Raw genomic sequence first — 55,443 nt, forward strand, 5'->3', positions numbered from 1 at the left:
GGCGTTGACGGCGGCCAGCAGCATGTCGCTGAGCCGGGGGAGGGCGACGGCCAGCAGGGCGATCGCGGCGGCGATGGACAGCACGACGACCGTGCCGGCGGCGGGGGTGCCGTAGCGCGGGTGCACCCGGGTCCACAGCGGACCCATGGTGCGGTCCCGGCCCATCGCGAGCAGTCCGCGGGCCGTGGGGATCAGCGTGGACTGCACGGAGGCGGCGGCGGAGAACATCAGGGCGACCAGGGGGAGCGTGGCCCAGGGCTCGGCGGCCAGCTTCTGCCCCAGGTACGGCAGGGCCTGCGGGCCGTTCCTGATCAGTTCGGCCAGGCTCATCTCACGCTGGAAGGCGACCGAGGCGAAGAGGAACAGCCCGAGCATGGCGAACAGGGCGATCAGGCCGCCGCGGGCGGCGTCGCCCGGCTCTCTGGTCTCCTCGGTGACGCTGAAGGCGGCGTCCCAGCCCCAGAAGAAGAACACCGCAAGGACCATGCCCTGCGCGAAGGCGGTGCCGTCGGCGATCTCGAAGGGGTTGAACCAGGAGAAGGAGAAGGCCTGGTCACCGGTGAGGAGCGCCCAGCCGCAGAAGCCGATCAGCACGGCGTACTCGAAGACCAGCAGGACGAACTGGAAGCGGGTCGTGGCGCGGGTGCCGGTGACGGCGAGCGCGGTGAGACCGAGCAGGAGCACCAGCCCGACGGCCGTGCTGACGCCGGTGGACGTCGGATCGAGTCCGATGCCCGCCAGGGTGGTGAGGCCGGCCTTGTTGGCGAAGATCAGGACCACCGAGCCCATGACGGCGCTGGTGTAGGCGCAGAAGACGACCGAGCCGACGACGGTGACCCAGCCGGTCAGGAAACCGGGCCACGGGCCGAGGGTCTTGCCGACCCAGGTGTAGCCGTTGCCGCAGTTGGGCTCCGAGCGGTTGAGCCGGGCGTAGGCGGTGGCGATGCCGAGCACGGGCAGGAAGGCCAGGAGCAGGAGCGCCGGCCCCTGCAGTCCCACGATGGTCGCGATCGTGCCCATGCCGATGGCGATGCTGGTGGTGGCGGCCGTGCTGGAGGCGGCGATGGCGACGCCGTCGACCACGCCGAGGGAGCGACGCAGTTGCGTGGATGACATGGAAGGCTCCTCGTGGGGAGGGGACGAGGGTAGAGCCGCGCGGGACTGTGATGGAACACCTGGCGTTCTTCTTGCGTCAATGCTGTTGACATAAGGGGGCCGGGCCCGTTCCATGCCGGTACGCCGCCCGACCGACAGGAGCCCCGCCATGACCGCCCGTGTCCCGCAGGAGCGCAGACGGCGCCGCCCCACCCGCTCCGGCGTCGTGCTGTCGGAGGAGCTGATCGTGGAGACCGCGCTGCGGCTCGTGGGCGAGCACGGCCCGGACGCTCTCAGTGTGCGCCGGCTCGGCACCGCCCTGGGCTGCGACCCCAGCGCCCTCTACCGCTACTTCCACGGCACCGACGACCTGGTGCTCGCCGTCGCCGACCGCATCATCGGCGACGCGATGGCGGGCTTCGTCCCGGGCGACGACTGGGTGGCCGCCCTGCGCGAGATGGCCCTGCGGGTCCGCGCCGGCTACCTCGCCCATCCCCGCGCGGCCGCTTTCGCCTCCTACCGGGTGACCCGGCGCCCCCATGAGATCCGTGCCGTCGACACCGGCATGGGAGTCCTGCTGGCCGCCGGTTTCGGGACAGCCGAGGCGACCCGGCTCTACCGGACGTTCGTCGACACCGTGCTCGGCCACGCCGCCATGGAGGCCGCCTACCGGGCCCTCCCGCGCGAGCGGCGCGAGGCCGACGACCGGGCGTGGCAGGACGTCTACCAGGGGCTGGACCCGGCGTCGTACCCCGCCCTGACCGCCGTGCGTCAGGACCTGCGAGCCATGGCGGACAGCTCCTTCGAGGACGCGGTCGATCTGCTGCTCGAAGCGCTGGCCGCCCGCGCTCCGCACGGACGAACCACGGACCCGGTCTCCCCGCCTACGCATCGGCCGGGCGCGGACCCGGCCTCCCGGCCCACGTACGGACCGGGCGTGGACCCGGCCTCCCGGCCCACGTACGGACCGGGCGTGGACCCGGCCTCCCGGCCGTCGCGCGGACCGGGCGCCGACCCGGCTGCCCGTCCGCGGCGGTCCGGCGCGTACGGGGACCGGCCCCGCCCCGCCGGATGAAACCGCTGTCAGGGACCCGTTTCTGATTGACCGCGTCGCCCTCTACGGTGGGGTCACGGATGCCGACGAGGCGGTGGGGGAGGGCGACGGGCGTGCGTAGGGTTCCACCCGAGATGTTCCGGTTCACGACGGGGGAGAGATCCGATCTGAACGGGGCGGTGCTGGAGGCCTTCGGCGCGGCCGGTGAGCATCTGGAGACGGCGCTCGGGCTCGACGCGGTCCGCGAGTGGCTGCGCGCGGTGGGCTGGGCGGCGGCGGTCGAGGACGACGACCTGCACGAAACGCTCGGAAAGCTCGTGAGGTGGGAGCTGCTGGACGTGGTGCACAACCACGCCGAGAACTACCGCACGGCCGAGGAGTACGAGCGCCGCAACCTGCAGTATTCGCTGACCCGCCGGGGCGAGGCCGCCCTCGCCGCGGTCCGGCACGCGCTGGACGTCCTCGCCTCCACGGGGGCGTTGCAGACGGCCGTGCTGGAGGCGATCGCCGACCGGCTGGACGAACTGAGCCTGCTGGCCGACGAACCCGCCTCCGCCGATCGCCGGATCTTCACCACCCTGCGCGAGCTGGAAGGTCATCTGGAGGCCCTGGTGGAGAACACCAAGGCGTTCAACGGCGAACTCCAGCGGCTGCTGCGCGCCGAGAGCGCCGATCCGGAGGTGTTCCGCGAGGTCAAGGCCGCCACCGTCGCCTATCTCCAGGAGTTCCTGGTCAACCTCGACCGTCGCGGCCAGACCGTCGCCGCCGCCGTGGCCCGGGTGGAGGAGCAAGGCATCGCCGTCTTGCGCGAGCGGGCGCTGCGCGGGGCCGAACTGCCGCCGGTGGCCGGTGCGGACCCCGCGGCCGGCTGGCTGGAGAGCCGCCGCGCCCGCTGGGCGGGACTGCGGTCGTGGTTCCTGCCGGACGACGGGGCGCGGCCCCGCATCGAGCAGCTGCACGACATCGCCCGCCGGGCCATCGTCTCGCTCCTGCAGGTCCTGGAGCGGATCAACGAGTCACGCCGCCGCTCCTCCAGCGCCGTGCAGGACTTCCGGGAACTGGCGCGCTGGTTCGCCGCCGCCCCGGCGGAGGAGGACCTGCACCGGCTGTGGTCGGCGGCCTTCGGACTCGGCCCGGCACGCCACGCCCACCTCGCCCACCCCGACCCGGAACTGATTCCCTCGTCCCGGTCCTGGGCCGAGACCCCGCCCGTGGAGGTGTCGGCGCTCCTGCGGACCAGCGGACGGACGGAACGCTTCACCCGCACGGCCAGGGTGCGCGACGTCGCGGCGGTCCGCGCCGAGCGCGCCGAGCGGGCCCGCGCGGAACGGGCCGAACTCGCCGTCGCCTGGCGGTCGTTGGAGACACCCGGACCCGTGCGGCTGTCGGCGTTCGGCGAGCTGGAACCCGCGGTCTTCGACCGCCTGCTGGACCTGCTCGGCCGCGCCCTGTCCGCCCGGCCGGACGCGGGCGGACTGCGGCGCGCCACGACGGGCGACGGCCGGATGGAGATCGCGCTGGCCCCGCACCCCGACGGCCGCACCGCCCTGCTGCGCACACCGAAGGGCGCGCTGGCCGGACCGGACTACCTCGTCCACATCACGGAGGCGGGAGGCACCGCCACGCTCGCGGCCCCGCCGCCCGCGCGCCGGGAGGCGACCGGATGAGCACCCTCGCCAACCAACTGGCCGCCGCCGAACGCGAGGAGGTCGCCCGCGCCGTCCGCCTCCTGCTGGCCCGCCCCCTGCTCACCGAGACCTCCGACCCGGCCGGCTTCGAACTGGTACGACGCCGTCGCGAGCCCCTGGCCCAGTGGTTCGACTACACCTGCGGCTGGAGCCTGGTGGTCGAACCCCGCCGCGGATACGCCCGCCTCGCCAAGGTCCGCGCGGACCCGGACGGCTCCCGCCCGGCCCGCAGGGCGCGTACGGGCCGGGCCCCCTTCGACCGCCGGCGCTATGTGCTGCTGTGCGTGACGGCGGCCGAGCTGCTGTCGATGCCGATGACGACCATCGGCATGCTCGCCGACCGCGTCGTCCGGGCCACGGCCGCCGACCCGGCCCTGCCCGCGTTCGACCCCGTCCAACGCGCGGAGCGGACGGCGTTCGTCGACGTGCTCAAGCTGCTGGAGTCGTACGACGTGCTGCGCGCGGTGGACGGCTCGACCGAGGCGTACGTGGCCTCCGTGGACGCCAAAGTCCTCTACCGTGTGGACACCACCCTGCTGATGCGCCTGCCCGCGGCACCCGTCGGCGCCTCCCGCCTGGCCGTACCCCCCGACGAGGTCCCCGCCCGATTCGGGGAACTCCTCACGGGGCTGGTGCGCGAACGCCGCTACGGCGGCGCGGTCACCGGCGACGGCACGGCGGACGACGAGCCGGGCGGGACGGCCGCCACGGACGCCCAGCGCAACCTGAGACTGCGGCACTCGGTCCTGCGGCGCCTCTTCGACGACCCCGTCCTGTACCGGTCCGACCTCACCGACGACGAACTGGCCTACGTCACCTCCCTGACCGGACGACAGATCCTGCGCCGCTCGGTCGAACAGGCTGGCTTCCTCCTGGAGGACCGTGCCGAGGGCTTCCTGCTCGTCGACCCGGACGGGCTCGCCACCGACGTCCGTTTCCCCGACGACACCTCCACCGCACGGGTCGCCGCGCTGCTCCTCCTGGAACCCCTCTGCGCCGCGCCCGCCGGACTCCTCCCCGAGCAGCTCGGCGAGGTGGGCGTCGACCTGCTGCGCCGCTTCCCGCGCTGGGCCAAGGCCTACCGGTCCGAGGACGGCGCGGCCCGCCTGTCCGACGACGCCGTCGGCGTACTGCGTGACGTCGGTCTGGCCCACCGGGTGGGCGGCCGTGTCGTCGCGCGCCCGGCCGCCCACCGCTACCGCCTGACGGAGACGACGAGTTCGGCCCCGGAAGCACCGGCGACAGAGGAAACAGAGGACGACAGGCAGTGAGCGTGACAGAGCTTCCCGTTCCCCGGCGGCCCGAGTTCCCCGAGCCCGCGCGCACACCGGAGCGAGCGGCCGAGGCGCCCAGCGGCCGCTGGCAGCCGCACCGCGCCGGCATCCTCAACGTCTGGCGCTACTACGACGAGACGTTCACCTTCCACCAGGGCCGCCTGCTGCTGCGCGGCCAGAACGGCTCGGGCAAGTCCAAGGCCCTGGAACTGCTGCTGCCCTTCCTCTTCGACGCCAGCCTCCGCCCCAACCGCCTGTCCACGTTCGGCGGTTCGGAGCGCACCATGCACTGGAACCTGCTCGGCGAGGGCGCCACCGGAAAGACCCGCGTCGGATACGTGTGGATGGAGTTCCGCCGCGTCGACGACGACGGCACCGAGCGCTGGTTCGGCTGCGGGGCACGTCTGCAGGCGAGCGTGCACACCACCGGGGTGCACGCCGACTACTTCACCACCGGCGCCCGGATCGCCCACCCCGACGGCGTGCTCCTGGTCAACGAGGCGGGACAGCCGCTGACCCGCGCCGCCCTCACCGAAGCCCTGGGCGACCGGGGCGACGTACACGCCTCGGCAACCGACCACCGCACGGCCGTACGACGCGCGCTCTTCGCCGGGATGGGGGAGCAGCGCTACGAGTCGCTGCTGTCCGCCCTGCTCCAGCTGCGCCAGCCCAAACTCTCCGAACGCCTCGACCCGTCCCTGCTCTCCACCCTGTTGTCCCGGGCCCTGCCGCCGCTGGGCGAGGGCGAGATCGCCGAACTCGCCGAGGGCTTCGAACGGCTGGACCGCCAGCGGGAACACCTGAGACGGCTCGACGACGAAGTGGCGGCGGCCGAGACCGTCGCCGCGCGGCAGCGGGGCTACGCGCGACGGGTCCTGCGCGCCGCCTCGGCCGCGCTGATCTCGGCCACCACCGAGATGGACGACCTCACCCGCGCGGCCCGGAGAAGCGCCGAGGAGTTCGAACAGGCCGTCGCGCAACGCGAGTCGGCCCGGGCCCTGCGCGAGGAACAGGAGCTGCGCGCACACGCCCTGGAGGAGACCGTCGAGGGCCTGCGGGAGAGCGACGCGTACAAGCGGGGCGAGGAGCTGGACCGGCTCCGCCGCCGCACCGAGGACGGGACGGCGGTCGCCGCACGGCGGCGGGCCCTCGCCGAGGCCGACCGGGCCGAGGCGGAGAGGGACCGCAGGCACGCCGACGAGACGGCGGGCCGGGCCCGCGTCCTCGACGAGCACGCGCGCGAAGTCGCCGAGGAAGCACGCCGGTCGGCCCGTTCGGCGGGCCTGGAGTCCATCCACCATGAGGCGGACAGCATCCTGGACGCCGCTTCTGACGGCCCCCGGCGGGCAGCGGACGGCGGGCAGGGGCGGGCGGACCCCGGCGCGTCCCCGGCGGGCGAGAACGGTGCCCGGCAGGCCCGCCGGCTGCTGCGGGGCGCGGTCACCGCCCGGCGTCGGCAACTCGCCGTCATCGCCGAGGCGATGGACGCACACGACCGCGCGGTACGCGACCGGGGCGCCGCCGAGGATCTGCTGGACGAGGCCCGGGCCCGGTTCGCGGAGGCGGTCGCCCGGCGGGACGCGGCGTCCGGAGCCTGGGACGACGCCCTGGCCGCGCAGGCCCGACGGCTGCTCGACTGGGCCGGCGCATGCGCCGAACTGCGCATCGCCGACCCCGGGGAACTCGCCGCCGCAGCGGCGGCCGAGGCCGAGGTGACGGCCCTCGTCGAAGCGGCCGCCCGCCCGCTGGAACGGGAGATCGCCACGGCGGAGGCCACCGTCCGGGCAGCGCGTCCGGGCCTGTGGGACGAGCGGGGCCGGCTCGTGGAGGAGGTACAGCGGCTCAGCGGTGAGACCGATCTGCCGCCGCCGTCCCCGGCCACCCGCACCACCGTCCGCACGGCGACGGCGGGAGCACCCCTGTGGCGGCTGATCGCCTTCCGTGAAGGAGTCCCGCTCCCGGTCCAGGCGGCGGTGGAGGCCGCGCTCGAGGCGTCGGGCCTCCTGGACGCCTGGGTCGGCCCCTATGGCGGGATCACACTGCCGGGTCACGACACCCGTGCCGAGGCCGCGCTGGCGGTGGCCGCTCCGGGCCACAGCCTGCTGGCGGTGCTGCGGCCCGAGGAGGGCATCCCGGTGCCGGTCGACACCGTGACCCGGATCCTCGCCGGGGTCGCGTTCGGGTCGGGCCTGCCCGACGGTCACGCAGCGGCCGTGTCCGCCGGCGGCGCCTGGCGGCTCGCGCTCGCCACCGGGTCCTGGAGCAAGCCGGAACCGGCCTACATCGGCACCCTCGCCCGGCAGCGGGCCCGGCAGCGTGCGATCGGCGAGCTGACCGACCGCATCGCCGGGGCGAACGCCTCCCTCGCCGCGCTCGACGACCGCTCGCGCGACCTCGCCGCCCGCCGCGCCCGGCTGGACGCCGACCGGGCCGCCCGCCCCGACCACCGGGAACTCGACGCCCGGCGGCGCGACCGGGACCGGGCGGAGGAGGCGGTGGCCGCCCGGGACGACGCCGTCCGCGATGCCGCCGGGCGGCTGGCGCGGTGCGAGAGCGAGGTGGCGGGCGCGCTGCGTACGCTCGGCCGCCGGGCCGCGGAACACGCGCTGCCCACCGACCGCGGCCGGCTGAGCGCACTCTCCGCCGACCTCGACAGGTACCGGGACAGCGCCGACAGCTGGGTGGACGCCCGTCTCGCCGCGGACGTCGCGGCCGACACGGCCCGGCAGTCGGCCGCGCGGGCGGACCGCTCGCACCGGGCGGCCGAGGAACAGGCCGGGGACGCGGCCGCCGCCGAGGCGGAGGCCGCGGGTCTGCGGGCGCGCCTGGAGGCGGTGGAGGCCACCGTCGGCGCGGACTACCGGCAGATCGTCGCGCGGGTCGCCGAGGTGCGTGAGGAACTGCGCCGCTGCCGTGAGGCGGCCGCCCGGGCGGCCGACCTCCTGCTCCGGCTGGAAGGACGGATCGGCGGGCTGCGGGCCGTCAGCGGACAGGACGCCGCACGACGGGAGCAGTCCGTCCTGGTCCGGGACCGCGCGGCGCACCGGCTCCGGCATCTGTGCCTGGTCGGGCTGGCCGAGGACGCGGGCCTCCCGTCGGAACCGGACGCCGGGGACGGCACCAGGGCCACTCTGGAGACCGCCCGCGCCGTCGCGGCGCACTGGCCCGGCATCCCGCACGCCCCGCGCAACCTGGGCGACGCCGCGACCCGGCTCTCGGAGGCGGTCCACGAGGCCCGTCGGCACCTGGGTGCCCGGGCCGACCTGGACCTGGAACCCGACGACGACGTCCAGCTGTTCACCGCCACCCTGGACGGCGTACGCGTGGGGGCCACGGGCCTGCTCGGCGCGCTCGCCCGGCAACGCGACGGCAGCCGTGACGACATCACCGGCGGAGAGAGGCGCCTCTTCGACCAGATCCTCACCGGCGACATCCGCCGCCACCTCGCGGTCCGCATCCGCCAGGCCGGTGAACTCGTCGACCGGATGAACGGACACCTGGAGCGGGTCCGAACCGCCTCCGACGTCGCCGTCCAGCTCGTCTGGGACGTCCGGCCGGATCTCCCCGACAGCACCCGCACCGCCCGGCAGTTGCTGCTGAAGGACCCCGGCCGGGTCACCGAGTCCGACCGGGAGGCCCTGCACGCCTTCTTCCGTGCCCGTGTCGGGGAGGCCAAGGGCAGCGACACGGCCGCGAGCTGGGAGGAACAGCTCGGCGAGGTGCTCGACTACACCGCCTGGCACCGCTTCACCGTCCGCCTCGACCGGGCCGGCGGCACCGGCTGGCAGCCGCTGACGAAGAAGCTGCACGGCGCGCTCTCCGGCGGGGAGAAGGCCATCGCGCTGCACCTGCCGCTGTTCGCCGCGGTCGCCGCGCACTACGAGGCGGTGCCGCTGGCGCCCCGGCCGATCCTGCTGGACGAGGTCTTCGTCGGCGTCGACACCGTCAACCGCGGACAGGTCTTCGCCCTGCTCACCGCACTCGACCTGGACCTCATGGTCACCTCCGACCACGAGTGGTGCACCTACGGCGAGCTGCCCGGCATCGCCGTCCACCAACTCCTCACCGACGGGCACGACGACGCGGTCACCAGCGCCCGTTTCGTCTGGAACGGCACCGACCTGGAGACGGGATGACCTCCCGCGACCCGGCTCCTCACGACCCGGCTCCTCACGACCTGGCTCCTCACGACCCGGCTCCTCACGACCTGGTTCAACGCGTCTCGGCCCCCGGCGGCCCGACCCCGGGCGAGCGCACCCTGCGCCGCCCCGAGCTGCGCCCCCTGTGGGCCACGGTCCACGACCGCCTCTCCTCCGGCCGCCCCGTCGCCCGGGTGCGGCTCGGACCGCTCGACGACGCCCAGCGCGAGGCCCTCGCCGATCTGCTGGGCCTGGACCGGCTGCCGGACGCCCGCCCCTTCGTCGCCCTGGCCCGCCTGGAGGAGGCCGTCGCCGAACTGTGCGGCCGGACGGTGCGCGAAGCCGTCACCGACCTCGTCGGCCCTCTCGACGACCGCGCGGGCGCCCGCCGTCGGCGGGACGTCGAACGGGCCGGGCTGTGGACCTGGCTGGACGGCCACGCCACCGTGCGGGCCCAGCCCGCGCTCGCCGACTGGACCGCCTCGTGCCGAGCCGCCGGCCTGGTCGGCGGCTCACCGGAACGCACCCGCTCCCTGCTGACCGACGCGCTGACCGTGCTCGCCGAGCTGCCCGCCCGGGCCGAGCCCCTGCCCGTGTTCGCGGCCCGGGTCCTGCGCGGCGACTCTCACGCCCTCGACGACGGCACGCGCCTGTCCGCCCTCGTCCTGCGCGCCCTGGCGGCCCTCCACGACAGCGCCCCGCCGCGATCGGCCGCGGACCGGCGTGCCCTGTGGGCGTGTGCGGGCGTCGCCGACGACGACCTGTCCGCCACCGTGCTCGTCGCGGGACTGCGCCCGTCCGGCGAGGGGCCGCTCGCCCGCGTGAGCCGGGTCTGCGCCGAGGCCGGACAGGGAGCCGCCCTGACCCTCGCCCAGCTGCGGGCCCCGGGTGAGTTCGGCCTCCGGGCGGACCCCGTGACCGTCGTCCACGCCGTGGAGAACCCCAGCATCCTGGCCCTCGCCCTGCGCCGCTTCGGCCCGGTCTGTCCGCCACTGGTGTGCACGTCCGGCTGGCCCAACAGTGCGGCCGTCCACCTTCTCCGGCTCCTCGCGGACCACGGCGCGGCCCTCCGCTACCACGGCGACTTCGACGGCGAGGGCATCCGTATCGCCGCCTACGTCCTGGACAAGACACCGGCCCGTCCCTGGCGCATGGCGGCGGCGGACTACCGCGCGGCGGTCGCGCGCTCCCCGCACGGCCCCCGGCCCGGCCGCCTCACCGAGGCCCCCTGGGACCCCGCGCTGACCCCAGCCGTCCTCGACCACGACACCGCCGTCGTCGAGGAGTTGACGGCCGACGACCTGCTGACGGACCTCGCCGCGCACGTACGGGCGTGAGCGCCGCGCACGTACGGGTGCGAGCCCGGCGGGGAGGCGTCAGCCGGAGGTGCCGAGCATCTCATCGGCCTGGCCGCCGCAGCCCGACTCGTCGAGCGGCACCTCGAACCCCCGGTGCTGGAAGCCGGGCCGGCCGCGGGCAGCGCCGCTCGCCCCGACCGGACGGGTCCGCCCAGACGCCTCCCCTCCGGTACGACCCAGCCCCGTACGGGACAAGCCTGGACGCCGGCCGCCGGAGAAGCACCCACACCGAGCGCCCTGCAGACCTTCCGTCACTGACCGCCCACGCTGGGTCGTCAGCGCGAAGCCGGAACTGCCGGAAGGGCTGTGGGACAAGCTCGGCGGGACCGTACGCGAACCGAGCGGCCTGGGCCCCGCACCGGCGGCCCCGAGCACCTCGTGAGGCCACCGCGCTCCCCGCACGGAACTCGGCGCGGGGCAGCGCGAGATGCCTCCGAGGAGGTCAGCCGACGTGTACCCGAGGACGTCGGGCCCGGTCGCGTTCCGCCTCGCGCAGGACCTCCCGGGTGACCGGGGCGACCTCGCCCTGGCCGAAGAGGAAGAAGCGGAGGAAGTTGGCGAAGGGTCCGCCCTCGGTCCACTCGAAGTAGATGTGCGGCAGGGCGCCCGTCGAGTCGCGGACGTGCAGGAGCAGGGCGGCCAGGGCGTTGGGGATCGAGGACGACTCCAGGGTCAGGACGCGGTAGCGGCCGTGCATCACCTCGCCCCGGACCGTCAGGCCGGCCTCGAACTCCGAGGGGTCCGTCACCGTCACCTCGACGAACACGAAGTCCTCGGCGGTGGGGAGGTCGTTGTCGTGACGGATCTGTTCGATCTTCTCGCGGTACTCGGTACGGTCCCTGTTGTCGGGCTCGTTGGCGATGAAGCGGATCTTACGGTGGGCGATGTCCCGGACGAAACGTTCCGCCATGTCGTCCAGCCGCACACTCGTCACGCGCAGCTCGAAGGCGCGGGCCAGACGGGACAGGAGCGAGACGAGGATGATGCCGGCGATGAAGCAGGCGCCGATCTTCACACCGTCGGGGCGTTCGACGACGTTCAGGACGGTGGTGTAGAGGAAGACGGCCGAGATGACGCCGAAGGCGATGGTCCAGTTGCGCTGGCCGGCCTTGCGCGCGGCGATGGTCACCGCGATCGCCGCCGAGCTGATCAGGACCAGGACACCCGTGGCGTAGGCGCCGCCCTGGGCGTCGACGTCCGCGTCGAAGATCCAGGTGACCAGGAAGCCGACCAGGGTGAAGACGATGACCATGGGCCGGACGGCGCGGGCCCAGTGCGGGGCCATGCCGTAGCGGGGCAGGTAGCGCGGCATCAGGTTCAGCAGGCCGGCCATGGCGGAGGCGCCCGCGAACCAGAGGATGGCGATGGTGGAGACGTCGTAGACCGTGCCGAAGGCGCTCCCCAGGTAGTCGTGCGCCAGATAGGCCAGGGCGCGCCCGTTGGCGTCGCCGCCCGGCTCGAACTCCTTCTCCGGAATGAGCAGGGTGGTGATGAAGCTCGTGCAGACCAGGAAGACGCTCATGATCACGGCGGCCGCGGTCAGGAGCTTCTTCGTGTCGCGGATACGGCCCCCTGGATTCTCCTCGGTGTCGCCGGGGTCCCCCTGCACGTGCGGCATGACCGCGACACCGGTCTCGAAGCCGGAGAGGCCGAGCGCGAGCTTGGGGAAGACGATCAGGGCCACACCGATCATGACGAAGACGTTGCCGTGTTCGGCGGTCAGTGCGGTCGACCAGTCGGTGACGACATGGCCCTCGGTGACGACGTGCCACAGGCCGACGGCCACGACCACGACGTTCAGCCCGAGGTAGACACCCACCAGGACCACCGCGACGCCGATGGCCTCCAGGAAGCCCTTCAGGAACACCGCGCCCAGCAGGGCGATGAGGACGAGCGTGATCAGGACCTGTTTGTCGTGGAGGGCACCGGTGAGGTGGGGGTTCTCGATCAGGTGGGTGGAGGCGTCCGCGGCCGAGAGGGTGATCGTGATCAGGAAGTCGGTCGCCGCGAAGCCCAGCAGGGTGAGGACGAACAACTTGCCCTTCCAGAACGTCAGTAGCCGCTCCAGCATGGCGATCGACCCCTCGCCCCGGGGGCTCTCCTCGGCCACGCGGCGGTAGACGGGAAGCGCTCCGGCGAGCGTGACGATCACGAGGACGATGGTCGCCACGGGGGAGAGGAGACCGGCGGCGAGGGCGGCGATGCCCGGCTGGTAGCCGAGGGTGGAGAAGTAGTCGACGCCCGTCAGGCACATCACCCGCCACCAGGGCCGTCCGGTGTGCTCGGGCCGGGGCGGGGCGTGCGGTCCGGTGTGGCCGCCGCCCTTGCCCATGTCGGACAGCCCCTCCAGCATCCAGGCCCGCAGACGGCTGGTGCGGGTGTCCTCCAGGGTGGCCATGGACGCTCCTGACGTGCGGTGATACGAACGTTTCCGGCCATCGGAAGACCGCCGCATCAGCGTAGGCAACGAGAGATGCCCAGGCCATGGGGAAGGGGACAAGGCGGCGTCAAGACCGCGTTAAGGTCTGCGCCGACGGGGTCCGGGGTGCGGGCGGCCCGCTGCTTTCCGCGTCGCGTCGTGGAGAAGGAGCGCGGAAAAGTAGCGCGCAGGAGGAGCGCAAGAGGAGCGCGGGGAAGAAGGCCCAGCCCGGCGCGTAAGAGGTCTGTCAAAGCCGACGCCGTCCCCGTCAGGGATGCGTCAAGGCCGACCGATTCCGGCCGGCGAGGAGGTTCCCTCGAAGGCGTCCGGTTCTCTTTCGAACCTCTTTCGAACATCTCTCAGCTCTAGGAGTTCGCGATGGCCGATGTGGCCTTCGTCGTCGTCACGGTCGCGGTGTTCGCGCTGGTGGCTCTGGTCGCCAAGGGGGTGACCCGGCTGTGAGCGTCGAGAACGTCGTCGGCCTGGTCGTGTCCGTCGCCCTGCTGGGCTATCTCGTCCTCGCCCTGATCTTCCCGGAGAGGTTCTGAGAAACCCATGGGTCCCGTACTCGCCGGCGTGCTGCAACTGCTGGCCCTCATGGCGGCGCTCGGGCTCGCCCACGCCCCCCTCGGCAGCTACATGGCCGCGGTCTACTCCTCCGACCGGCACTGGCGGGTCGAGAAGTGGCTGTACAAGGGCATCGGCGCCGACCCCGACACCGAGATGCACTGGCCCGCGTACCTGCGTGGCATCCTCGCCTTCTCGGTCGTGGGCGTCCTTTTCCTCTACCTCCTCCAGCGGCTCCAGGGCGCCCTGCCCGGCTCGCTGGGCTTCGCCTCCATCGACCCGGACCAGGCGTTCAACACCGCTGCGTCCTTCGTGACCAACACCAACTGGCAGTCGTACTACGGCGAACAGGCCATGGGCCACGTCGTGCAGGTCGCCGGTCTGGCCGTACAGAACTTCGTGTCGGCGGCCGTCGGCATGGCGGTCGCCGTGGCCCTCGTGCGGGGCTTCGCCAGGTCCCGCGGTGGTGAACTCGGCAATTTCTGGGCCGATCTGGTCCGCGGGGTCACGCGCATCCTGCTGCCGCTGTCGGTGATCGCGGCCGTCGTGCTGGTCGCCTGCGGGGTCGTCCAGAACTTCTCCGGCATCCACGAGGTCGGACAGTTCATGGGCGGCTCCCAGCAGTGGAACGGCGGCGCCGTCGCCTCCACCGAGGCCGTCAAGGAGATCGGGACCAACGGCGGCGGCGTCTTCAACGCCAACTCCGCTCACCCGTTCGAGAACCCGACGCCCTTCACCAACCTCTTCGAGATCTTCCTGATGCTCGTCGTCCCGTTCGCCCTGACCCGCACCTTCGGAACCATGGTCGGCAGCGTGAAGCAGGGCTACGCGATCCTCGCCACCATGGCCACCGTCTGGGTCGGGTTCGTGGCGCTGATGATGTGGACCGAGTTCGCCCACCACGGCCCGGCAGCGCAGTTCGCCGGTGGCGCCATGGAGGGCAAGGAGGTCAGGTTCGGGGTCGGCGGTTCGTCGATCTTCGCGGTGTCGACCACCCTCACCTCCACGGGCGCGGTGGACGCATCCCATTCCTCCCTCACCGGTCTCGGCGGCGGCGTCACCATGCTCGGCATGATGCTGGGCGAGATCGCCCCCGGCGGCGTCGGCTCCGGTCTGTACGGCATGCTCGTCATGGCGATCATCGCCGTGTTCATCGCCGGGCTGATGGTCGGCCGCACCCCCGAGTACCTGGGCAGGAAGATCGGCACCCGCGAGATCAAGCTCGCCGCCTGCTACATCCTCGTCACGCCCGCGCTGGTGCTCGTCCTCACCGCGGCGGCCATGGCGCTGCCGACGCCCGGCCACTCCATGACCAACTCCGGCGCGCACGGATTCTCCGAGATCCTCTACGCCTATACCTCCGCGTCGAACAACAACGGCTCGGCCTTCGCCGGGCTGAACGCCGACACCCAGTGGTTCAACAGCACGCTCGGCATCGCGATGCTGCTCGGCCGGTTCCTGCCGATGGTCTTCGTGCTCGCCCTCGCCGGTTCGCTCGCCGAACAGAGACCCGTACCGGTCACGGCCGGCACGCTCCGTACCGAAAAGCCCCTGTTCGCCGGGTTGTTGGTGGGCGCGATCCTGATCATCACCGGGCTGACCTACTTCCCGGCCCTGGCACTGGGCCCGCTCGCCGAAGGGCTGGCGTCATGACCACCGACGTGAACAAGCACGAGGACACGATGGCCACAGTCACCCCCGCCCGGCCGCCGCACGGCGCCGCACCCACCCGGCACGGGGTGAACGAGGGCCGCGTCGGCGCCGGGAACTTCGACCCCCGGCAACTGCTCACCTCGCTGCCGGACGCCCTGCGCAAGCTCGACCCGCGGCTGATGGTCAAGTCACCCGTCATGTTCGTGGTGCTGGTCGGGTCCGTGCTGACCACGCTGTTCTCCTTCGAGGACCCGGGCGACGGGTTCGGCTGGACCATCAGCGCCTGGCTCTGGCTGACCGTGATCTTCGCCAACCTGGCGGAGGCGGTCGCGGAGGGCCGCGGCAAGGCGCAGGCCGACACCCTGCGCAGGGCCAGGACGGACACCGTCGCCCGCCGGCTCTCCCCGAACGGAACAGCGGAGGAACGTGTCCCCGGCACCGGCCTCCGCGTCGGCGACCGGGTCGTCTGCGAGGCGGGGGACGTCATTCCCGGCGACGGTGACGTCGTCGAGGGTGTCGCGTCGGTCGACGAATCGGCGATCACCGGGGAGTCGGCCCCGGTCATCCGGGAGTCCGGCGGCGACCGGTGCGCCGTGACCGGCGGGACGAAGGTCCTCTCCGACCGGATCGTCGTCAAGATCACCACCAGGCCCGGTGAGACCTTCGTCGACCGGATGATCAGCCTGGTCGAGGGCGCCGCCCGGCAGAAGACGCCCAACGAGATCGCCCTCAACATCCTGCTGGCCTCGCTGACGATCGTGTTCCTGCTGGCGGTGGCGACGCTGCCCCCGTTCGCCGACCACGCCGGCACCCACCTCACGATGGTCGTCCTGGTGGCACTGCTGGTGTGCCTCATCCCGACCACCATCGGCGCGCTCCTGTCGGCCATCGGCATCGCGGGCATGGACCGGCTGGTCCAGCGCAACGTCCTGGCGATGTCCGGCCGCGCGGTCGAGGCCGCCGGGGACGTCTCGACGCTCCTGCTCGACAAGACGGGCACCATCACGCTCGGCAACAGGCAGGCGGCCGAGTTCCTACCGGTGAACGGCACCTCCGCGTCGGAGGTCGCGGAGGCGGCCCGGCTCTCCTCGCTGGCCGACGAGACACCGGAGGGCCGCTCCGTGGTCGCCCTCGCGACGACTAGGTACGGGCTGCCCGAGCGGCATCAGGGAGAGCTGACCGGCGCCGAGTGGATCGCCTTCACCGCCCAGACCCGGATGTCCGGTGTGGACGTCGACGGGCGCAAGGTCCGCAAGGGCGCCGCCGGTTCGGTCACCGCCTGGGTGCGGGAGCGGGGCGGGACGATCGCCGGGGACGCCGACGGGATCGCCGAACGCATCGCCGGCGCGGGCGGCACGCCCCTGCTCGTGGCGGTCGAGGACGCCGACGGGGCACGCGTGCTGGGCGTCGTCCACCTCAAGGACGTGGTCAAGGACGGCATGCGCGAGCGGTTCGGTGAACTGCGGCGCATGGGCATCAGAACCGTCATGATCACGGGCGACAACCCGCTGACCGCGAAGGCGATCGCGGACGAGGCGGGCGTCGACGACTTCCTCGCCGAGGCCACGCCCGAGGACAAGATGGCCCTCATCAAACGGGAGCAGGCCGGCGGCAAACTCGTCGCGATGACCGGCGACGGCACCAACGACGCGCCCGCGCTGGCCCAGGCGGACGTGGGAGTGGCCATGAACACCGGAACCTCGGCCGCCAAGGAGGCTGGCAACATGGTCGACCTCGACTCCGACCCGACCAAGCTCATCGAGATCGTCGAGATCGGCAAGCAACTCCTCATCACCCGGGGCGCGTTGACGACGTTCTCCATCGCCAACGACGTCGCGAAGTACTTCGCGATCATCCCCGCGCTGTTCGCCGCCGTCCACCCGGGCCTCGACCGGCTCAACATCATGCGGCTGTCCTCGCCGGACTCCGCGATCCTCTCGGCGGTCGTCTTCAACGCGCTGATCATCATCGCCCTGGTGCCGCTCGCCCTGCGGGGCGTGCGGTACCGGCCGATGAGCGCCGACAGGCTGCTCCGCCGCAACCTCGGCATCTACGGCCTCGGCGGCCTGATCGCCCCGTTCATCGGCATCAAGGTCATCGACGTACTCATCTCGCTCATTCCCGGAATCGGGTGAAGGACTTGAACATCTCCCTGACGAACACCGCCCGCCTGCTGGGGGCGGGCCTGCGGGCCCTGCTCGCGCTGACGCTCGTCACCGGGGTCCTGTACCCGCTGGCCGTCACCGGCTTGGCCCAGGCACTCTTCCCCGGCACCGCCGACGGCTCCGAGATCAAGGACCACACGGGCCGGGTCGTCGGCTCCTCGCTCATCGGACAGTCGTACGAACTGCCGCTGGAGAAGGGCCAGAAGACCCCGGAGCCCGACCTGAAGTGGTTCCAGGGCCGCCCCGCCAACGGCCTCGGCGTCAACACCGTCAACACGCAGTACAAGCTCATCCTCTCCGGCGCGACCAACCGCTCCGCCGACAACCGCCGGCTCGTCCAGTGGGTGAAGGAGGCCAAGGCCGCCGTGGTCGAGGACAACTCGGTGCCCGGCCACCCGGTCCGGCCGTCCGAGGTGCCCCCGGACGCGGTCACCTCCTCCGGCTCCGGACTGGACCCGGACATCTCCCCGCGGTACGCCGACCTCCAGGTGCGCCGGGTCGCGGCGAGGAACGGACTCCCCGTCGCACAGGTACGCGACCTCGTCGAGCGGCACACCGACGGCCGCACCCTCGGCTTCATCGGTGAGCCCCGGGTGAACGTCCTCGAACTCAACATCGCGCTCAGGACACTCGCGGCCGGCAACTGACGGGCCCTCCTCGGTACGGTCTCCGGCGGCAGCCCCCGGACCACTCCCGTGCGGCGTGAACCGCTCGGGGTGTCCCGTCCGATGAGGGGGTGTGAGCGAAATGAAGCGGGGGAGTCCCGGCGACGCCGAGCTGATGCGGGCCGTCGCGGACGGGGACCGGCGGGCGTTCGAGGAACTGTACCGGCGGTACGCGCCGTGGCTCGTGCTGCGGTTGCGCGGCCGGTGCGCCGACCCGGTGCTGGTCGACGACGTCGTACAGGAGACGTTCCTCGACGTGTGGCGGGGAGCCGCCCGCTACCGGCGCGAGGGGGACGTGGCGGGCTGGCTGTGGCGGATCGGATCGCGCCGCCTGGTGGACGCGCTGCGGGGCGACGGGGCCAGGGGCCGGCTGCGCCAGGCGCTCGCCCGGCTGCGGCAGCGCGAGGAGGTGTCGGCCGAGGAGCAGGTGCTGGCACGGGTGCAGCACGGCGACCTGGCGGGGTCCCTGGCCGGGCTCTCGCCGGAGCTGCGCGCGGTACTGCAGGCCACGGTGATCGACGGCCTGACGACCCGTGAGGCGGCGGTCCTGCTCGGCATCCCCCCGGGCACGGTCAAGACCCGGGCCATGCGCGCCCGGAAGCAACTGCGGGAGGGCCTGACATGAGCTGGCACGCCGACGACGGGGACCTGCGGGAGTACGCCCGGGGAACGCTCGCGGCCCCCCGGCTGTGGTCCGTCGAGACGCACCTCGCGGCCTGCGCCGACTGCCGGGCCGCTCTCGCGGCCCATGTCCCGCCCGCCGAGATCAGCGCGGGCTGGGCCCGCCTGGACGCCGAACTCGACGCCCCGAGGCCGGGCTTCGCCGAGTCGCTCCTGATCCGGCTGGGGGTCGCCGACCACACCGCCCGACTGCTCGCGGCGACCCCCGTGCTGCGCCGTTCCTGGCTCGGCGCGGTGGTGCTCACCCTGCTGCTCGCGGTCGGCGTGGGACTTGCCGCGTCACCGCTGATGCTGTTGGCCACGGCACCGCTGCTGCCGCTGGCGGGGGTGGCCCTGTCCTTCGGGCCGGGGCTGGACCCGACGTACGAGACGGCCGTGGTCGCGCCGATGCACACCTTCCGTCTGCTGATGGTGCGGACGGTCGCGGTGCTGTCGACGACGACCCTGCTCAGCGGACTGGCGAGCCTGGCGCTGCCGTCCCTCGGCCTGGCCGCGCTCGGCTGGCTGCTGCCGGCGCTCGCGCTGACCGCGACGGGCGTGGCGCTGACCGCCCGGCTGGGGCCCGTTCTCGCGCCGGCGCTGGTCGCGGCCGCCTGGACCGCCCTGGTGCTGCTGAGCCGTCTGCTGGCGTCGGGCACCCCGCTGCCCTTCACCGCCGAGGGCCAGGGCACGGCGGCGGCCGTCGCGGCCGTGTCGACCGTCCTGCTGGTCGCGGCGCGGGACCGCTTCGACAGCGGCCGCCCCCTCGGCCCCTCCCGCCGATCCCTTCCCTTCGCAGCCAGGAGGCTGTCATGACACGACCCACGGTCTCGGCCGCCGGGCTGACCCTGAGCCATCGCGGTACCAGGGCGGTGGACGACGTGACCCTGCGGCTCTCCGAAGGTGTCACGGGCCTGCTCGGCCCCAACGGCGCGGGCAAGACGACCCTGCTGCGCATCCTGGCGACGGCCACGCCCCCGGACAACGGCGCCTTCACCGTCCTCGGACACGACCCCGGCACGGTCCACGGCCGGCAGGACGTACGACGCGTCCTCGGCTACCTCCCGCAGAACCCCGGGTTCCATCCGGACTTCACCGCCTTCGAGTTCATCGACTACGTGGCGATCCTGAAGGAGCTGACGGACCGGCGGGCCCGGCACGCCGAGGCCCGCCGGGTCCTCGACGCGGTCGGTCTCACGCAGGAGCGGGGCAAGCGGATACGGCGGCTCTCCGGCGGTATGCGCCAGCGCGTGGCGCTGGCGGCGGCTCTGGTCGGCGACCCCGGCTTCCTGGTCCTCGACGAGCCGACCGTCGGGCTCGACCCCGAACAGCGCATGCGCTTCCGGGAGTTGATCGCGGAGGCCGGCGAGGGCCGGACGGTGCTGCTGTCCACCCACCAGACCGAGGACGTGGCGATGCTGTGTCACCGGGTGGTGGTGATGGACAAGGGCCGGGTGCGGTTCGACGGCACGGCCGCGGACCTGACGGCCGTGGCGGACGGCCGGGTGTGGCACAGCTCGGAGCGGCAGCCGGGCGCCAGGGCCGGATGGCGCACCGGGACGGGCGAGTTCCGCAACGTCGGGGACCCGCCCGCGGGCGCGCGGCTGGTCGAACCGACGCTGGAGGACGGCTACCTCCTGTCGCTCGGCGGCGACCCGGTGGCGGAGGTGGCGGCGTGACGACCCTGACGGGAACACCGGTCGCCGCGCCGCGGCCGGAGTCGATACGGGTACGGGGCGGCCGGAGGGCGGTGCTCGCGCTGGCCCGGGTGGAGGCGCGGCGCCTGCTGCTGCACCCTCTGGTGCTGATCGCCGTGGCGGTGTACCTGACGCTGCTCCTCGGGTCGAGCGACGAGTCGGAGGACACCTACCCGGTGCTTCAGGACATCGACCGCGAGACACAGATCGGGCAGCTGCTGCTGGGGCTGGCGGTGATGATCGCCGTGAACATGGCGGTGCTGCGCTCGCACCGGCGGGGCACGGAGGCGTACTTCGGGGTGCTGGTGCTGCCGTCGTGGCGGCACACGGTCGCCCATCTGCTGTCGGTGCTGCCGATGGTACTGGTGGGGGCGCTGATCGTGGCCGGGCAGTTCACGGCCGCGGCGCTGAAGCCGGGCGCGGTGGGCCACGGCTCGGTGTCCGAGCTGGCGACCGGGCCGCTGCTGGTCCTCCTGCCCGGCGCCCTGGGCGTGCTGCTCGGCCGGGTCGCCCGGTCGGCCTTCGTGGCACCCCTCGCGGTGGTCGCCGTCCTGGCGGTCACCATGGTCTTCGTCGCCGACGCGGGCAGCTCGGCGTGGCTGCGCGGGCTGGCCCCCGTACTGTTCGACGAGGGCGCGCGGCCCCTGCCGTCCGACCTGCTGGGCCGCCCCGCTGCCTGGCACGCGCTGTATCTGCTGGCGCTCGCGGTGCTCGTGGCGGCCGGCGCGGTGCTGCTGAGCGGCGGCCGGACACGGGCCGTGCGGGCCACGGCGCTGGGTGCGCTCGGCGCGGTCGTGACCACCGTGGTCCTCCAGGGCACCGCGCCGACGGACGCGGTGCGCGCGGCACGCGAGAGGGCGACCCGCACCCCGGCGACGGTGCAGGACTGCGAGCGGCGCGGGGCGACGACGTACTGCGCGTTCCCCGAGTTCACCCCCTGGATCGACGAGTGGGCCCGGGTGACGGACGAGGTCCGGTCGCTGACCGGCGCACCGGACGCGACGCGGGCGCTGACCGTACGGCAGAGGGTCGCCGCGCTCGACGGACCGTCGGGTCAGAGGGACCTCCCGCCCGCCGCGCCCGGCGAGGTGACGGCGTCCACCGCGTGGGGCGGCGAGCGGGAACTGGAGTTCGCGGCGAGCGTCGCCCGGGGGCTGGTCGTGGACCACGAGCGCTACGAGGGCGTGTACTGCGACGCCCGGGGTGTGCTGATGGTCTGGCTGGCGGTCCGCGCGACCCGGGACGGCGAGGCGATGTTCGAGAAGCTGGGGCAGGGGCCCTACAGCCCGGGGGTGATCCAGGCGCCGGTGGCCGCGGTCGTCCTGCGCGGTCGTGAACTGGCCGTCCTCCAGGCGGTGTTGGACGAGCCCGCGCAGGAGGTGGACCGCAGGGTGAAAACGGCCTGGGTGGAGCTGTCCGCCCCAGGTACGTCCACCGACCGCGCGGCCGCACTGCTGGGCGTCACCGCCCCGGCCGAGACCGCCGACGACCGGGAGTACCAGTGCGCGTGAGGCGACGGCTGCCGGTGGTGGCGGCCCTGGTGCGGCCCACGGCACGGTCGCTGCCGTGGACCGTGTTCGCCGCCGGCTGGGCACTGGGGCTGGCCGTGGCCGCCGTACCGGTGCTGTTCTCGGTGGACCTCCCGGCGGAGGTTGTGGTCGACCTGTTGCGGACGGCCGCGTTGTGCGGGGCGGTGGGGCTGGCGTTCGTCCTGGACGATCCGGCCCGGCACACCACAGGTGTCCCTCCGGTGCCCCGTCCACTGCGGCAGGCCGTGCGCGTGGCCGTCGTCCTGCCGGCGGTCGCGGTCTGGTGGGCGGCGGTGCTCGGTGTGCTGCGGGCGGGCGCCGACGCCGAGGAATGGGCCGCCTTGCCGTCGGGAGCGGTGACGGTCGAGGCCGGCGCCCTGTGCGCGCTGGCGCTCGCCCTGGCCGCGACGACGGTGCGGTTCAGCGCGCTCAGCGTGCCGGGGCCGGCCGTGGCGGGCGCCGTACTGGCCCTGCCGGTGACGGCCGCTCTGCTTCTCCCGGACCGCTTCGCGCTCTTCGTCCCGCCGAGTGCCCCGCGCTGGGACGACGCCCACGTGCTGTGGGCCGGCGTCCTGGCCGCCGTGCTCGCCCTCTGGCCGGCGTGCGCCCCGGAGCCGCGCCGTCGCTTCGGAAAGGTCCGAGGGCGGCGGGGCGGGGCCGGCTGACCGGCGCTGCCGACGAGGGCTGATCAGTCGCGGGGCGGAGGACTGATCAGCGGCGGGGGGAACACGAGAGGTCCGGCCAGGCCCGGTCCGGCCAGGCCGCCATCTGGCGGAGCCCGCACGTTCCCCGGCCAGACCTCCTCCCGCCACGCGGCGCCGCTCCGGAACGCGGTGGTGGGGCGGCTGGACGCGGGAGCGAGCCCCGGGCCCGCCCGGGGCGCGGTCCGCCTCCCCGTGGCGGTGCGGGTGCGGGACATCACCGGACGGGAGAGCCTTGGCCGCACCGCCCGGAGGAGAACGACCATGACCCGACCGGTCCACGAAACGTCGCGCGGGGTGCGCCGGATCACCCTGGACGCGGCGGGGGTGCCCCTGTCCGCCCTGCTCGTCGAGCCGCCCGGGGGGCCCACGCGTGCCGTCGTGGTCGCCGTGCACGGCGGTGGCATGAACGCGGGCTACTTCGACTGCCGGGCCCATCCGCGGCAGTCGCTGCTGACGTTGGGGGCGGGCCTCGGCTACACCGTCCTGGCCGTGGACCGGCCGGGCTACCGGCACTCCGCCGCCAGGTTCCCCGAGGGCCAGAACCTGACCGAACAGGCCCTCGCGCTGCGCGCGGCCCTGCGTGACTTCGCCTCCCGCCACGACACGGGCGCGGGCCTGTTCCTGCTGGCCCACTCCTACGGCGGAAAGGTGGCGCTCACCGCCGCCGCGGACCCCGGCCCGCCGCGCCTGCTCGGCGTGGACATCTCCGGCTGCGGCCACCGGTACGCCGTCGAGCCGCACGACCTGCCCACCACCCACGAGGGCGGTGACCGGCTGCGCCGCAGCTGGGGGCCGCTGCGGCTCTATCCGTCCGGCACCTTCAGGGAGAGCGGCTCGATCGTCGAGCCCGTGCCCGCCCGGGAACGGGCCGAGCTGCCCCGCTGGCCGCTGCTCTTCCGCACCACGGCACCCCGCGTCCGCGTGCCCGTACGGCTCACCTTCGCCGAACACGAGGCCTGGTGGCGCCACGACGACGAGGCGCTCACCGAACTGGCCGCGCACTTCACCGGGGCGCCGCACGTCACGGTCGACCGCCAGCCGGCGGCCGGGCACAACATCAGCCTCGGCTGGGCCGCCCGCTCCTACCATCTGCGAGCCCTCGCCTTCCTGGAGGACTGCCTGACCGTCCGCGAGACGACCCTCACGGCCGGCGTGGACCGGAGCGATGCCGTCGGCTCGCCGCTTGGTTCACATTCATGAACATTGCTCACATGAATGTACTTTGACGTGGTCGCTGTGTCACGCTCGGTCAACCCCTTGCTCCTACTGCACAGTTGGAGGCGTGGACCATGAGTGTGTCCCGACGCAGCGTCCTGACCACGGCCGCCGGTGCCGTGACGATGGGTACCACACCGGCATCGGCATCGGCATGGGCATCCGAACCAGCATCGGCGGCGTCGACGGTCGCGGTCGCCGACCGGAGTCCGCGGTCCTCCCGGCGCACACTCCGCGCGGCCGCCGACTTCGCGGTCGAGCGGAGTGTGCGCCGTCGCACCCCAGGTGACCGCCTTCCCGGTCGGGACCAGGTTCGAGAAGTGGGTCTACTCGCAGAACGGTGACTGGGTCGGCGGGTTCTGGCCCGGAACCCTGTGGATGGCGTGGCTGCACACCGAGGGCGACGCCTTCCGGACCTGGGCACTGGAGTCGGCGCAGAAGCTCGCCCCCGCCGGTACGACACGAGCACCCACGACCTCGGCTTCCTCTTCTCCCCCTCATGGGTCACCGCCTGGCGGCTGACGGGCGACGACGCGTGGCGGACGGGTGCCGTACGGGCGGCCGACTCCCTGATCCAGCGGTACAACCCGCGCGGCCGCTTCATCCGCGCCTGGGGAGCGCTGACCGATCCGCGCAACGCCGGCCGGGTCATCATCGACACGATGATGAACCTCGACCCGCTCGCGTTCGCGGCCCGGCAGACCGGCGACCCGAGGTACCTGGACATCGCGGTCGAGCACGCGCGGACCACGCAGCGGGTGTTCCCGCGCCGTGGCGGCCCCGTGTGCGTCTCTCATGTCCGTTCGCCCTTCCCACGGTCTTTCATGGATGTGAACGACGTTCAGATGTGTGCTGAGCGGTGAGCATGCCATGGCGTACCGGAGGGCGAAAGGGCTCGTACGACCTTTATTGGTGTGGACCTATGTGGGAATGGGCTTCCTCCTCGGATCAGATGAGTGAACCGACGAGGAAGCCCTTTCTCGTGCCGCCCGGCTAGCCGGGCAGCCCCCAGCGGGGTGCGTCGGCGTTCGGGCGCACGGGCCTGACCGTCAGATCGGGCCGGTCGCCCCTGGCGGTGATCAGCGCCGACTCGCCCTTGCCCAGCGGTACGTGGATCACCCCGTCACCGACGGCGGTGTGCCGCAGAGGGCGGCCCCGCCCGTCCCGCACCTCGATCGGCCCGGCGATCCCGTGCCGTACCCGGCAGGGGGCGCCCGCCTCGCCGGTCAGCCGCACCCAGCGGGTGGTGCCGCTCTCGCGGCGCGCGCTGAGCAGGAAGGCGCCCTGCGTACGGAAGTCGTGCACCGCCAGATCGGTCCAGGCGGCGGGCAGGGCGGGAAACACCCGGATGACACCGCCCCACGACTGGCACACCATGTCGTGCAGCGACTGTGCGGCGGACAGGGGCGTCTCGATGACCGGCCCCGACTCCTGGTACATGGTGTTGGGCTTGATGAAGCGGGTCATGAGTTCCCCGAGGTACCGCAAGGCGTCCTCGCCCTTGCCGAGCAGCGCGGAGATCGAGGCGGCACCGGTGAAGGTGTACCCCTGCAGCGCGCCCTCGAAGCCCACCCAGTGGGCCAACGACCGTTCGATCAGGGCGCGTTCCTCGGGCGTGTCGCCCGTCAGCTCGTACAGCGGGTAGACCGCGAGCAGATGGGAGTAGTGGCGATGGGACTTCGCGAAGGGGATGTCCGCGCCGATCATGAACCCGTTCGCGTCCGTCGGGTACGGCGCCCGCTTCCTCAGCACCTCACGCCAGCGGGGTGCCAGCGCGTCGTCGATCCCCAGCAGCTCGGCGGATTCCAGCAGGGTGCGGCAGCCCCAGGTCAGCAGCATCAGGTCGTAGGCGCAGTCGCGCGAGTTGCCGCCGTACTCGGGGGAGAAGGTGGCGGGCAGGTGCAGCTTGCCGTCCGGGCCGGGCTCCAGGAAGTGCAGGTAGTAGGTGACCGCCCCGCGCAACAGGGGGAACAGGACGTCACGGAGGACCGACTCGTCCATGGTGTGCCGGTAGGTGAGCCACACATTGTGCAACGCCCAGGTCAGGTTGCCGACTTCGGGCGTCGGCGGATCCTGGCCGGGAACACCGACGCCGTAACCCACCAGGGGGCCGGTCGCACCGTTGACGAGTTGGGGATCGGTGGTGCGGGGGATGCCGAACGAGTCGGCGCGGTACGGGGCCGGCACCTCCTTGGCGAGGTTGTCCCGGTGATCGCTCAACGCCCGCGTGATGGCGTCGAGTTCGAGATGGTTGGAGCCGTGGACGAGCCAGTACTCCAGCTGCGCGTTGAGGTTCCACCACGTGTTGGGCCACGGCGTGGGTTCCAGCCAGGGGCCGCACGTGGCCATCACCGGCGCGTCGCGGCGGGCGGCGGAGGCCGCCTTGTAGAGCTGGATCCAGTAGAAGCGCTGGATGCGGGCGTCGGGGACGGACAGAAAGCTCTTGCGGTAGTACGCGTGCCACCACGCGCGGTGCGGCACGGCCAGTGCGGAGTAGGGCAGCCGGGCCGCCGCGCGGACCGCCGCGAGGGCCCGGCCGAGGGCGGTGGCCCGGGGATACGAGTGCGCGACGTGCGCGTACAGGGTCCGCGTCCGGCCCCGGCTCCGCTCCCGCCACGCGGTGACGTGCTGCCCGCCGGCCAGCAGCGGCTGTACGGCGGCGGCCACGCCCGCGTGGTCCGCGACCTCGGCGGGCGGGTTGCCGCGGTAGCCGTCCGGCAGCGGTTTGAAGGCGGCCCGCGGACTGATCGCCTCCGCCGGACGGAACACCCAGCGAAAGCCGCGCTCACCTTCGCTCGGGATCACTTCCACGGCGAGGACCGAACGGTCGTTGTGGACGAGGGCCCGCAGGGACAGGGTCCCCCGGTCCGTGGTGAGCGTTCCGGTCAACTCGGCGTCCCGCAGCGACAGCCGCCAGTCGACGCCGGTGATCGCGCCCACCGGCTCCAGGGTGAAGTGCCCGATCGGCAGCCGGGCCAGGCCGAACAGTGACCCGAACTCCGGCCGGTGGTCCTGCACTTCGGAGTGCTGGACGTTGAAGCGCACGGCCCTCGGCGCGGCGCCCGGTCCGGCGCCCGGTCCGGCGCCCGGCTCCGCGTAGATCCCGGAGCCGAGGAAGCCGTTGCCGAGGAACGGGCCTTCGTGCCAGGCCGCCGGCATCCGCCGCCAGACCAGGTCCGCGTCGTCGAGGACCGTGCGCCAGGGGTCCACGGGAGGCGCGGCGGCCCCGGCCCGCGTACGGCCGGCCGCCGCGGCCTGTGCGGGCGGCCCCGGGGCCAGGAGGGCGCCGGTCAGGGCGGAACCGGTGGCGAGGACGGTACGCCGGGACGGATCGTGCGCGGAGCGAGAGGTCATGGTGCCTCCAAGACGGACTCACGCGAATCATCGGATCTATGCCGCGATGAAACATAGGTAGGCGAGTGAGTGGGCGTCAATGAGGCGGCATTGATGGGCCGATAATGCAGAGGCGATGCGGAAGTGATGCGGAAGCGATGCGAATTCATCGTGACGCTCAGGGTTGATAGCTCCGATGTATCGACGGGTGTCGGTCTATGTCTCCCGCATCCAGGCTCGCGTCCCGAACGAGGCGCACGCCCGCGAGGCCACCTCGGCCGCCGCGCGCAGGGCCTCGGCGAAGCCCCGCGCGGTCATGTCGTCCAGCGGTGCGAGGCGATGGGCGAGCGCCCCGTGCAGGACGTCTCCCGCGCCCAGCGTGTCCGCGACCCGTACGGCGGGAACGTCCACCGTGCCACCGCTGCCGGGCCCCGCCCACACGAGGGGCCGCCCGCCCCGGCTGACCGCCGACCAGGCCACGCCGTGGTCCCGCAGGAACCGCAGGGTGTCCGCCGCCGCGCCGGCCGGAGCGCCCGCCCGCCCGTGCGCGCCGGGCGGACGGAAGTCGTCCGAGCAGACGGCCACGTCGATCGACGGCAGCAGCCTCTCCGTACCCGCCTTCCAGCTGCCCCCGTCGAACACGGTCCGGCGCCCGGCGGCACGCGCCGCGCGCGCGGCGGCCACGGCCAACTCCAGGTGGTGGCCGTCGAACTCGACGACATCGTGGTCCGCCACCAGCGCGTCGAGACCCTCGGGCGGGGCGAGCCGGTACGCCGTCGCGTTGGTCGACGCGACGGCGCGGTCTCCGCTGGACGCGGTCACCAGAACCGACGACACGGCGGGCGGCGCGGCCGAGCCGCCCGCCAGGTCCACCACCCTCACGCCCATCCGGTCCAGGTCCGCCGTGACGACGGCCCCCAGCGGGTGGCCGCCGATCGCGGTGAGCAGGGTGGCCGCGCCGCCCAGGTGGGCGAACGCGACAGCCGCGTTGGCCGCCGGGCCGCCCGCGGTCACGAGCTGCGCTCGAGCCGTCAGCTTCTCGTTCGCCCCCGGCACATGGTCGACGAGCTGCACCACGTCCAGCACGCACAACCCGACGAACAGACCACGAGGCCGTTCCCGGACGCCCGCCACCGCCCCGTCCCCTGACTCCACCGGCTCTCCTGACTCCACCAAGGTCTCCCCACTTTCCTGTGGCCCCACGGCCTCCGCCGACCATCCTCTCCACCGGCGCACAGGCGCTCGCGAAAGCGGGCGCCCGCGGGGGCGTGGCGTGGCAGGGTAGGGGCTCGGGCGTTCCGGGTGGTCGCGCGCCATGCGTGGCGTGCCCGGCGCACAATGAACCCTGGAAGCAGTGCCCTGTCGTCGGTCTGTGGGCCCATGGACGACGGCTCCGGTCGTACGGAGAGAAGGAACGATGGGCGAGCACGGTGTCGCCTCGGCCGCGGTCGACGCCAGGGGGCTGGTCACCGCGTGGAGTGCGGGCGCCCGACGGGTCCTCGGATACGAGCACGGGGAGGTGGTGGGCCGCCGGGCGGCCGATCTACTGGCCGACGCCCTTCCGGCCGCGGCCCGCGCCACTCTCGCCGAACCGGCCGACTGGCAGGGCTCCGTGCACGCGCGGCACCGGGACGGTCACGGGGTGGAACTGGAGCTGGCGGCCCACCCGCTCCTGGACGCGTCGGGTGAGGTTCAGTGGTTTCTGACGGCCACGGTGCCGGAGCCGGCCGTGCGGCTGCGTCGATGGGCCCTGGACCAGCTTCCCGTGCCCATCGCGCTCTTCGACCAGGACGGGCTCGCGGTGTCCGCCAACTCCGCGATGGAAGGGGTCATGGGCAGGTCGCAGCAGGATCTGCTGGGCCGCCGGGTGGGGGAGTCGGTCGACGGACGGCGACGGCTGCCGGGCTTCGAGGGCCTCGACGAGGCGGTGCGCAGTGTCCTGCGCACGGGTGAGCCCATGCCGTTCGAGGCCTGGCTGCGCGCACCGGGCGAGGCCCGTGAGCACGCGTGGCTGGTGTCGCTCAGCCCGTTGAAGGACGGCTCCGGCGCGGTACGGGGCATGTGTCTGGCCGCGATCGACAGCACGGAGCAGTTCCTGGCCCGGCGGCGGCTGAGCATGCTCAACGAGTCGGGCGACCGGATCGGCTCCACCCTGGACGTCACCCGCACCGCCGAGGAACTCGCCGAGGTGTGCGCGGACCACCTCGCCGACTTCGTCATCGTGGACCTGCTGGACTCGGTGCGGGCCGGTGAGGAGACCACCGTCTCGCCCGGCGCCGATCCCCTCGTCTTCCGCCGCACCGCCCAGCGGTCCGTGCTGGAGGGCTGCCCCGAGGCCGTGATCCCGGTCGGCAGCAGACACACCTACGCGGCGGGGTCGCCGCCGGACCGCGCGCTGACCACCGGCCGGGCCGTGCTGTACGAGCCCGACGACGTCACCGGGCGGCTGTGGGCGGGTTCACCGGAGCGCGCCCGCAGCATCGAGATCCACGGTATCCACTCGGCCATGGCCGTGCCCCTGCGCGCCCGGGGCATCACCCTCGGCCTGTCGATCCTCTCCCGGCACCGCACGGCCGAGCCCTTCGGTGAGGACGATCTGCTGCTCGCCGAGGAACTCGCCGCCCGCGCCGCGGTCTGTGTCGACAACGCCCGCCGCTACACCCGCGAACGCGCCATCGCCCTCGAACTGCAGCGCAGTCTCCTGCCCCACCGGGCGCCCCGCCAGGCCGCCGTCGAGGTCGCCTCCCGCTACCAGCCGGCCAGCACGCGCGCCGGGATCGGCGGCGACTGGTTCGACGTCATCCCCCTGTCCGGGGCCAGGGTCGGCCTCGTCGTCGGCGATGTCGTGGGCCACGGTGTGCAGGCGTCCGCCACCATGGGCCGGCTCCGCACGGCCGTGCGCACCCTGGCCGACGTGGACCTCGCGCCGGACGAGCTCCTCACCCAGCTCGACGACATCGTCCTGCGCCTGGACTCCGAGCGGACCACGGACGAGCCCGAGGGCGCGGAGAGCCCGGGGGAGATTGGCGCCACCTGCCTGTACGCCGTCTACGACCCCGTCTCGCGCCGCTGCTCCATGGCGCGGGCCGGCCATCCGCCACCGGCGCTGATCGCCCCGGACGGCGAGGCCGCGTTCCTCGACCTGCCGATCGGGCCGCCGCTCGGCGTGGGCGGTCTGCCCTTCGAGACGGCGGAGTTCGAGGTCCCCGAGGGCAGTGTGTTCGCCTTCTACACCGACGGCCTGGTCCAGGCACCGGACCGCGACCTGGACGACGGACTCACGCGGTTGCGCCAGGCCCTGCGCGGCACGGACCGTCCCCTGGAGGAGACCTGCGACCAAGTGCTGCGGAGCCTGCTGACCGACCGGCCCGTCGACGACGTGGCCCTGCTCCTGGCCCGGACCCGGGCGCTGGACGCCGACCGGGTCGCCACCTGGGACGTGCCCGCCGATCCCGCCTTCGTCGGGCAGGCCCGCAAGCTGGCCTGCGACCAACTGGCCGCCTGGCGGCTGGAGGAGGTCTCCTTCGTCACCGAGCTGATCGTGAGCGAGCTGGTCACCAACGCCATCCGCTACGGCGGGTCCCCGATCCAGCTGCGGCTGATCCGTGAGACGACGCTCATCTGCGAGGTGTCGGACTCCAGCAGTACCGCCCCGCACATGCGCCGCGCCCGCGCCTTCGACGAGGGCGGCCGGGGCCTCCTGCTCGTCGCCCAGCTCACCCAGCGCTGGGGCAGCCGCCACACCCGCACCGGCAAGACGATCTGGGCCGAGCAGGCTCTCCCCGGCGAGGGTGGCGACGCGTAGGGCCCTTCTGACGGATCTCCGCGGCGTCGCGACGCCCGGCACGCCCTCTCGCCGCACCGGGCGAAAGCCCAAGTACGTCCAGTACGAGGTCTTCCGCCCGCCACGCCGAGAGCACGCACCGAACGCCGCTCCTTCTCCCACGGAGATCCGTCAGAAGGGCCCTGGGCCGCGAGCGGCGCCGACGACCGTGGAACTCCTTGACCGCCGGTCGGCACTCCACGATGCTGTGTTGCGGTAGGTGCGATGCGTACCGCAATAAGCAACTGCAGACTCCGGTCTCGTTACTGCCGAGGAGTGACCATGGCTCACCAGGTCCGTGCTGTCGTCGCGCGGGGCAAGGGTGCCCCCGTCAGCCTGGAAACGATCATCGTGCCGGACCCCGGGCCGGGTGAGGCGCTGGTGAAGATCGAGGCCTGCGGGGTCTGCCACACCGATCTGCACTACCGCGAGGGCGGGATCAACGACGAGTTCCCCTTCCTGCTGGGCCACGAGGCGGCCGGAGTCGTGGAGTCGGTGGGCGAGGGCGTCACCGACGTGGCCCCCGGTGACTTCGTCATCCTCAACTGGCGCGCGGTCTGCGGACAGTGCCGGGCCTGTCTGCGCGGACGCCCCTGGTACTGCTTCAGCACCCACAACGCGAAGCAGAAGATGACCCTGCTGGACGGCACCGAGCTGTCGCCGGCGCTGGGCATCGGCGCGTTCGCGGAGAAGACGCTGGTGGCGGCGGGGCAGTGCACGAAGGTCGACCGGGCCGCCTCGGCGGCCGCCGCCGGACTGCTGGGGTGCGGGGTGATGGCCGGTATCGGCGCGGCCATCAACACCGGCAACGTCGGGCGCGGTGACAGCGTGGCCGTCATCGGCTGTGGCGGCGTGGGGGCCGCGGCGGTCGTCGGGTCGAACCTGGCGGGCGCGGCGAAGATCATCGCCGTCGACATCGACGACGCCAAGCTGGAGACCGCACGGCGGCTGGGCGCGACCCACACGGTCAACTCGAAGGACACCGACGCCGTCGAGGCGATCCGTGAGCTGACCGGCGGTTTCGGCGCCGACGTCGTCGTGGAGGCGGTGGGCCGGCCGGAGACGTACAAGCAGGCCTTCTACGCCCGTGACCTGGCCGGCACGGTCGTCCTGGTCGGCGTCCCCACCCCGGAGATGAAGCTGGAGCTGCCCCTGCTGGACGTGTTCGGCCGCGGTGGCACGCTGAAGTCCTCCTGGTACGGCGACTGCCTGCCCTCCCGTGACTTCCCGATGCTCATCGACCTGTACCTCCAGGGCCGGCTGGACCTGGACGCCTTCGTCACGGAGACCATCGCGCTGGACGACGTGGAGAAGGCCTTCGAGCGGATGCACCGGGGCGACGTCCTGCGCTCGGTGGTGGTCCTGTGATGGCCGCCCGCATCGAACAGCTCGTCACCTCGGGGACGTTCTCGCTGGACGGCGGCACCTGGGACGTCGACAACAACGTGTGGATCGTCGGCGACGACACCGAGGCCGTCGTCATCGACGCCGCGCACGACGCCGACGCGATCGCCGAGGCCCTCGGCGGGCGCACCCTGCGGGCCATCGTGTGCACCCACGCCCACGACGACCACATCGACGCCGCCCCCGCCCTCGCCGAGCGCACGGGCGCGCCGATCCTGCTCCACCCCGCCGACCTGCCGCTGTGGAAGCAGACCCACCCCGACCGGGCCCCCGACGGCGAACTCGCCGACGGCCAGGTCCTCACCGTGGCCGGGGTGGAGCTGACCGTGCTGCACACGCCCGGCCACGCTCCGGGAGCGGTCTGCCTGTACGCGCCGGGCCTGGCGGCCCTCTTCAGCGGCGACACCCTGTTCGCGGGCGGACCGGGGGCGACAGGACGGTCGTACAGCGACTTCCCGACCATCGTGGACTCGATCCGGGCCCGCCTGCTGACACTGCCGGGCGACACGGTCGTGCACACCGGACACGGTGGGACGACCACCGTGGGCGCGGAGGCACCGCACCTCCAGGAGTGGATCGACCGCGGCTTCTGACCGTCCCCGCAGCGACCCCCGCACGGCGCCCGTCTCACCTGTTTCCGCAGGTGGGACGGGCGTTTCGGGCTGCCCCGACGACGCCTGGCGCACCCGTCCGAAGCGTGCGCCTCGACGCCTTGACAAGGATTCTGGGCGACCTCAGACTGTTGTTGCGCTAACCGCAATCCGTTTCGCTATACGCACCCGAGGTGTCATGATGATTCCCGCGTGCCGTCTCGCAGATCTCCCGCGAGGCGAGGCCATCCGGCTCGACGTCGACCCGCCGGTCTCGGTGTTCCACACCGACGACGGCGAGTTGTTCGCCATCGACGACACCTGCACCCACCAGGACGCCTCGCTCGCCGACGGCTGGCTGGAGGGCTGTGAGGTGGAATGCCCGCTGCACGCCTCGAAGTTCGACCTGAGGACGGGCGCCGTCGACTCCCCGCCGGCCAAACTCCCGGTGCGGACCCATGAGGTCGTCGTCGAGGACGGCATGATCCACGTCCGGGTGTCCACGGACGCCCCCAACCTGCCGCCCTGCGTCGCGGCCCGGCTCGCCGGAGGTCCCGCGTGAGGACCGTGGCCGTCGTGGGCGCCTCGCTGGCCGGTCTGTCGGCGGCGCGCTCGCTGCGGAAACAGGGCTACGACGGACGGCTGGTCGTCATCGGCGACGAGACCCACCGCCCGTACGACAGGCCCCCGCTGTCCAAGGAGTTCCTGGCCGGCGGCCTGGGCGAGGCCGACCTCGCCCTGGAGAGCGACGGCGAGGATCTGGGCGCGCAGTGGCTCCTCGGGGCCCGTGCCACCGGCCTGGATGCCACCCGGCGTGCGGTCCGCCTCGCGGACGGCAGGGAGGTCCGGGCCGACGGTCTCGTCATCGCGACCGGCGCGGCCGCCCGCCGGCTGCCCGGCTCCGAAGGCCTCGCCGGGGTCCACGTCCTGCGCACCCTGGACGACGCCCGCGCCCTGCGGGACGAACTGACCAGGGGCGGACGGCTGGTCGTGATCGGCGGCGGTTTCGTCGGCGCCGAGGTCGCCTCCACCGCCTACGCCCTCGGCCTGGAGGTGACGGTGGTCGAAGCGGCACCCACGCCGCTCGCCGCCCCCCTCGGCCAGGCCATGGGCAGCATCGTCTCCGCCCTCCACCTCGACCACGGCGTACGGCTGTTGTGCGGTGTCGGTGTCAAGGGACTGAGCGGGGAGCGCCGGGTCGAGGCCGTCCTGCTGGAGGACGGCCGCAGCGTCCCCGCCGACATCGTCGTCGTGGGGGTGGGCGCACTCCCGTGCGTCGACTGGCTGGAAGGATCCGGCGTCACGCTCGACAACGGCGTCAAGTGCGGCGCGGACGGCCGCACCAGCCTCGCCGGTGTGGTCGCGGTCGGGGACTGCGCCTCCTGGTACGACCCCCGCGCGGGCCACCACCGCCGCGTCGAACACTGGACGGGCGCACAGGAACGCCCGGCGGCGGCCGTCGCCACCCTGCTGGCCGGGGGAGCGGTGGAACCGGGCGTGCCCCGGCCGCCGTACTTCTGGTCGGACCAGTACGGCGTCAAGATCCAGTTCGCCGGCCACGCGGCCGGCGCCGACAGCGTCACGGTCGAGGAAGGCGCGGCAGACGACCGCAACGTGCTGGCCGTCTACCGGCGCGCCGGCCACCCGGTCGCCGTGCTCGGGATGAACCAGCCACGGCTGTTCACCCGTTGGCGCAAGCAGCTCGCCGCCGCGGTCTGCTGACCCGGCCCCACGCCCCACACCGCGCCGCGGCCCTCCCGGGCACGCGGCGTCGCTCCCCACCCAACGCCGTCCGGAGTCGCTCTTCCCGGCGCGTGACCGCCCGATCCACGACGTTCCCCCGAGGAGTGCACCGTGACCTCGACCAGCCTGCCGGACAGCCTGATCGCCACCCTCCCCGGCTCCGCCTACACCGATCCCGCGATCTTCGCCCTGGAACAGGAGCGCATCTTCGAGACGATGTGGTTCTGCGTCGCCCGCTCGTCGGACCTGGCGAAGCCCGGCGCCTTCCGCACCGTCGACGTGGGCCGCGAGAGCATCCTCGTCACCCGCGCCCGGGACAACTCGATCCGGGCCCACTTCAACGTCTGCCGGCACCGGGGGGCCAAGCTCTGCACGGAGGAGAGCGGCGAGGTCAAGCGGGCCTTCCAGTGCCCGTACCACGCCTGGACCTACGGCCTGGACGGCAAGCTCGTCGCCGCGCCCAACCTCACCAAGATGCCCGACGTCGGCCGCACCGAGTACGGCCTGGTGAGCGTGGCCGTCCGCGAATGGCTCGGCTATGTCTGGGTCTGCCTCGCCGAGAACCCGCCCTCCTTCGAGGAGGACGTGCTGGGCGCGATCGTGGAGCGGCTCGGCGACGTCGAGTCGATCGAGCGCTACGACATCGACAACCTCTCGGTGGGCAAGCGGATCGTCTACGACGTCAAGGCCAACTGGAAGCTCATCATCGAGAACTTCATGGAGTGCTACCACTGCGCCACGATCCACCCCGAACTCACCGAGGTGCTGCCCGAGTTCGCGGACGGCTACGCGGCCCAGTACTACGTCGGGCACGGCGCCGAGTTCGGTGCGGAGGTCCAGGGCTTCACCGTGGACGGCTCCGAGGGCCTGGACCGCATACCCGGTGTCGCCGAGGAGCAGGACCGCCGCTACTACGCGATCACCGTCCGGCCGCAGGTCTTCATCAACCTCGTTCCCGACCACGTGATCTTCCACCGGATGTACCCGGTGGCCGTCGACCGCACGATCGTCGAGTGCGACTGGCTCTACCTCCCGCACGTCGTCGACAGCGGCAAGGACGTCAGCCGGTCCGTGGAACTCTTCGACCTGGTCAACCGGCAGGACTTCGAGGCGTGCGAGCGCACCCAGCCCGGAATGCACTCACGGCTGTACGCCAAGGGCGGTGTGCTGGTGCCCAGCGAGCACCACATCGGCGCCTTCCACGACTGGGTGAACGAGCGCCTCGGCGGCGGCTCCGCGCAGCCGGAGGGTCAGCCCAGGTAGCCCATGCGGTGGCTGATCTCCTGGGCGCCCTTGACCAGCACCGGGGCCAGCTCGCGCATCCGCTCCTCGGTGAACCGGTAGGAGGGGCCGGAGGCGGTCAGCGCGGCGATGACCTCGCCCTCCCGGTCGAGCACCGGCGCGGCCATGGCGTGCAGGCCGATCTCCAGTTCCTCCTGGGTCCAGGCGTAGCCCGCCTCCCGCACCTCGACGAGATGCTTCTCCAGCTTCGTCTTCGAGGTGATGGTGTGCGGGGTGACCTTCTTGAGGCCGGCCTCGGCGAGCAGCGCGGCGCGCTGCTTGGCGGGCAGGTAGGCCAGCAGGACCTTGCCGCTCGACGTCGCGTGCAGAGGGGTGAGCTGACCGACCCAGTTGTGCGCCGTGACCGCTCCGGGACCGCGTACCTGGTAGAGGTTGACCGCGTAGTGCTCCTGCAGTACCGCGATGTTGACGGTCTCGCCGATCTCCTCGGCGAGGCTCTCGCAGACCGGGCGGCCCTGCTGGGTGATGTCGATGCGTCCCGTCACCGCGCCGGCCAGGCGCACGATGCCGAAGCCGAGGCGGTACTTGCCCCGCTCGCCCGCCTGCTCCACCAGACCGCGCGCCTCCAGGGCGCCGAGCAGGCGGAAGGCGGTGGACTTGTGAACGTCGATCTCCGCGGCCACTTCGCTGACGCCGGCCTCGCCCCGGTGGGCCAGGATCTCCAGCACGCTGATGGCGCGGTCCACCGACTGCACTCCGCCGGCCTGCGAGTTCGAGGTTTCCGTGTCGTTGCTGTAGTTGCTCACAGTGAAACTATACGCGTAGTAAACAACACCATTGCAAGTAACGACGGCGTAACCCATGACCATGCAAGTTGCGCGGTTCGCAACCTAGTGCGCATAGCGCTACTCGACTAGCATGCTCGCGTATCTACGGCGCGAGCGAGACGAGGCACCATGGCTCCCTTGCAATACGACTTCGTCATCGTCGGCGGCGGATCAGCCGGCTGTGCATTGGCGAACAGACTCTCCGCGGATCCGGCGAACCGGGTGCTGGTGCTGGAGGCCGGCCGGTCCGACTACCCGTGGGATGTCTTCATCCACATGCCCGCGGCGCTGACCTACCCGATCGGCAGCCGCTTCTACGACTGGAAGTACGAGTCCGAGCCCGAACCCCATATGGGGGGCCGACGCGTCTATCACGCCCGAGGCAAGGTGCTGGGCGGCTCCAGCAGCATCAACGGCATGATCTTCCAGCGCGGCAACCCCATGGACTATGAACGCTGGGCGGCCGACGCCGGAATGGAGACGTGGGACTACGCCCACTGTCTGCCGTACTTCCGCCGTATGGAGAACTGTCTCGCGGCCGACCCGGACGACGAGTTCCGCGGCCACGACGGCCCCCTCGTCCTCGAACGCGGCCCCGCGACCAACCCGCTCTTCGGCGCCTTCCTCAAGGCCACCGAGGAGGCGGGCTACCCGGCCACGGACGACGTCAACGGCTACCGGCAGGAGGGCTTCGCCAAGTTCGACCGCAACGTCCACCGCGGACGCCGGCTCTCCGCCTCCAAGGCGTACCTCAAGCCCGCCATGAAGCGGCCCAACCTCACCGTCAGGACCCGCTCCCTCGTCACCCGTGTCCTGTTCGAGGGCAAGCGCGCCGTCGGGGTCGAGTACCGGCGCGGCCGCGGCGCCCTGAAGCAGGTCCGCGCCAAGGAGGTCATCCTCTGCGGCGGCGCGATCAACTCCCCGCAGCTGCTGCAGCTCTCCGGCGTCGGCAACGCCGAGGAGCTGAGCGCCCTCGGCATCGACGTCGTCCACGACCTCCCCGGGGTCGGCGAGAACATGCAGGACCACCTGGAGGTGTACGTCCAGTACGCCTGCAAGCAGCCGGTCTCCATGCAGCCGTACATGGCGAAGTGGCGCGCGCCCTTCATCGGGCTGCAGTGGCTCTTCCGCAAGGGGCCCGCCGCCACCAACCACTTCGAGGCCGGCGGCTTCGCCCGCAGCAACGAGGACGTCGAGTACCCCAACCTGATGTTCCATTTCCTGCCGATCGCCGTCCGCTACGACGGCTCCTCGCCGGCCGGCGGCCATGGCTACCAGGTGCACGTCGGCCCCATGTACTCCGACGCCATCGGCTCGGTGAAGATCAAGAGCAAGGACCCGCGCGAACACCCCGCGCTGCGGTTCAACTACCTCTCCACCGAACAGGACCGCCGCGAGTGGGTCGAGGCGATCCGCGTGGCCCGCAAGCTCCTCAGCCAGCCCGCGCTCGCCCCGTACAACGACGGGGAGGTCTCGCCCGGTCCGCAGGTGGAGTCGGACGAGGAGATCCTCGCCTGGGTCGCCAAGGAGGGCGAGACGGCTCTGCACCCCTCCTGCACCTGCAAGATGGGCCCCTCCAGCGACGAGACGGCCGTCGTCGACCCGGCCGGCCTGCGGGTGCACGGAGTCGAGGGCCTGCGCGTCGTGGACGCCTCGGTGATGCCCTATGTCACCAACGGCAACATCTACGCGCCGGTGATGATGATCGCGGAGAAGGCCGCCGACCTGATCCTGGGCAAGGAGCCGCTCGCTCCGTCCGAGGCCGCCTACTACCGCCACCGCGACGCGCAGCAGAAGCAGGCGGGGTAGACCTTGGGCGCCGCAGGACTGCGGACGCTGCTGGACGGCGTCCGCTACGAGGTGCTGCCCGCGAAGGCGACCGAGGACAAGGTCCTCGCCCATGTTCCGCGCGACGTCGTCGTCACGGTGACGGCGTCGCCGGTCAAGGGCCTGGAACCGACCCTCGACCTGACCGCCCGGCTCGCGGCGCACGGCCGGCGCGTCGTCCCGCACGTGCCCGCGCGGCTGCTGCGGGACGACGCGCACCTGAAGGACGTCGTCGACCGGCTGCGGGAGGTGGGCGTGGAGGACGTCTTCGTCCCGGCGGGCGACGCCGACCCGCCGGCCGGGGCCTACGACGGGGCGCTGCCGGTGCTCCGCCGGCTGAGCGAGCTGGGGGCGCCGTTCGCCCGTGTCGGCGTCACCGGCTACCCCGAGAGCCATCCCCTGATCCACGACGACATCACCGTCCAGGCGATGTGGGACAAGCGCGAGCACGCCACGTACGTCGTGAGCAACCTGTGCTTCGACCCGCGGGTGCTGGGGGAGTGGATCACCCGGATACGGGGCCGGGGCATCGCGCTGCCCGTGCACGTCGGCGTCGCCGGACCCGTGCAGCGGGCGAAGCTGCTGGCCATGGCGACGAAGATCGGCGTGGGCGAGTCGACGCGCTTCCTGACGAAGCACCCCTCGTGGTTCCTGCGGTTCGCGACGCCCGGGGGGTACGCGCCGGAGAAGCTGCTGACGCGTACCGGGGAGATGCTCGCCGCGCCCGCGTCGGGGGTGGCCGGGCTGCACCTGTTCACCTTCAACCAGATCGCCGAGACGGAGGCGTGGCGCCGGGCCCTGCTGGAGCGGCTCGGGGGCTGAGGCGCGGCGGGTGGGCCGGCCTCTCGAAGACGTGTGCAAGCGCACGTATGACGTGTACAAGCGCACGTATACAGAGCGCGTGACGCGGGACGTATACAGAGGACGTGCGCGGAGGTCGCGTACAAGGGGACGTATACGAAGCGGGGCGGGACCCCATCCGGGTCCCGCCCCTCGTTCGCGTGGTGGTCAGCGGAAGACGACCGTGCGGTTGCCGTCCACCATCACACGGCTCTCGCTGTGCCACTTCACCGCGTGGGCGAGGACCTGCGCCTCGACGTCCCGGCCGACGGTGACCAGGTCCCCGGGGTCGAGCGAGTGGTCGACCCGGACCACGTCCTGCTCGATGATCTGCCCTTCGTCCAGGTCGGAGGTGACGTAGTGCGCGGTGGCGCCGACGAGCTTCACCCCGCGGTCGTAGGCCTGGTCGTACGGCTTCGCGCCCTTGAAGCTGGGGAGGAAGGAGTGGTGGATGTTGATGGCGCGGCCCTCGAACTGCTTGCACAGGTCGTCCGAGAGGATCTGCATGTAGCGGGCCAGGACCACCAGGTCGATGTCCAGGTCGCGGACCAGCTCCAGCAGACGCGCCTCGGCCTCGGCCTTGGTGTCCCTGGTGACCGGGATGTGGTGGAAGGGGATGCCGTAGGTGTCCGCCAGCCCCTCGAAGTCCCGGTGGTTGGAGACGATCGCGGGGATCTCGATGTTCAGGGAGCCGCTGCGCGCGCGGAACAGCAGGTCGTTCAGGCAGTGGCCGAACCGGGACACCATGATGAGCGTGCGGGTCGGGGTCGACGCCTCGCTGAGCGCCCAGGTGATCCCGTACGCCTCGGCCACGGGGCCGAACCGGTCGCACAGGGTTTTCATGGTCGCGTCCGGGTCGGAGACGTCGAAGTGGACCCGCATGAAGAAGCGGCCCTGGAGGCGGTCGTCGAACTGCTGGCTCTCCAGGATGTTGCCCGAGTTCCTGACGAGGAAGCCGCTCACCGCGTGGACCAGTCCGGCGCTGTCGGGGCAGGAAAGGGTGAGGACGAACTCACGGCCAGGTTGCGATCGAGGGAACCTTACGGACACGGTGGCCTCCGTCGGTGCGTATTGCACAACAAGGTGAGCGATACGCAACATGGTCGGCTCGACGCCGCTCGCGGTCAAGAGTGGTCGGGGAAGTGTCCTCATGGCGAAATCGTCATCGGCCAACCTCTTGACGTAGGTCGACGGCATTCGCAAAGGTGTTCCACCACAAGCAATTGAATGCATGATGCGCAACGCATTTCAGCTGAAGGGCTTGGCGCGTGGCAGATCTGTATGTGGCCGGCGAATGGCGGGATCCGGTGGCCGGAGGGCGCCGGGAGATCCGCTGTCCCGCTGATGGCACGCTCACCGCGACCGTATCGGAGGGGACACGTCCCGACACCGAGGCGGCGATCGCCGCGGCCCGTGCCGCCTTCGACGAGGGACCCTGGCCCCACACCCCCGAGCGGGAGCGCGGTGCCCTGCTGCTGCGCACCGCCGACCTCATCGAGCGGGACGCCAAGGAGTTCGCCCGCGCCGAGTCGCTGGACAGCGGCAAGCGGCTGGTGGAGAGCGAGTACGACATCGCCGACGTCGTCTCCTGCTTCCGTTACTACGGCGGGCTCGGCGGCACCGACGCCGGCCGGGTGATCGACACCGGGCGTGACGACGCCGTCAGCCGGGTCGTCCACGAGCCCATCGGTGTCTGCGGCCTCATCACTCCCTGGAACTACCCGCTGCTGCAGGCGAGTTGGAAGGTCGCCCCGGCCCTGCTGGCCGGCAACACGATCGTCCTCAAGCCCAGCGAACTCACCCCCTCCACCTCGATCCTGCTGATGCGGGCACTGGAGGAGGCGGGACTGCCGGCCGGCGCCGCCAACCTCGTCCTGGGCACCGGACCCGAGGTCGGCGCCCCGCTCTCCGAGGACCCGCGCGTGGACATGGTGTCCTTCACCGGGGGACTGGAGACCGGGAAACGGATCATGGCCACCGCCGCGGCGACCGTGAAGAAGGTGGCCCTCGAACTCGGCGGCAAGAACCCCAACGTGATCTTCGCCGACGCCGACTTCGAGACAGCCGTCGACTTCGCCCTCACGGCCGTCTTCCTGCACTCGGGCCAGGTCTGCTCGGCGGGCGCCCGCCTGATCGTCGAGGACTCGATCCACGACGCCTTCGTCGACGAGGTCGTCCGCCGCGCCCGGCGGATCCGGCTCGGCGGCCCCTTCGACCCCGAGGCCGAGACCGGAGCGCTGATCTCCGCGCAGCACCGGGAGAAGGTCGAGGCCTACGTCGCGGCCGGCCTCGCCGAGGGGGCCGTCCTGCGCTGCGGCGGCGCGCGGCCCGAGGACCCGGCACTCGCGGACGGCTTCTACTACCCGCCGACCGTGCTCGACGACTGCCGGCAGGACATGCGCGTGGTGCACGAGGAGTCCTTCGGACCCGTGCTCACCGTGGAGCGCTTCACCGACGAGGACGACGCCGTACGCATCGCCAACGACACCGAGTACGGGCTCGCCGGCGCCGTCTGGAGCCAGGACGCGGGCAAGGCCCAGCGGGTCGCCCGGCGGCTGCGCCACGGCACGGTGTGGATCAACGACTACCACCCCTATGTGCCGCAGGCGGAGTGGGGTGGGTTCGGGCATTCGGGCGTGGGCCGGGAGCTGGGACCGACCGGTCTGAACGAGTACCGAGAGCCCAAGCACATCTGGCAGAACATCCAACCCCGGCCGCAACACTGGTTCCGCGGCTGAATGCCGAGAAGAGGCCGATCGTGACCCCAACACAGACCGAGGCGCCGGAGCGGCGCGGTACCCCCGAGGACTCGGACGGTACTCCGGTCATATCCGTGCGCCGGCTGTGGAAGGTGTTCGGGCCGAAGGCGGACCGGGTGCCGGAGTCGGAGGAACTGTGCGGCCTCACCCGCCGCGAGCTGATGGACCGTACCGGATGCACCGCCGCCGTGCGCGACGTGAACTTCGACGTCCGCAAGGGCGAGGTCTTCGTCGTCATGGGACTGTCCGGCTCCGGCAAGTCCACCCTGGTGCGATGTCTGACCCGGCTGATCGAACCCACCGCCGGGGAGATCGTCTTCGAGGGCGAGGACATCCGCCAGGCCGACGCCGCACGCCTGCGCGACCTGAGGCGCCGCAAGTTCTCCATGGTCTTCCAGCACTTCGGGCTGCTGCCCCACCGCCGCGTCGTCGACAACGTGTCCTTCGGGCTGGAGATCCGCGGCATGAGCAGGGCGGAGCGCACCAGGCGGGCCCTGGAGGTCGTCGAACTCGTGGGTCTGTCCGGCTACGAGAACTCCTACCCCGACCAGCTCTCCGGCGGTATGCAGCAGCGCGTGGGACTCGCCCGGGCACTGGCCGGCGACCCGGACGTCCTCTTCTTCGACGAGCCCTTCTCGGCGCTCGACCCGCTGATCCGCCGTGACATGCAGAACGAGGTCATCCGGCTGCACCACGAGGTCGGCAAGACGATGGTGTTCATCACCCACGACCTCTCCGAGGCCCTCAAGCTCGGCGACCGCATCCTCATCATGCGCGACGGCAAGATGGTCCAGTGCGGCACCGGCGACGAACTGGTCGGGGCCCCGGCCGACGACTACGTACGCGAGTTCGTCAAGGACGTCCCGCGCGGCGACGTGCTCACCCTGCGCTGGATCATGCGCCCGCTCAACGACGGCGACGCCCTGGACGGTCCCGAACTCGGCCCAGACGTCGTGGTGCGCGAGGCCACCCGGGCGGTCCTGGCGGCCGACAAGCCCGTCAAGGTCGTCGAGAACGGTGAGCTGCTCGGCATCGTCGGCGACGAGGAGATCCTCGCGGTGGTCGCCGGGCAGGAAGGCGGCATGTGATGACCGTCGCCGTGGAGAGACCCGAACAACCGCAGCAGCCCGAACCGCCCCGAAAGACGGACACCGCGCCCCCGGCCGCCTCACCCGCCGCCCGGCTGCGCCGGGTCGGGCGCGGCACGGTGGTGGCCGCGATCCTGATCGCCTGGCTGCTGCTCTTCGCCGTGCTGCGCGGCAAGCAGACCCTCACCCTCGCGGCGGCCGACCTCACGGACCTGCACCGGTGGATCAACGACCTCAACGACTCCGTCGGCGCCAACCGGAACTCCAACCCGCTGTTCCTGTACTTCTTCAACGAGATCCGCCTGGTCATCGACACTCTGGTGACCTTCATCCAGGAACTGATCTCCCAGCCCTCCGCCGACCGGCCCCTCCCGCAGATCGGCTGGCTCGGCGTCGTCGGCATCGCGGGCTACGTCTCCTGGGCCGTGGGCAACTGGCGGGTCGCCCTCCTGGCCGTGGCCGGCTTCACCTTCCTCGGGCTGCAGGGCCTGTGGCAGGAGAGCATGGACACCTTGGCCCTCACTGTCTCCGCCGTGTTCGTGGCGCTGCTGTTCGCGATCCCGCTGGGCGTGTGGGCCGGACTGTCCGAGCGGTTCAACCGGCTCGTGACACCGTTCCTGGACTTCATGCAGACGATGCCGACCTTCGTCTACCTGGCCCCGCTGACCCTCTTCTTCCTCATCGGCGGCGCCTCCGCCACCATCGCCACCGTGATCTACGCGGCGCCGCCCGCGATCCGTATCACCGCGCACGCCATCCGGTCGGTGCCCGAGACCACCGTCGAGGCGGCCGACTCGCTGGGGGCCACCCGGTGGCAGGGGCTGCTGAAGGTCCTGCTGCCGATGTCCAAGCGGACCGTGGTGATGGGCGTCAACCAGTCGATCATGGCGGCCCTGGCCATGGTGACCATCGCGGCCCTGATCGACGCGCCCGGCCTCGGCAAGACCGTCCTCCAGGCCCTGCAGTCGCTCGACGTGGGTACCGCCTTCAACGCGGGACTCGCGATCGTCGTCATGGCCATCGTCCTGGACCGGGTCACCACCGCCGCCAGCGCGCGCCAGGAGACGGCACGGCGCTCGACCGGACGCTTCGTCACCTGGCGACGGCCGCTGCTGGCCGCCGGTGGCGTCGTCACCGCCGTCCTCGTCTTCTTGTCGCACACCTATGTGTGGGCGGCCGAGTTCCCCGGTGAGGGCGACGTCGGCAGCTCCGTCGCGCGAGCGGCGGACACCACGACCACCTGGGTGCAGGACAGCCTCTCCGGCCTCACCAACGCCTTCCGGGACGCTCTCACCAACGGCCTGCTCAACCCGTTCCAGTCGCTGCTCACCGACTCCCCGTGGTGGCTCGTCGCCGCGGTGCTGATCGCGCTCGGCACGGTGCTCGGCGGCTGGCGCGCCGGCGTCACCGCGGCCGTGTGCCTGGGCCTGCTGCTCGGTACGGGCCTGTGGTCGGACAGCATGACCACGCTGGCCTCGACACTCGTCGCGACGGTGCTGGTGATGGTGCTCGGCATGGCCTTCGGCGTGTGGATGGGGCGCAGCGCGCTCGTGGACCGTGTCCTGCGGCCCACCCTGGACGCGGCACAGGTCATGCCCCCCTTCGTCTACCTCGTGCCGTTCCTCGCGCTGTTCGGCGCGACCCGCTTCACGGCCATCGTCGCCGCGATCGTCTACGCCGCCCCGGTCGCCATCAAGATCATCGCGGATGGGGTACGGGCCGTACCGGCGACCACCGTGGAGGCGGCCACGGCCGCCGGGTGCAACACCTGGCAGATCATCACCAAGGTTCAACTGCCCATGTCCCGCAGTGCGTTGACGCTCGCCACCAACCAGGGTCTGATCTATGTACTGTCCATGGTGGTGGTGGGAGGCCTGGTGGGAGCCGGTGCCCTCGGCTACGACGTCGTAGCCGGATTCTCCCAGGGGCAGCTGTACGGGAAGGGACTCGCGGCGGGCCTCGCCATCGTCCTTCTCGGAGTCATGTTCGACCGGATCACGCAGGCCGCCGCGCGGCGCGTCAGCGCATAAGGAGCACTGACCATGGCAACACCTATACGACAGTGGAGAGCCGGCGTGGCCGGACTGGCCGTCCTCGGCCTCGCCCTCACCGCCTGCAGCGGTGCGAAGGTCGGTGACAACTCGTCGTCGGGCTCCGACGAGTCGGGCGGCTCGGGCAAGTGCGGCACCTTCAACCTCGCCGTCAACCCGTGGGTGGGTTACGAGGCGAACGCGGCGGTCGTCGCGTACGTCGCCGAGAAGGACCTCGGCTGCAAGGTCACCAAGAAGGACCTCAAGGAGGAGATCGCCTGGCAGGGCTTCGGGACCGGTGAGGTCGACGCGGTCATCGAGAACTGGGGCCACGACGACCTGAAGAAGAAGTACATCACCGACCAGAAGACCGCCGTGGAGGCCGGGGCGACCGGCAACGAGGGTCTGATCGGCTGGTACGTGCCGCCGTGGCTGGCGAAGGCGCACCCCGACATCATCGACTGGAACAACCTCGACAAGTACGCCGACAAGTTCAAGACCTCCGAGTCGGGCGGCAAGGGCCAGCTCCTCGACGGCGACCCGTCGTTCGTCACCAACGACGAGGCCCTGGTGAAGAACCTGAAGCTGGACTTCAAGGTGGTGTACGCGGGCAGCGAGACCGCCCTCATCCAGGCCTTCCGCAAGGCGGAGAAGGACAAGGAATGGGTGATCGGCTACTTCTACGAGCCCCAGTGGTTCATGGCCGAGGTGCCCCTGGTCAAGGTCAAGCTGCCGGAGTACAAGGCGGGCTGCGACGCGGACGCGGAGAAGGTGGCCTGCGACTACCCCGTCTACGAACTCGACAAGATCGTCAGCACGAAGTTCGCCGAGTCGGGCAGCCCGGCCTATGACCTGGTCAAGAACTTCACCTGGACCAACGACGACCAGAACACCGTCGCCAAGTACATCGCGGTGGACAAGATGACGCCCGAGGCCGCGGCGAAGAAGTGGGTCGAGGCCAACCGCGCCAAGGTCGAGGCCTGGATCAAGTAACCGCAGGACGGATCAGCGGTCGAACATGCCCGGTGGGCGGCGTGCACCCAGGTGCGCCGCCCACCGGGCATCGCCGTGTCCGGGGGCGGTCCGAGGACCCCGTCCGGTGCCGTGTCCGGGGCCGTCCCCGATGCCGTTTTCCTCGGGTCACGGACCTCTTGACACCCCCTCCTCGCGGCAGGCACATTGAGTTGCGCAACCTGAACCTTGTTGCGCAGACAGCAACTGAACCGGCTGGACTCGATTTCAATCGGAGGTGCGGCGATGGCGGGACCCCGAGTGGTCATCATCGGAGCGGGCGTCGTTGGCGCGGCCCTCGCGGACGAGATCTCCGCGCGCGGCTGGACCGAAGTGACCGTGGTCGACCAGGGCCCGCTCCCCGCCACCGGGGGCTCCTCGTCGCACGCCCCGGGCCTGGTCTTCCAGACCAACCCGTCCAAGACCATGACCGAACTCGCGCGCTACACCGTCGAGAAGTTCTGCTCCCTCGACGTCGACGGCGAGCCCTGCTTCCTCCAGGTCGGCGGCCTCGAAGTGGCCACCACCCCCGAGCGCCTGACCGAACTGCACCGCCGCCACGGCTGGATCACCGCCTGGGGTATCGAGGCCCGCCTGCTGAGCGCCGACGAGTGCGTCGAACAACACCCGCTGGTCAACCGCGACCGGGTCCTCGGCGGCCTCCTCGTGCCGACGGACGGCCTCGCCAAGGCCGTCCTCGCCGTCGAGGCGCAGATCCGCCGCGCCACCGAGCGCGGCGTCACCTTCCTCGCCCGCCACGAGGTCCTGGACGTGCTCCGGACGGACGGCGAGGTGACCGGCGTCCGCACCGACCAGGGCGACCTGCCGGCCGACATCGTCGTGTGCTGCGCCGGCATCTGGGGGCCGAGGATCGCCCGCATGGTCGGCATGAACCTCCCGCTCACCCCGCTCGCCCACCAGCTCGCCTGGACCGGCCCGGTGCCGGCACTGGCCGGCCAGACCGAGGAGGCGGTGCGGCCGATCCTGCGCCACCAGGACGCCGACCTCTACTACCGCGACCGCTACGACGGCATCGGCATCGGCTACTACGGCCACCGCCCCATGCCCATCTCCGCCGACGACATCCTCTCCGTGGACGAGGCCGACGCGATGCCGTCGGTCCTGAAGTTCACCGAGGAGGACTTCGCCGACGCCTGGACCGAGACGCAGTCCCTGCTGCCGGCGACGGCGCAGGCCAAGGTCGAGGAGGGCATCAACGGCCTGTTCTCCTTCACCACCGACGGCTACCCGCTCCTCGGTGAATCCCCCGACGTCAAGGGCTTCTGGGTCGCGGAGGCGGTCTGGGTCACCCACTCCGCGGGCGTGGGCCGGGCCGTCGCCGAATGGCTGGTCGACGGCCACTGCTCCTCCTTCGACCTGCACGAGTGCGACGTCAACCGCTTCGAACCGCACCAGCTGTCCCCGGAGTACGTCCTGGCCCGCGACTGCCAGAACTTCGTCGAGGTCTACGACATCCTGCACCCCCTGCAGCCGTCCGGTGACCCGCGCCCGATCCGCACCAGCCCCTTCCACACCCGCCAGCAGGAGCACGGAGCCGTCTTCCTGGAGGCGGCCGGCTGGGAGCGCCCCCAGTGGTACGAGGCCAACGCCCCCCTGGTCGAGGGCCGCAACATCCCCACCCCCAACGACTGGGCCGCGCGGTACTGGTCGCCCATCGTCGGCGCCGAGGCCCAGGCCACCCGCGAGACCGTCGCGATGTACGACATGACGGCCCTCAAGCGCCTGGAGGTCACCGGCCCCGGCTCCGCCGCCTTCCTGGAGCGCCTGGTCACCGGCAAGGTCGCCAAGTCCGTCGGCTCGGTGACGTACACCCTGCTGCTCGACCACGACGGCGGCATCCGCAGCGACATCACCGTGGCCCGCCTCGCCCGCGACGTCTTCCAGGTCGGCGCCAACGGCAACCTCGACCTCGACTGGTTCACCCGCCACCTCCCCGCCGACGGCACGGTCCAGGTCCGCGACATCACCGCCGGCACCTGCTGCATCGGCCTGTGGGGCCCGCTCGCCCGCAAGGTCCTCCAGCCGCTGACGGACGAGGACTTCTCGGCCGACGGCCTGAAGTACTTCCGCGCCAAGCGCGCCCACATCGGCACCGTCCCGGTCACGGCCATGCGGCTGTCGTACGTCGGCGAACTCGGCTGGGAGCTGTACACGACCGCCGACCTCGGTCAGAAGCTGTGGGACACCCTGTGGGCCGCCGCCCGGCCGCTCGGCGGTGTCATCGCCGGGCGCGGCGCCTTCAACAGCCTCCGCCTGGAGAAGGGGTACCGCTCCTTCGGCACCGACATGACCTACGAGCACGATCCCTACGAGGCCGGCGTCGGCTTCGCCGTCAAGCGCGACAAGGACGACTTCATCGGCAAGGCCGCGCTGGAGCGCCGCGCGGCCGACGTCCGCCGGAAGCTGACCTGCCTCACCATCGACGACCCCAGGTCGGTCGTCATGGGCAAGGAGCCGGTCTACGACGGCGACTCGGCCGTCGGCTACGTCACGAGCGCGGCGTACGGCTACACCATCGGCAAGGGGATCGCGTACGCGTGGCTGCCGGCGGAGCTGGCGGTCCCCGGGACCGCGCTGCACATCGGGTACTTCGACCAGCGCGTCGAGGCCGTGGTGGCCGAGGAGCCGCTGTTCGACCCGTCGATGTCCCGTCTTCGTGGGTGAGTGGGTCCGGAGATCGGAAGGAGCACCGTCCGTGAGCGCACAGTTGCTCGACGGGAAGGCCACGGCCGCCGTCATTCGTCGTGAAATCGCCGAGCGTGTAGGCAAGTCGACCGCCGCCGGCGGGCCTCCGCCCGGTCTCGGGACCGTCCTCGTCGGGGACGACCCCGGCAGCCGTGCCTACGTGGGCGGCAAGCACCGGGACTGCGCCCAGGTCGGCATCGCCTCGATCCGTCGTGAACTGCCCGCCGACGCCACACAGCGCCAGGTCGAGGACGTCGTCGACGAGCTGAACGCCGACCCGGCCTGCACCGGATACATCGTCCAGCTGCCGCTCCCGCGCCATCTGGACGCGGGCGCCGTGCTGGAGCGCATGGACCCGGCGAAGGACGCCGACGGCCTGCACCCCGTCAGCCTCGGCCGGCTGGTTCTCGGCGAGGCGGCGCCGCTGCCGTGCACCCCGCGCGGCATCGTCGAGCTGCTGCGCCGCTACGAGGTGCCGATCGCCGGAGCGAGGGTCTGTGTGATCGGCCGCGGCATCACGGTGGGACGGCCCCTCGGCCTGCTCCTCACCCGCAGGTCCGAGAACGCCACGGTCACCCTCTGCCACACCGGCACCACGGGCCTGGCCTGGCACGTACGCGAGGCGGACATCGTCGTCGCGGCGGCCGGCTCACCCGGACTGATCACGAAGGACATGCTGCGCCCCGGCGCGGCCGTCCTGGACGTGGGCATCACCCGCACCGACGAGGGCCTGGTCGGCGACGTCCACCCGGACGCCGCCCAGGTCGCCGGATGGCTCGCGCCGATGCCCGGCGGCGTGGGACCGATGACACGGGCGATGTTGCTGGCCAACGTCGCCGAGGCCGCCGAGAGGAACGCGACCGCCGTATGAACGCGCACGTCCCCGAGTACTCGCAGCATCCGTACCTCTCACACGACGGAGACGTCCGATGAGCCCCCGTACCCCCGGCGCCGAGCTGCCCGAACACCCCGACTGGCTGTGGCGCACACCGGAGCCGAAGCGCAGTTACGACGTGATCGTCGTCGGCGGCGGCGGACACGGTCTCGCCACCGCCCACTACCTCGCGAAGAACCACGGCATCACCAACGTGGCCGTGCTGGAGAAGGGCTGGCTCGCGGGCGGCAACATGGCCCGCAACACCACCATCATCCGCTCCAACTACCTGTGGGACGAGAGCGCCGGCATCTACGAGCACGCGCTCAAACTGTGGGAGGGCCTGGCGGAGGAACTGGACTACCCGATCCTGTTCTCCCAGCGCGGTGTGCTGAACCTGGCGCACAGCCTGCAGGACGTCCGGGACAGCGTGCGCCGCGTGGAGGCCAACCGCCTCAACGGCGTGGACGCACAGTGGCTGGACGCCGAGCAGGTGAAGGAAGTCTGCCCGATCGTCAACATCTCCCCGGACGTGCGCTACCCGGTCCTGGGCGCCACCTACCAGCCCCGGGCCGGCATCGCCAAGCACGACCACGTGGCCTGGGGCCTGGCCCGCTCCGCGGACGCCGCGGGCATCGACATCATCCAGAACTGCGAGGTCACCGGCCTGGACGTGGTCGGCGGCAGAGTGGTCGGCGTGCGGACGACGCTCGGCCCGATCGCGGCCGGCAAGGTCGCGCTCTGCTCGGCGGGCCACACCTCGGTCCTGGCCGCCATGGCCGGCATCGAACTCCCGCTCCAGAGCCACCCGTTGCAGGCACTGGTCTCGGAGCTGCTGGAGCCCGTGCACCCGACGGTCGTGATGTCCAACGCGGTCCATGTGTACGTCAGCCAGGCCCACAAGGGCGAGCTGGTGATGGGCGCGGGCATCGACTCGTACAACTCCTACACCCAGCGCGGCGCGTTCCACATCATCGAGGAGCAGATGTCCGCCGCGCTGGAGCTCTTCCCGGTCTTCGCCCGCGCCCACGTCCTGCGCACCTGGGGCGGCATCGTCGACACCAGCCCCGACGCCTCCCCGATCATCGGCCTCAGCCCGGTCGACAACCTCTACCTCAACTGCGGCTGGGGCACGGGCGGTTTCAAGGCCACCCCGGGGGTCGGCTGGGTCTACGCCCACACCATCGCCCACGACACCCCCCACCCCCTCAACGCCCCCTTCTCGCTCGACCGTTTCACCACCGGCGCGCTCGTCGACGAGCACGGCGCGGCCGCGGTGGCCCACTAGGGAGCCCAACCATGCTGCTCATCACCTGCCCGTGGTGCGGGCCCCGCGACGAGGCCGAGTTCCACTACGGCGGCCAGGGACACGTGCCCTACCCCGAGACCCCGTCGGCCCTCACCGACGAGGAGTGGGCCCGCTACCTCTTCTTCCGTGACAACCCCAAGGGCCCCTTCGCCGAGCGGTGGAGCCACGCGGCGGGCTGCCGCAAGTGGTTCAACGCGGTACGGGACACCGCGACCAACGAGATCCTGGCGGTGTACCGGGCGGGAGAACCGCGCCCGGCCACGGAGGAACTGCGGCGCGCGCCGAGCTCCGACGCGCGCGCGGCTTTCGTGGAGCCCCCGGCGAGCCCCGAGCCGCGTCCGGCCACTCCCCGGCCCAGCCCGGCACCACCGGCCCGTCCGGCGCCGGCGGGGGGCGAGACTCAGCCCTTCCGTCTGCCCACCGGCGGCCACATCGACCGCGACACCCCCCTGACGTTCGTCTTCGACGGCACCGAGTACCAGGGCTACCGAGGCGACACCCTCGCCTCCGCCCTCCTCGCCAACGGGGTCATCCAGACGGGCACCAGCATCAAACTCGGCCGCCCCCGGGGCATCTTCTCGGCCGGCGTCGAGGAACCCAACGCGGTCATCCAGATCGAGGCCCCCTTCCCCGAGCCGATGCTCCCCGCGACCACCGTCGAGCTGTACGACGGCCTCGTCGCGAGCAGCCTCCCCGGCCAGGGCCGCCTCGCCACCGAACCGGACCCCGCCCGCTACGACGCCGTACACGCCCACTGCGACCTGCTGATCGTCGGCGCGGGCCCGGCCGGCCTCGCCGCCGCGGCCGCCGCCGCCCGCAGCGGTGCCCGCGTCATCCTCGCCGACGACCGGCCCGAACTCGGCGGCAGCCTGCTCGGTACCAGTGAACTCCTCGACTGGGCACGCGAGTTGAGTGCGCATCTCGACACCGCCCCCGACGTCCGGGTGCTGCGCCGCACGACCGTCTTCGGCTACTACGACGACAACCACCTCCTCGCCGTGGAACGCCGCACCAACCACCTGGGCGCGAGCGCTCCCGCACATGTCTCCCGCGAACGGGTCTGGCGCATCCGCGCCCGCCGTGTCGTCCTCGCCACCGGCGCCCACGAGCGCTCCCTCGCCTTCGCGGACAACGACCGCCCCGGCGTGATGCTGGCCGCCTCTGCCCGCACCCACGCCCTGAGCCACGGCGTCCTGCCGGGCCGCCGCGCCGTCGTGTTCACCACCAACGACAGCGCCTACGCGGCGGCCCTTGACCTCGCCGCGGCGGGCGTCGACATCGCTGCGATCGTCGACACCCGCCCCGAACCGGGCGAGTGGGCGCGGCGCGCCCGCGAGGCCGGCATCGAGGTGCTGGCCGGGCACGCCGTCACCGGCACGGAGGGCGAACCGCGCCTCACCGCCGTGTCCGTCGCCCCGTACGGGGAGTCCGAGGGACAGCGGCGGTTCGCCGCCGACCTCCTGCTGGTGTCCGGCGGCTGGAACCCGGCCGCGCACCTCTTCAGCCAGGCGGGCGGCAAGCTGCGCCACGACGAGGCGCTGGGTTCCTTCGTCCCCGACACCTGCCGTCAGGCGGTCGAGGTGGCGGGCAGCGCCGGCGGCGTCTTCGGCCTCGCCGCCGTCCTCGCCCAGGGCGCCGCCGCCGGAGCCCGCGCCATCGAGGCCGAGGGCTACCGCTCCGAGGCACCCCCTCTCCCGCAGGTGCCCGCCCAGCCGCGACCGACGCCGCCGATGCACGTGTACGCCGTCCCGGGTCGCACCGGCCGCCCCCGCTTCGTCGACCTCCAACGCGATGTCACCGTCGACGACCTGACCCGCGCGACGGGCGCCGGCATGCGCTCGGTCGAGCACACCAAGCGCTACACCACCGCCGGCACCGCCAACGACCAGGGCAAGACCTCCGGAGTCCTGGCCAGCGGCGTGGTCGCCGAACTGCTCGGCGTGGACGTCTCCGCACTCGGCACGACCACGTTCCGGCCCCCGTACACCCCCGTCTCCTTCGCCACCCTCGCGGGCCGCGACCGGGGCGCCCTGCACGACCCGATCCGCACCACGGCCCTGCACACGTGGCACGTCGAACACGGCGCGCTCTTCGAGAACGTCGGCCAGTGGAAGCGCCCCTGGTACTACCCGCGAGGCGGCGAGGACATGGAGACGGCCGTGCTGCGCGAGTGCGCCGCCGCCCGCGACGGCGTCGCCTTCATGGACGCCTCCACCCTCGGCAAGATCGACGTTCAGGGCCCGGACGCCGCCGTGTTCCTCGACCGGCTCTACACCAACATGATGTCCACCCTGAAGGTCGGCATGATCCGCTACGGCGTCATGTGCCGCCTGGACGGCATGCTCTTCGACGACGGCACGGTCATCCGCCTCGCCCAGGACCGCTTCCTGGTCACCACCACGACCGGCAACGCGGCCGCCGTACTGGACTGGATGGAGGAGTGGCTGCAGACCGAGTGGCCCGACCTCAAGGTCCACTGCACGTCCGTGACCGAACAGTGGGCCACCGTCGCCCTGGTCGGCCCCCGCTCCCGAGACGTCCTCGGCGCACTCGCACCCCAACTGGCCGTGTCCAACGACGACTTCCCCTTCATGGCCTGGCGCGAGACGGCCGTCGCCGGCATCGACGCCCGGGTCTGCCGGATCAGCTTCTCCGGCGAACTCGCCTACGAGATCAACGTCTCGCCCTGGGACGCCCTCACCCTCTGGCAGGCGCTGTACGAGGCCGGGGCCGCGTACGGCATCACCCCCTACGGCACCGAGACCATGCACGTCCTGCGCGCCGAGAAGGGCTACCCCATCGTCGGCCAGGACACCGACGGCACCGTCACCCCGCAGGACCTCGGCATGAGCTGGGTGGTCTCGAAGAAGAAGCCCGACTTCATCGGCAAACGCTCCTACGCCCGCGCCGACACCCTCCGCACCGACCGCAAGCACCTCGTCGGCCTCCTGCCCGAGGACCCGGGCACCTTCCTCCCCGAGGGCACCCACCTGGTCGCCGACAGCGTGCTGCCGGCGCCGCCCGTCCCGATGCTCGGCCATGTCACCTCCAGCTACCGCAGCGCCGCCCTCGGCCGGACCTTCGCGCTCGCCCTGATCAAGGGCGGCCGGGACCGCATCGGCGAACGGCTGTACGCCCCCGTGGGCGACCGGCTGGTCCCGGTGACCGTGGCAAGCCCCGTCCTCTACGACCCCGAGGGAGCCCGTCGCGATGGCTGACACCGCACTCACCGCCCCGCCCCGCAGCCCCTTGTCCGACGCCGCGGGTCGCCTGGCCTCCGCCACCCGCGCCTCCCAGGGCGCCATCCGGCTGGCCGAACTCCCCTTCCTGACCCAGTTCGACATCCGCCTGGACGCCAAGGGGGCGGCCGCCGACGCCATCGGCCTCGCCCTGGATCTCCCGCTGCCGCTCGAACCCGGCACCGTCGTGCGCGCCGGGCAGTTGACCGCGCTGTGGCTGGGGCCCGACGAATGGCTGCTGGTGGGCCCGCCGGGCAGCGCCCGGGACCTGGAGGACCGGATCCGCACGGCCGCCGGCGACGAACCCGTCTCCGTCACCGACGTCTCCGCCCAGCGCACCACCCTCCTCGTGGCCGGCCCCGGCGCGCGCGAGCTCCTGTCCCACGGCTGCGCCCTGGACCTGCACCCACGTGCCTTCGGCGCCGGACGCTGCGCCCAGACCACCCTGGGCCGCACCCAGGTCGTCCTGGTCGCCCGCGACGAACCCGGCACGGGGTTCTGGGTACTGGTCCGCTCGTCCTTCGCCGGGTATCTGACGGACTGGCTGCTGGACGCGGCGACGGAACACCTGTCGGCCTGAGCCGACAGCACACGCACCGACCTCTGTGGGGCACCCGTCAGGGTGCCCCACAGAGCTTTACTTCCCGAGTGTCGGGTAGAGCGGGTGTTTGTCGGCGAGGGCTTTGACCCGGGCCTTGAGCGCTCCGGTGTCGGGTTCGGGCTTGAGGGCCTGGGCGATGACGTCGGCGACCTCGGTGAAGTCCGCGGTGGTGAAGCCGCGGGTGGCGAGGGCGGGGGTGCCGATGCGCAGGCCGGAGGTGACCATCGGGGGGCGCGGGTCGTTGGGGACGGCGTTGCGGTTGACGGTGATGCCGACCTCGTGGAGGCGGTCCTCGGCCTGTTGTCCGTCGAGTGC

General features: G+C 72.2%; 38 protein-coding genes and 2 pseudogenes (1 of these 40 cut by a window edge). 33 read left to right on the forward strand and 7 right to left on the reverse strand.

The window, feature by feature from the left end; genetic code table 11:
- A protein-coding gene (locus tag ACWCRJ_RS13100) for an APC family permease (RefSeq protein WP_450939361.1) crosses the window boundary here: on the reverse strand, positions 1-1,116 show its 5' portion. 363 nt of this gene lie to the left of the window's left edge; 1,116 of the gene's 1,479 nt are visible here — the first part of the coding sequence; the start codon lies at positions 1,114-1,116; its stop codon lies beyond the left edge, outside the window.
- Positions 1,117-1,264: 148 nt separating this feature from the next.
- On the opposite strand from ACWCRJ_RS13100, the pseudogene ACWCRJ_RS13105 reads away from it, so the two are divergent.
- From ACWCRJ_RS13105 to ACWCRJ_RS13125, 5 genes and pseudogenes are all read left to right on the forward strand, one after another.
- A pseudogene (locus ACWCRJ_RS13105) lies at positions 1,265-1,969 on the forward strand (TetR/AcrR family transcriptional regulator); the annotation flags it as partial.
- Positions 1,970-2,262: 293 nt separating this feature from the next.
- A complete protein-coding gene (locus tag ACWCRJ_RS13110; protein WP_450939362.1) occupies positions 2,263-3,816 on the forward strand; it encodes a TIGR02677 family protein in 1,554 nt (517 codons plus the stop codon).
- Positions 3,813-5,108 carry a TIGR02678 family protein gene (locus ACWCRJ_RS13115; RefSeq protein WP_450939363.1) on the forward strand — a complete coding sequence of 432 codons (1,296 nt, stop codon included), beginning with the start codon at positions 3,813-3,815 and terminating at the stop codon, positions 5,106-5,108. Before ACWCRJ_RS13110 ends, ACWCRJ_RS13115 begins: the two co-directional genes overlap by 4 nt.
- Positions 5,105-9,247, forward strand: a complete 4,143-nt coding sequence (locus ACWCRJ_RS13120; RefSeq protein WP_450939364.1) for a TIGR02680 family protein — start codon at positions 5,105-5,107, stop codon at positions 9,245-9,247. The genes ACWCRJ_RS13115 and ACWCRJ_RS13120 overlap by 4 nt, the downstream gene beginning before the upstream one ends.
- On the forward strand, positions 9,244-10,587 hold the full coding sequence (locus tag ACWCRJ_RS13125; RefSeq protein WP_450939365.1) for a TIGR02679 family protein: 1,344 nt from the start codon (positions 9,244-9,246) through the stop codon (positions 10,585-10,587). Before ACWCRJ_RS13120 ends, ACWCRJ_RS13125 begins: the two co-directional genes overlap by 4 nt.
- A gap of 463 nt (positions 10,588-11,050) precedes the next feature.
- Here the strand turns inward: ACWCRJ_RS13125 and ACWCRJ_RS13130 are convergent, their stop codons facing one another.
- Complete coding sequence (locus ACWCRJ_RS13130) at positions 11,051-13,006, reverse strand: amino acid transporter (RefSeq protein ID WP_450939366.1); 1,956 nt, start codon at positions 13,004-13,006, stop codon at positions 11,051-11,053.
- Positions 13,007-13,485: 479 nt separating this feature from the next.
- Here ACWCRJ_RS13130 and kdpF point away from each other — a divergent pair, with 479 nt between their 5' ends.
- From kdpF to ACWCRJ_RS13185, 11 genes are all read left to right on the forward strand, one after another.
- Entirely contained in the window at positions 13,486-13,575 is a 90-nt protein-coding gene (gene kdpF / locus ACWCRJ_RS13135) for a K(+)-transporting ATPase subunit F (protein WP_450939367.1), read from the forward strand.
- Positions 13,576-13,582: 7 nt separating this feature from the next.
- Entirely contained in the window at positions 13,583-15,247 is a 1,665-nt protein-coding gene (gene kdpA, locus ACWCRJ_RS13140) for a potassium-transporting ATPase subunit KdpA (RefSeq protein ID WP_450939368.1), read from the forward strand.
- Positions 15,244-17,382: a potassium-transporting ATPase subunit KdpB gene (gene kdpB / locus ACWCRJ_RS13145; RefSeq protein ID WP_450939369.1), complete on the forward strand. Its 2,139-nt coding sequence runs from the start codon at positions 15,244-15,246 to the stop codon at positions 17,380-17,382. The genes kdpA and kdpB overlap by 4 nt, the downstream gene beginning before the upstream one ends.
- Before the next feature lie 5 nt (positions 17,383-17,387).
- On the forward strand, positions 17,388-18,059 hold the full coding sequence (locus ACWCRJ_RS13150; RefSeq protein ID WP_450939370.1) for a potassium-transporting ATPase subunit C: 672 nt from the start codon (positions 17,388-17,390) through the stop codon (positions 18,057-18,059).
- Between the two features lie 100 nt (positions 18,060-18,159).
- Positions 18,160-18,702 (forward strand): RNA polymerase sigma factor, encoded by a 543-nt coding sequence (locus ACWCRJ_RS13155; RefSeq protein ID WP_097251280.1) that lies wholly within the window; start codon positions 18,160-18,162, stop codon positions 18,700-18,702.
- Entirely contained in the window at positions 18,699-19,553 is an 855-nt protein-coding gene (locus tag ACWCRJ_RS13160) for a zf-HC2 domain-containing protein (RefSeq protein ID WP_450939371.1), read from the forward strand. Before ACWCRJ_RS13155 ends, ACWCRJ_RS13160 begins: the two co-directional genes overlap by 4 nt.
- Entirely contained in the window at positions 19,550-20,416 is an 867-nt protein-coding gene (locus ACWCRJ_RS13165) for an ABC transporter ATP-binding protein (protein WP_450939372.1), read from the forward strand. The genes ACWCRJ_RS13160 and ACWCRJ_RS13165 overlap by 4 nt, the downstream gene beginning before the upstream one ends.
- Positions 20,413-21,945, forward strand: coding sequence for an ABC transporter permease (locus tag ACWCRJ_RS13170; RefSeq protein ID WP_450939373.1), 1,533 nt, complete (start codon positions 20,413-20,415; stop codon positions 21,943-21,945). The genes ACWCRJ_RS13165 and ACWCRJ_RS13170 overlap by 4 nt, the downstream gene beginning before the upstream one ends.
- On the forward strand, positions 21,942-22,628 hold the full coding sequence (locus ACWCRJ_RS13175; protein WP_450939374.1) for an ABC transporter: 687 nt from the start codon (positions 21,942-21,944) through the stop codon (positions 22,626-22,628). The genes ACWCRJ_RS13170 and ACWCRJ_RS13175 overlap by 4 nt, the downstream gene beginning before the upstream one ends.
- A 300-nt stretch (positions 22,629-22,928) precedes the next feature.
- The gene (locus ACWCRJ_RS13180) at positions 22,929-23,867 is read left to right on the forward strand and encodes an alpha/beta hydrolase (RefSeq protein ID WP_450939375.1); all 939 of its coding nucleotides are present in this window, start codon (positions 22,929-22,931) and stop codon (positions 23,865-23,867) included.
- Between the two features lie 398 nt (positions 23,868-24,265).
- Positions 24,266-24,745, forward strand: coding sequence for a hypothetical protein (locus tag ACWCRJ_RS13185; protein ID WP_450939376.1), 480 nt, complete (start codon positions 24,266-24,268; stop codon positions 24,743-24,745).
- A 130-nt stretch (positions 24,746-24,875) separates the two neighbouring features.
- On the opposite strand, the gene ACWCRJ_RS13190 is transcribed toward ACWCRJ_RS13185, so the two are convergent.
- Positions 24,876-27,236 (reverse strand): glycosyl hydrolase family 95 catalytic domain-containing protein, encoded by a 2,361-nt coding sequence (locus tag ACWCRJ_RS13190; RefSeq protein WP_450939377.1) that lies wholly within the window; start codon positions 27,234-27,236, stop codon positions 24,876-24,878.
- 195 nt (positions 27,237-27,431) lie between these two features.
- Entirely contained in the window at positions 27,432-28,370 is a 939-nt protein-coding gene (locus tag ACWCRJ_RS13195) for a PfkB family carbohydrate kinase (RefSeq protein ID WP_450939378.1), read from the reverse strand.
- A 262-nt stretch (positions 28,371-28,632) separates the two neighbouring features.
- Between ACWCRJ_RS13195 and ACWCRJ_RS13200 the strand changes: the two genes are divergently transcribed.
- From ACWCRJ_RS13200 to ACWCRJ_RS13225, 6 genes are all read left to right on the forward strand, one after another.
- A complete protein-coding gene (locus ACWCRJ_RS13200) occupies positions 28,633-31,020 on the forward strand; it encodes a SpoIIE family protein phosphatase (protein ID WP_450939379.1) in 2,388 nt (795 codons plus the stop codon).
- A 300-nt stretch (positions 31,021-31,320) separates the two neighbouring features.
- A complete protein-coding gene (locus ACWCRJ_RS13205; protein ID WP_450939380.1) occupies positions 31,321-32,406 on the forward strand; it encodes an S-(hydroxymethyl)mycothiol dehydrogenase in 1,086 nt (361 codons plus the stop codon).
- The gene (locus ACWCRJ_RS13210; RefSeq protein ID WP_450939381.1) at positions 32,406-33,035 is read left to right on the forward strand and encodes an MBL fold metallo-hydrolase; all 630 of its coding nucleotides are present in this window, start codon (positions 32,406-32,408) and stop codon (positions 33,033-33,035) included. Before ACWCRJ_RS13205 ends, ACWCRJ_RS13210 begins: the two co-directional genes overlap by 1 nt.
- A 196-nt stretch (positions 33,036-33,231) precedes the next feature.
- Positions 33,232-33,594: a bifunctional 3-phenylpropionate/cinnamic acid dioxygenase ferredoxin subunit gene (locus tag ACWCRJ_RS13215; protein ID WP_046914194.1), complete on the forward strand. Its 363-nt coding sequence runs from the start codon at positions 33,232-33,234 to the stop codon at positions 33,592-33,594.
- Positions 33,591-34,754: an NAD(P)/FAD-dependent oxidoreductase gene (locus tag ACWCRJ_RS13220; RefSeq protein WP_450939382.1), complete on the forward strand. Its 1,164-nt coding sequence runs from the start codon at positions 33,591-33,593 to the stop codon at positions 34,752-34,754. Before ACWCRJ_RS13215 ends, ACWCRJ_RS13220 begins: the two co-directional genes overlap by 4 nt.
- 132 nt (positions 34,755-34,886) lie before the next feature.
- A complete protein-coding gene (locus tag ACWCRJ_RS13225; RefSeq protein ID WP_450939383.1) occupies positions 34,887-36,038 on the forward strand; it encodes an aromatic ring-hydroxylating oxygenase subunit alpha in 1,152 nt (383 codons plus the stop codon).
- Here the strand turns inward: ACWCRJ_RS13225 and ACWCRJ_RS13230 are convergent.
- Positions 36,026-36,772: an IclR family transcriptional regulator gene (locus tag ACWCRJ_RS13230; RefSeq protein ID WP_450939401.1), complete on the reverse strand. Its 747-nt coding sequence runs from the start codon at positions 36,770-36,772 to the stop codon at positions 36,026-36,028. The genes ACWCRJ_RS13225 and ACWCRJ_RS13230 overlap by 13 nt on opposite strands.
- Before the next feature lie 201 nt (positions 36,773-36,973).
- On the opposite strand from ACWCRJ_RS13230, the gene betA reads away from it, so the two are divergent.
- Positions 36,974-38,653 carry a choline dehydrogenase gene (betA, locus tag ACWCRJ_RS13235; protein ID WP_450939384.1) on the forward strand — a complete coding sequence of 560 codons (1,680 nt, stop codon included), beginning with the start codon at positions 36,974-36,976 and terminating at the stop codon, positions 38,651-38,653.
- A gap of 3 nt (positions 38,654-38,656) precedes the next feature.
- Positions 38,657-39,493, forward strand: a complete 837-nt coding sequence (locus tag ACWCRJ_RS13240; protein ID WP_450939385.1) for a methylenetetrahydrofolate reductase — start codon at positions 38,657-38,659, stop codon at positions 39,491-39,493.
- A gap of 186 nt (positions 39,494-39,679) precedes the next feature.
- On the opposite strand, the gene purU is transcribed toward ACWCRJ_RS13240, so the two are convergent.
- Entirely contained in the window at positions 39,680-40,561 is an 882-nt protein-coding gene (purU, locus tag ACWCRJ_RS13245) for a formyltetrahydrofolate deformylase (protein WP_046914189.1), read from the reverse strand.
- Between the two features lie 218 nt (positions 40,562-40,779).
- Here purU and ACWCRJ_RS13250 point away from each other — a divergent pair, with 218 nt between their 5' ends.
- The 9 genes from ACWCRJ_RS13250 to ACWCRJ_RS13290 all read left to right on the forward strand — a co-directional run bounded on the left by ACWCRJ_RS13250 (position 40,780) and on the right by ACWCRJ_RS13290 (position 55,107).
- Positions 40,780-42,249: an aldehyde dehydrogenase family protein gene (locus ACWCRJ_RS13250; RefSeq protein ID WP_450939386.1), complete on the forward strand. Its 1,470-nt coding sequence runs from the start codon at positions 40,780-40,782 to the stop codon at positions 42,247-42,249.
- Positions 42,250-42,269: 20 nt separating this feature from the next.
- The gene (locus tag ACWCRJ_RS13255) at positions 42,270-43,358 is read left to right on the forward strand and encodes a quaternary amine ABC transporter ATP-binding protein (RefSeq protein ID WP_450939387.1); all 1,089 of its coding nucleotides are present in this window, start codon (positions 42,270-42,272) and stop codon (positions 43,356-43,358) included.
- Entirely contained in the window at positions 43,358-45,388 is a 2,031-nt protein-coding gene (locus ACWCRJ_RS13260; RefSeq protein WP_450939388.1) for an ABC transporter permease, read from the forward strand. The genes ACWCRJ_RS13255 and ACWCRJ_RS13260 overlap by 1 nt, the downstream gene beginning before the upstream one ends.
- A gap of 12 nt (positions 45,389-45,400) precedes the next feature.
- Positions 45,401-46,381, forward strand: coding sequence for an ABC transporter substrate-binding protein (locus tag ACWCRJ_RS13265; RefSeq protein ID WP_450939389.1), 981 nt, complete (start codon positions 45,401-45,403; stop codon positions 46,379-46,381).
- A 264-nt stretch (positions 46,382-46,645) separates the two neighbouring features.
- Positions 46,646-49,084, forward strand: a complete 2,439-nt coding sequence (locus ACWCRJ_RS13270) for a GcvT family protein (RefSeq protein ID WP_450939390.1) — start codon at positions 46,646-46,648, stop codon at positions 49,082-49,084.
- A gap of 31 nt (positions 49,085-49,115) precedes the next feature.
- On the forward strand, positions 49,116-49,976 hold the full coding sequence (locus ACWCRJ_RS13275; RefSeq protein WP_450939391.1) for a bifunctional methylenetetrahydrofolate dehydrogenase/methenyltetrahydrofolate cyclohydrolase: 861 nt from the start codon (positions 49,116-49,118) through the stop codon (positions 49,974-49,976).
- A gap of 58 nt (positions 49,977-50,034) precedes the next feature.
- Positions 50,035-51,267: a sarcosine oxidase subunit beta family protein gene (locus ACWCRJ_RS13280; protein WP_450939392.1), complete on the forward strand. Its 1,233-nt coding sequence runs from the start codon at positions 50,035-50,037 to the stop codon at positions 51,265-51,267.
- Positions 51,268-51,278: 11 nt separating this feature from the next.
- Complete coding sequence (locus ACWCRJ_RS13285; protein ID WP_450939393.1) at positions 51,279-54,506, forward strand: sarcosine oxidase subunit delta family protein; 3,228 nt, start codon at positions 51,279-51,281, stop codon at positions 54,504-54,506.
- Positions 54,499-55,107: a sarcosine oxidase subunit gamma gene (locus tag ACWCRJ_RS13290; protein WP_450939394.1), complete on the forward strand. Its 609-nt coding sequence runs from the start codon at positions 54,499-54,501 to the stop codon at positions 55,105-55,107. Before ACWCRJ_RS13285 ends, ACWCRJ_RS13290 begins: the two co-directional genes overlap by 8 nt.
- 57 nt (positions 55,108-55,164) lie before the next feature.
- Here the strand turns inward: ACWCRJ_RS13290 and ACWCRJ_RS13295 are convergent.
- Positions 55,165-55,443, reverse strand: a pseudogene (locus ACWCRJ_RS13295) (serine hydroxymethyltransferase); the annotation flags it as partial.

The sequence above is a fragment of the Streptomyces sp. NPDC002324 genome, assembly GCF_053593335.1.

Coding starts and splice junctions, on each gene's coding strand:
- ACWCRJ_RS13265 (WP_450939389.1), top strand. CDS start 45,401: ATGGCAACACCTATACGACAGTGGAGAGCCGGCGTGGCCGGACTGGCC.
- ACWCRJ_RS13180 (WP_450939375.1), top strand. CDS start 22,929: ATGACCCGACCGGTCCACGAAACGTCGCGCGGGGTGCGCCGGATCACC.
- ACWCRJ_RS13205 (WP_450939380.1), top strand. CDS start 31,321: ATGGCTCACCAGGTCCGTGCTGTCGTCGCGCGGGGCAAGGGTGCCCCC.
- ACWCRJ_RS13285 (WP_450939393.1), top strand. CDS start 51,279: ATGCTGCTCATCACCTGCCCGTGGTGCGGGCCCCGCGACGAGGCCGAG.
- ACWCRJ_RS13165 (WP_450939372.1), top strand. CDS start 19,550: ATGACACGACCCACGGTCTCGGCCGCCGGGCTGACCCTGAGCCATCGC.
- ACWCRJ_RS13130 (WP_450939366.1), bottom strand. CDS start 13,006: ATGGCCACCCTGGAGGACACCCGCACCAGCCGTCTGCGGGCCTGGATG.
- ACWCRJ_RS13280 (WP_450939392.1), top strand. CDS start 50,035: ATGAGCCCCCGTACCCCCGGCGCCGAGCTGCCCGAACACCCCGACTGG.
- ACWCRJ_RS13190 (WP_450939377.1), bottom strand. CDS start 27,236: ATGACCTCTCGCTCCGCGCACGATCCGTCCCGGCGTACCGTCCTCGCC.
- ACWCRJ_RS13115 (WP_450939363.1), top strand. CDS start 3,813: ATGAGCACCCTCGCCAACCAACTGGCCGCCGCCGAACGCGAGGAGGTC.
- kdpA (WP_450939368.1), top strand. CDS start 13,583: ATGGGTCCCGTACTCGCCGGCGTGCTGCAACTGCTGGCCCTCATGGCG.
- ACWCRJ_RS13155 (WP_097251280.1), top strand. CDS start 18,160: ATGAAGCGGGGGAGTCCCGGCGACGCCGAGCTGATGCGGGCCGTCGCG.
- ACWCRJ_RS13160 (WP_450939371.1), top strand. CDS start 18,699: ATGAGCTGGCACGCCGACGACGGGGACCTGCGGGAGTACGCCCGGGGA.
- ACWCRJ_RS13215 (WP_046914194.1), top strand. CDS start 33,232: ATGATGATTCCCGCGTGCCGTCTCGCAGATCTCCCGCGAGGCGAGGCC.
- ACWCRJ_RS13270 (WP_450939390.1), top strand. CDS start 46,646: ATGGCGGGACCCCGAGTGGTCATCATCGGAGCGGGCGTCGTTGGCGCG.
- betA (WP_450939384.1), top strand. CDS start 36,974: ATGGCTCCCTTGCAATACGACTTCGTCATCGTCGGCGGCGGATCAGCC.
- ACWCRJ_RS13290 (WP_450939394.1), top strand. CDS start 54,499: ATGGCTGACACCGCACTCACCGCCCCGCCCCGCAGCCCCTTGTCCGAC.
- kdpB (WP_450939369.1), top strand. CDS start 15,244: ATGACCACCGACGTGAACAAGCACGAGGACACGATGGCCACAGTCACC.
- ACWCRJ_RS13260 (WP_450939388.1), top strand. CDS start 43,358: ATGACCGTCGCCGTGGAGAGACCCGAACAACCGCAGCAGCCCGAACCG.
- ACWCRJ_RS13200 (WP_450939379.1), top strand. CDS start 28,633: ATGGGCGAGCACGGTGTCGCCTCGGCCGCGGTCGACGCCAGGGGGCTG.
- ACWCRJ_RS13210 (WP_450939381.1), top strand. CDS start 32,406: ATGGCCGCCCGCATCGAACAGCTCGTCACCTCGGGGACGTTCTCGCTG.
- ACWCRJ_RS13125 (WP_450939365.1), top strand. CDS start 9,244: ATGACCTCCCGCGACCCGGCTCCTCACGACCCGGCTCCTCACGACCTG.